Source organism: Allobosea sp. P1_A7 (genome assembly GCF_056406775.1).
This window is the reverse complement of the sequence record NZ_JBFTZN010000001.1, coordinates 1-57,032: the sequence shown is the minus strand read 5'-3', so window position 1 is coordinate 57,032 and position 57,032 is coordinate 1. Positions and strand designations below refer to the sequence as shown.

Genomic DNA, 57,032 nt, shown 5'->3' with positions numbered 1-57,032 from the left:
GGCGGCTCGGCATCGGCATGGTCTTCCAGCATTTCTCGCTGTTCGATGCGATGACGGTGATCGAGAATATCGCACTCGGCCTCGACGAGGCCGTGGATCGCGAGGAGCTGAAGACCCGCGTCGCCAAAGTTCTGCAGAGCTATTCGCTGCCGCTCGATCCCGAGCGCGAGGTCCATACGCTCTCGGTCGGCGAGCGGCAGCGCATCGAGATCGTCCGCTGCCTGCTGCAGAAGCCGAAGCTCCTGATCATGGACGAGCCGACTTCGGTCCTGACACCGCAAGAAGTCGAGCGTCTGTTCGAGACCCTGCGGCAGATCGCGTCCGAAGGCTGCTCGATCCTCTACATCAGCCACAAGCTCCACGAGATCAAAGCCTTGTGCGACACCGCCACGATCCTGCGCGCCGGCCGGGTCGTCGCAACCTGCGACCCGCGGCAGGAGACGACGCGGCGCATGGCCGAGCTGATGATCGGCGCCGAATTGCGCCAGATCGAGAACGCCCATTCCGGCAGGATCGGCAAGCGCCGGCTGATCGTGTCGGGCCTCTCCCTGCCCGGCGAACCGCCCTTCGGCACGAGCCTGCGCGACATCAGTTTCGAGGCACGGGCCGGCGAGATCCTCGGCATCGCCGGCGTCGCCGGCAATGGCCAGGCCGAGCTGCTCGGCGCGCTGTCCGGCGAGCGCCTCAGTGCGGTGCGGAACGCCATCATGCTCGACGGCAAGCCCGTCGGCAGCGAGGGAGCGGGCGAGAGGCGCAGCGCCGGCCTCGCCTGCGTTCCGGAGGAGCGCAACGGACACGCCGCCGTGCCGGATTTCTCGCTGGCCGAGAATGCCATCCTGACGGCGCGCTACCGGCTGCCACTGGCACCTCGCGGCTTCATCCGCCTCGGAGCGGTTCGGCGCTTCGCTCAGGCCGTCATCGGCCGGTTCGACGTGCGCACCACCGGTCCAGGCTCTCCGGCCCGCTCATTGTCCGGCGGCAATCTGCAGAAATTCATCATGGGCCGCGAGATCGGCCAGGAACCAGGTGTCCTCGTGGTCTCGCAGCCGACCTGGGGGGTCGATGCGGGCGCCGCAGCAGCGATCCGGCAGGCGCTGGTCGATCTGGCGGCGAAGGGCTCAGCGGTCGTGGTGATCTCGCAAGACCTCGATGAACTGCTCGAACTGGCAGACCGGCTCAGCGTCATCAACGAGGGTCGGCTCTCGCCGCCCCGCCCGGTCGCAGAGCTCGCGATCGACGAGATCGGCCTGATGATGGGCGGCATTCACGGCGCAGCCCAGCCCGAAGGAGCGCCGCTTCATGCTTGAATGGCGCCGCCGCCGCGAACCAAGCCGGGCGATGCTCTATCTGAGCCCGTTGATCGCGATCGCGCTCACCATGGCGACCGGCGCGATGGTCTTCACGGCAATGGGTTATGACGGGCTGACCGCGGTCTTCGACTTCTTTCTCGTACCCTTCCTCGAGCCGCATCGCTGGCCGGATCTCGGCGTCAAGGCGGCGCCGCTGGTGATGATCGCGCTCGGCCTCGCCATCGGTTTTCGCGCCAATGTCTGGAATATCGGCGCCGAGGGCCAGTACATCATGGGCGCCATCGCCGGCACCGGTGTTGCCCTCGCCACCTATGAGATGAGCGGCTGGTGGATCCTGCCGGCCATGGCTCTCGCCGGCATCCTCGGCGGCATGGCCTGGGCTGCGGTCCCGGCTCTGCTGCGCGTCAGGCTTCAGGTCAGCGAAATCCTGACCAGCCTGATGCTGACCTATGTCGCGGTGCAGGTGCTGTACTACCTCGTGCGCGGTCCATGGAAGGATCCGGACGGCTTCAACTTCCCGCAGACGCGCATGTTCACGGCCGATCAGACGCTGCCGGTCGTCATCCCCGAGACGCTCGTCCATCTCGGCATTCCGCTCGCACTCGTCATTGCCGTCATTGCCTGGCTGGTGTTGGAGAAGACGACCGCGGGCTATGCGGTGAAGGTTGTCGGGCTCGCACCGGCTGCGGCGCGTCACGGCGGCTTCAGCGCCGAACGGACGACCTGGGTGACGTTGCTGATCGGCGGCGGCCTTGCGGGTCTTGCCGGCATTTTCGAGGCTGCAGGCCCCTTCAGCCAGCTTACCCCGCAGTTCCCGGTCGGCTACGGATTCACCGCCATCATCGTCGCCTTCCTCGGCCGCCTGCACCCGCTGGGCATCGTGCTCGGCGGCGTCGTTCTGGCGGCAACCTATGTCGGTGGCGAGATCGCCCAGACGACCGTGCGCCTGCCCCAGGCCGCGACCGGCATGTTCCAGGCGATGCTGCTGTTCTTCCTGCTCGCGACCGATGTGCTGGTCCGTTATCGCATCGCCTTCAGGGCAAGGCCGGCGAAAGTGGCGCCGCGATGAACAGCGTCATCCTGGTCTCGATCATCATGACGCTCGTCGCAGCGTCGACACCGATCCTGCTCGCGGCGCTCGGCGAGCTCGTCGTCGAGAAGTCGGGCGTGCTCAATCTCGGTGTCGAGGGCATGATGCTGACCGGGGCCGTCGCCGGTTTCGCGGTCGCCTTCAGCACCGGCAGCGTTGCGCTTGGCCTCATCGCCTCCGTGATCGCCGGCATCGCAACCGCGATGATCTTCGCCGTGCTGACGCTCAGCCTGACCGCGAACCAGGTCGCGACGGGCCTGGCGCTGACGATTTTCGGCGTCGGCGCCTCCTCGCTGATCGGCGCCGGCTTTGTCGGCCGCACGATCGATCGTCTGGGGCCCCTGTTTCCCGAAGCGCTTTCCGGCCATCCCTGGCTGCGTGCGCTCTTCGGGCACGACATCATCGTCTATCTCTCGCTTGCCCTGGTTCTCGGCGTGAGCATTTTCCTGCGCCGGACGCGCGCTGGATTGATCCTGCGGGCGGTCGGCGAGAATGACGCCTCGGCCCATGCCATCGGCTATCCCGTCATTGGCATCCGCTATGCGGCGATCGCCTTCGGCGGCGCGCTGGCGGGCCTCGGCGGCGCCTATTTCTCGCTGGCGCTGACGCCGATGTGGGCTGACCGCCTCACTGCCGGGCGCGGCTGGATCGCGCTCGCGCTCGTCGTCTTCTCCGCCTGGAAGCCCGGCCGACTCCTGCTCGGGGCCTATCTCTTCGGCGCGGTGATGACCTTCGAGCTTCAGGCCAAGGCTGCCGGCATCACCTGGCTCGCGCCGGAGGTGCTGGCGATGGCCCCCTATCTTGCGACAATCCTGGTTCTGACGATGATGTCGCTCGGTCGCAAGACGGGCCGGCTCGATGCGCCCGCATGTCTCGGCAAACCCTTCTCGGCGTCCTGACGGCGCCGCCAACCCCGTGGGGAGAACAACCATGTCATCCATCATCACCCGCCGCACGCTCGTAGCCGGCGGCGCCGCGGCGTCCGCCCTGCCCCTGCTCGGCCGCAGCGCCTTCGCGCAGGCGCCACTGGGTGTCGGCTTCATCTATGTCGGTCCGATCGGCGATCACGGCTGGAGCTGGACGCATGATCAGGGCCGCAGGGCGCTCGAGAAGCAGTATGGCGACAAGATCAAGACCAGCTTCATCGAGAACGTCGCCGAGGGGCCGGATGCGGCGCGCGCGTTGCGCCAGCTGGCGCAGGCCGGCAACCAGCTGATCTTCGCGACCTCCTTCGGTTTCATGAACCCGACCATCCAGGTCGCAAAGCAGTTCCCGAAGCTGAAATTCGAGCACGCCACCGGCTATCAGCGCGCCCAGAACGTCGCGACCTACAATGCCCGCTTCTATGAGGGCCGCGCCGTGATCGGCACGATTGCAGGCCACATGTCGAAGAGCGGCCAGGCCGGCTACATCGCCTCCTTCCCGATTCCAGAGGTCGTGATGGGCATCAACGCCTTCACGCTCGCCGCCCGCAAGGTCAACCCGAACTTCAAGACCAAGGTCATCTGGGCCTCGACCTGGTACGACCCGGCCAAGGAAGCCGACGCCGCCAAGGCGCTGATCGACCAGGGCGCCGATGTGATCACCCAGCATACCGACAGCCCCGCCGCCCTGCAGGCGGCCGAGCAGCGCGGCGTCTTCGCCTTCGGCCAGGCGTCCGACATGAGCGCCTTCGCGCCCAAGGCGCATCTCTCGGCGATCGTCGACGACTGGTCGGGCTACTACATCAAGCGCGTCAAGGAGGTCATGGACGGCAGCTGGAAGTCGGGCGACGTCTGGGGCGGGATCAAGGACGGCTTCGTCAAGCTCGCCCCGTTCAATCCCGCGATGACGCCGGCCGCACGCGCAGGCGCGGAAGAAGTCCAGAAGGGCATCGTTGCCGGCACGCTCCACCCCTTCACCGGCGAGCTCAAGGACCAGAAGGGCGTGCTGCGCCTCAAGGCCGGCGAGACCGCCCCCGACGAGATGCTGGCGAAGATGGACTGGTACGTCGACGGCGTTCAGGCCTGAGCGCGCAGGCCAACCTATCCTGACGTCATCCCCGCAGCCGGATCGAGACTTCGGCTGACGGGAATGACGGAGGCGGCATGACGCCCCGAACGATTCAGCATCAAAGCCTCTTGCAGATATTTTAAGCTTGAAACAAAATGAGGAACATACGAGCCGGAAGGGGATGGGGATCTCCGCCGGCCAGTAGGCTCCTTGCAGGTCCCGGGAGGACATCGGACATGAAGCTCAAACTCGCATTGTCTATCGGCACGGCGCTCGTCGCGCTGGGTGTTGCCGGCGCACAGGCCCAGGAGCCGATCAAGATCGGCGTCGTCAGCGTTCTTTCCGGCCCGCAGGCGGCCCTTGGCCAGCAATTGCGCGACGGCTTCCAGCTCGCAGTCGACCAGATGGGCGGCAAGCTCGGCGGACGGCCGGTGCAGATCACGGTGATCGATGACGAGCTCAAGCCCGATGTCGCGGTCGGCAAGGTTCGCGGCTTCGTCGAGGGCGGCAAGGTCGATTTCGTCGTCGGACCGGTCTTCTCGAACATTCTCGGCGCCATCGCCAAGCCGGTTCTGGACTCCGGCGCGGTGCTGATCAGCCCGAATGCCGGCCCTTCGACGCTTGCAGGCAAGGCCTGCCACCAGAACTTCTTCGTGACCTCGTACCAGAACGACCAGGTCCACGAGGTGCTCGGCAAATACGCTCAGGACCAGGGCTTCAAGCGCGCCTACATCATGGCGCCGAACTACCAGGCGGGTAAGGACTCGCTCGCCGGCTTCAAGAACTACTTCAAGGGCGAGGTCGTCGACGAGGTCTATGTCCCGTTGAACCAGCTCGATTTCTCGGCAGAGCTCGCCAAGATCGCCTCGGCCAAGCCCGACGTCGTCTTTGCCTTCATGCCGGGCGGCCTCGGCGTCAATCTGGTCAAGCAGTGGTCGCAGGCCGGCCTGCAGGGCAAGATCCCGTTCCTCTCCGCCTTCACGGTCGATGAGTCGACCCTGCCCGCACAGCAGGACGCTGCGGTCGGCCTCTTCGGCGGCATGACCTGGGCCCCCAATATGGACAATCCGCAGAACAAGAAGTTCGTCGCGGATTACGAGGCTGCCTACAAGATCGTCCCTGGCTCCTACGCCATGCAGGCTTACGATGCCGCCCTGCTGATCGACTCCGCGGTCAAGGGTGCCGGCGGCACGGCCGACAAGGACAAGCTGCGGGCCGCGATCCGGAAGGCCGACTTCAAGTCCCTGCGCGGCAACTTCAAGTTCAACAGCAATGGCTACCCGATCCAGGACTTCTATCTGGTCAAGGTCGCCAAGCGCGCCGACGGCAAGTTCCAGACCGAGATCGCGCAGAAGGTGTTCTCGGACTATGCCGACCCGCATGCGAAGGATTGCGCGCTGAAGTGAGGAGACTGCCCGGGGGAGCTCATGTCCCTTCGTCTCTCTGGGAGGAGAGAAGAGCTTGGATGATGGCAGGGTGCCGGAGAGCAGCCGCCTGTCATCGGAGCAGGACATCAGCTCCCCTTGGCGACATCCTCACCCTCGCCGCCGCCCCTGCCTTTTCCGGGGACGGACGCCCGCCCGTGCCTGACTTGCGTCTCGCTGCGCCCGCCTAGCATGCTGCGAAAAGTTGCGACGGTTTTCGCATTCGGCATGCTCTAAATTATGAGAATCGATCGCGTTTTCTGCGTTGGACGACTTTGTCCAAACGCAGCGTGATCAAGGGGCGCCCCGCGCCGGCCAACGAATATCGAGCTGATGACCACCAGTCTCCTCATCGTCCAGATCCTGAACGGGTTGCAGCTCGGCATCCTGCTGTTCCTGGTGGCAGCGGGGCTGACGCTGGTCTTCGGCGTCATGGATTTCATCAACCTGGCCCATGGCGTGCAGTACATGCTGGGGGCCTATCTCGCCGTGACCTTCGTCGGGCTGACCGGAAGCTTCGTGCTGGGGCTGCTGCTCGCCCTGGCGGCTGCGCTCGTCATCGGGCTAGCCCTCGAATTCCTGGTCTTCCGCCATCTCTATGAACGCGACCATCTCGACCAGGTTCTCGCGACCTTCGGGCTCATCCTGCTCCTGAACCAGGGCGTCAAGATCGTCTGGGGTGCGGCGCCTCTCTCCGTCCCGGTCCCGGAATTCCTCTCGGGCTCTGTGCGCTTGATGGACGGCATTCTCTATCCGACCTATCGCTTCGCCCTGATCGGCGCCGGGCTCGCGGTCGGCGGATTGCTCTGGTTCATCGTCGAGCGGACGCGTACCGGCATGCTGTTGCGGGCCGGGGCCTCGAACGCGCCAATGGTGTCGGCACTCGGTGTCGATATCCGCAAGCTCTTCATGGTCGTCTTCGCCTTCGGAACCATGCTGGCCGGATTTGCCGGCGCGATGGCGGCGCCGATCCTCTCGGTCGAGCCCGGCATGGGCGACACGGTGCTGATCCTCGCCTTCGTCGTCATCGTCGTTGGCGGCATCGGCTCGATCCGCGGCGCCTTCGTCGGTGCGCTGATCGTCGGACTGGTCGACACGCTCGGGCGCTCCTTCATGAATGACCTGCTGCGCCTGTTCATGAGCGCCCCCTCGGCCCGTGCGACGGGAGCCGCTCTCTCCTCGATGCTGATCTACCTGGTGATGGCCATCGTCCTGTTCGTGCGTCCCGAAGGCCTGTTGCCCGCCAAGGGCCGGACATGAGCGCGGCGCCCACCATCGCCGGCGCAGCCGGGTCCATCCCATCCCGGCCGAGATCGCGCTCCGTCCTGGCGCTGGTGCTCTTCGCGGCGCTCGCGCTTGCCCCGGTCGCCGTCTCGCTCGGCGTCCCAGCGCATTGGCTGTCATTGCTGACGCGGGCGATGATCTTCGCGATCGCGGCCCTGTCGCTCGACCTCATCCTCGGTGTCGGCGGGCTGGTCTCCTTCGGGCATGCCGCCTTCATCGGCATCGGCGCCTATGTGACCGGCATCATGATCACCGAGGGTCGCACCGAGACCCTGCTGATCCTGCCCGTGCTCCTCGTCGTTTGCGCCATCTTCGCGGCGGTCACGGGCGCGGTCTCGCTGCGCACGCGCGGCGTCGCCTTCATCATGATCACGCTGGCCTTCGGGCAAATGGTGTTCTTCCTGGCGCAGGCGCTCTCGGCCTATGGCGGCGACGATGGCCTGACGCTCTATGCCCGCAGCACGATCGCCGGCCTCGACATCGCGGCAAGCCGGACCGGCTTCTTCTACATCGTGCTGGGCGCACTCATCGGCTGCTACGGGCTGGTCCGCATCATCGTCGCCTCCCGCTTCGGCCGCGTGCTGCGCGCGGCGCGCGAGAACGCGACGCGCGTGACCGTGACCGGCTACGATGTCGGACGCGTGCGCCTGATCGCCTATGTCATCAGCGGCATGATCGCGGGCCTGTCCGGCTTCTTCCTCGCCAACCAGACGGAATTCGTCAGCCCCGCCTTCATGTCCTGGCAGCGCTCGGGCGAACTGATCTTCATGGTCGTGCTCGGCGGTGTCGGCTCCCTGCATGGCGCGATCATCGGCGCGCTTGCCTTTCTCTTCGCCGAGGATGTGCTCGCCGGGATCACCGAACACTGGAAGGCGATCTTCGGGCCTCTCATCGTTCTCTTCGTGCTGTTCACACGCGGCGGCATCGTCGGCATCCTCGCAAGGATACGGGGACGCAGCGATGGCTGAGCCCGTCCTCGCCCTCGATGGCGTTCGCAAGTCCTTCGGTGCGCTGAAGGTGACCGATGGCGTCAGCTTCTCCGTCGCTCCCGGCGAATTGCATGCCCTGATCGGCCCGAACGGCGCCGGCAAGACCACGCTCGTGCACCAGATCTCCGGCATGCTGCGCCCGGATGCCGGCAGCATTCGCTTTCGCGGCGCCGACATCACCGGACTATCGCCGGAGAAGCGCGCGCGCGCCGGGCTCGCGCGCACCTTCCAGATCACCTCGACCATCGCTTCGCTCTCGGTGCTGGAGAATGTGGCTCTCAGCGTGCAGGCGCGGGCGACGCATCCGCTGGCGCTGTTCCGCAACGCCGCCCGCGACGAGCGCCTGAACGGTCCCGCCTGGGCGGCAATCGAAGCGGTCGGTCTCGGCGAGCGCGCCCATGTGCCGGCCGGCCGGCTCTCGCATGGCGAGAAACGCGCGCTCGAGATTGCGATGGCACTGACCCTCGAGCCCGCCGCGATTCTGCTCGACGAGCCGCTGGCCGGTGTCGGGCACGAGGAAGGCGCACGCCTGATCGCGCTGCTGAAGAGCCTCAAGGGTCGCTACGCCATGCTGCTGGTCGAACACGACATGGAGGCGGTGTTCGCGCTCGCGGACAGGGTCAGCGTGCTGGTCTATGGCCGGGTCATCGCCTCTGGTGAACCGGCCGCCGTCCGTGCCGACCCGACCGTGCGCGAAGCCTATCTCGGCGAGGAGGGCTAGGCATGCTCGTCGTCGAAGCTCTGGATGCCGGCTATGGCGAAGCGCAGATCCTGTTCGGCGTTGATCTCGCGATCGCCGAGGGCGAGGTGGTGACCTTGCTCGGCCGCAACGGCATGGGCAAGACCACGACGATCCGCGCCATCATGGGCCTGATTCCGGCGAAGGCCGGCCGCATCAGCGTCTCCGGCCGCGACCTGACCGGCGCTCCACCCTTCCGGATCGCGCAGGCCGGAATCGGGCTGGTGCCTGAAGGCCGCCAGATCTTTCCGACGCTCAGCGTGGAAGAAAATCTGATCGCCACGGCAGCCAGCCGCTTCGGCAAGCCGCGCTGGGATGTCGAGCGCATCTACACGTTCCTGCCGCGCCTCAAGGAGAGGCGAACCAATCGCGGCAACCAGCTTTCCGGCGGCGAGCAGCAGATGCTGGCGATCGGCCGGGCCCTGATGACCAACCCCAAGCTGGTCATTCTCGACGAGGCGACGGAAGGGCTGGCGCCGATCATCCGCCAGGAGATCTGGTCCTGCCTTGCCGCGCTGAAGGCTGATGGCGAATCGATCCTGGTCATCGACAAGAATGTCGATGCGCTGGCCAGGATCGCCGACCGGCATATCGTCCTGGAAAAGGGCCGCGTCGTCTGGCGCGGATCGAGCGACGACTTGCGCAGCGACAGTGCTGTGAAAGATCGCTTTCTGCATCTTTAGAGAAGGAGAGACCGATGAAGCCACTGACAGCCGGCGTGACGAGGGCCAATCAGGGCATCGATGCCATCTCATGGAATATTCTCGGCCAGACCTATGTCCCGAAGACGCTGAGCGAGGATAGTTTCTCCTGGCATGCGACCTTCCCGCCCGGGACCTTCGTGCCGCCGCATGTCCACCCGACGCAGGACGAGTTCATCTATCTGCTCGAAGGCCGGCTTGACCTCGTTCTCGACGGAGAGGAAGCGCATGCCTTGCCCGGCGACCTGATCCGCCTGCCGCGCAACGTTCCGCACGGCATCTTCAACAAGAGCGACAGCCCGGCCAAATGCCTGTTCTGGGTCGCCCCCACCGGCCGGCTCTACGACCTGTTCTGGGCGATCCATTCGATGCCGGAGCAGAACCCCGCGGAGGTCGTCGCGCTCGCCGCCAAATACGAGATCGACTTCCTGCCGCCGCCTCCAGACGGGGCGTGACAAACCCCGCGGCGGGGAAGAAACCGGCCCGCGCGGAAACCGCGCCCGTGCATCCTGCGTTCATCTGCCGGCACTAGTCTGCCGAGCAATGATGGAGGATGAAACATGAGGAAGGCGACGCTTTCCCTTGGCTTGCTCGCCGCGTTCGCGGCGGGCAACGCGGCAGCGATGCCGCTCCCGGCGCCTGGCGAAACGGGCCTGCCGCTCACGCGGGCCCAGATGCGCTGCAATGAATTCCGCTGCATCAATCCGCGCAGCGGCGTCTACACCGAAAGCACCTGCGACTATCGCGGCTGCTATCCGAGCAGCCGCCCGCGTGGGCGGCTTGGCCCCTATGGCGAGGACTATCGCTTCGGGCGCCGTCGGCTTGACGATGATGACGACTATCCGCGCTACCGGGGATATCGCCGCTATCGCGAAGACGACGATGACGACGATTGATTTTCGCGGCCCCCTGCCCTCCGCGTTCGAGCATCCGCCACGATCCGACATGCAGCGTGCTGGAAGGACAACGCGTGCCGAGCCGTGCCCAGAGGAATCTGCTGAACAGCCGTTAAGGTTAATGCAAGGTTAAGGCTGCGCGACTCGCGCTAAAGTGGCAATTGTCCCTCTTACGTAGCGGTAGGCAGAATGCCTGCGGCGGAAGTTTGGAGGGGGCGGCATCATGACGACCGAACGCCGTGAAGTTCCACGGCAGCGCACCCTGCTGGGCGCGCGCATCGTCTTCAACAACCGCCAATCCACGCTCGACTGCGTGGTGCGCAACCTTTCGGACGTTGGCGCCATGGTGCTCATCTCCGATGCCGTTGCCTTGCCGGCAGCATTCGAGCTTGAGATCGAGCATAAGCGACACGTCTACGGCGCACGCTTTCGGTGGCGCGATGGCGAGCGCGTCGGGATCGCCCTGGACGGGCGGCCTGCCTCAACCGCCGAAATCGTGCCTCTCGACCACGCCCGGCGCTTGAAGCAATGCGAGCAGAGCAATGCGCAGCTGAAGGCGCGCATTCAGCAACTGACCGAAGCCGGCTGATCGCCCCTCAGCGCCGGGTCAGCTGCTCCGGCGCAAAGCCGGCCTTGCCGGCATAGGATTTCACGATGGCCTCACGCCTTGCGTAACTCATGACCCGTTCGACATCGTCGAAACCATTCGGCGCGAGCGCCTCGACGGCATCGATCACACGTTCGGGGCCGCCAACCCGGTTCAAGGCCACGACCTGCGCCGTTGCCGGCAGGCGCACAGCCTCATAGGCCGCCAGCGCCTGACGCGGATGCTCGCTGCGGACCAGCGCATCGGCAAGCGCGCGCGCATCAAGGATCGCCTGCGAGGCCCCGTTCGAGCCGACCGGGTACATCGGATGAGCGGCATCGCCGAGCAGCGTGACGCGGCCATGGGTCCAGCGCGGCAGCGGATCGCGGTCGCACATCGGGTAATCCCAAAATCCGGGCGAGGCCTGGATCAGCGCAAGGATGTCGACGCCGGGAATCGAGAAGCGGCGGGCATAGGGCAGCACATCCTCAAGCCTGCCCGGTTTCGACCAGGCCTCCTTCGGAGGTGGCTTCGCCGGATCCCCCGTCCGGATATTGACGACCCAGTTGGTCAGCCGCGTGCCGGGCTTGCTGCCCACGGCGATCGGATACAGCACCAGTTTTCCGGCCATGCCGCCGGCGATGATCATGCTCTCGCCGTCGAGGAAGGCCGGCCAGTCACAAGCCCCGCGCCACATCTGCACGCCATTCCAGCGCGGCGCCCCCTGGTTGGGGAAATAATGTCCGCGCACGCTGGAGTGGATGCCATCGGCCGCGATCAGCACGTCGGCACGCGCCGTCTCGCCGGCCTCGCCGCGCCGCGCATCGGTAAAATGGGCTGTCACTCCGCCCTCGTCCTGGACGAAACCCTGCAGCCGGCGCCCGGTTCGCAGAGCGCCCTCCCCCAGGCGCTCGCGCACAGCCGCGCAGATCACCCCCTGCAGGCGGCCGCGATGGATCGAGAACTGCGGCACCGGCGCCCCCGCATGGAGGCCACGCGGCTCGCGCCAGACGGTCTGGCCAAAGCGGTTCATGTAGATGAGTTCGCGCGTCCGGATCGCGACGGCATCAAGCGCCGGCAGCAGGCCGAGCTCGTCCAGTTCGCCGATCGCATGCGGCAAGGTGTTGATGCCGACGCCGACCTCGCGGATATCACTCGACTGCTCGTAGACGGTGGCGGCGATGCCGCGCGCGTGCAGCATCAATGCGAGCGTCAGGCCGCCGATTCCGCCTCCGACGATAACAACCTTCATGCGTCCCCCCGCATCAGTATTCATTATTTTAAACTTGAAATAACAGGGTAAGATTTGTCAATGACCCCTGTCCTGGTGGCCGCCCCGCTGATTTTTTGCACTCCAGAGGCGGGAACGAAGCGAAATGCTGTGCGTATCTAGCCCCAATGCCGTGTTTTTGGACGTCAACCGTGCCAAGTGGCAGTTTCGCATAGGGCGGACATCCAGTCGTCGCGCGATTCGCGACGGCAGCAGGAATTAGCGTCCTCCCCAGCGACGACTAAGCAACACCGTTCTTCAGGAGAGTTTCATGACCAAGAACGAACTGATCGCCGCCATTGCCGACGAAACCGGCAAGACCAAGACCGACGTGTCCGCCATCCTCGGCTCGCTCGCAGCCGTCGTCGCCAAGACGCTGAAGTCCGGCGACGATGTTACGCTCGGCGGCGTCGGCAAGCTGTCGGCGGCCAAGCGCGAAGCCCGCGAGGCCCGCAACCCCTCGACCGGCGCCATGATCCAGGTTCCCGCCAAGACCGTCGTCAAGTTCAAGGTCACCAAGGACCTCGCCGACGCGGTGGCGTAAGCCGATCATATTTTAAAGCAGCACCTGGCCTTCGGGCCGGTGCTGCTTGACCCCGCCGCGGCCATCCGCACAGTGGGGCGATGTTCCTCCGTCTGTTCACCGATCTGCGCGCCGCCAAGGTTCCCGTCACGCTGCGGGAGTACCTGGCCTTGCTCGAAGGCGTGGAAGCCGATCTCGCCGAGCACCGCGTCGACGAATTCTATTATCTCGCTCGCACCTGCCTGGTGAAGGACGAGCGCCATCTCGACAAATTCGATCAGGTCTTCGCCCAGGTATTCAAGGGCATGGAGACCCTGCAGCAGGCGATCGAACAGGCCGGCATTCCCGAGGAATGGCTGCGCAAGCTCGCCGAGAAATTCCTGACCGACGATGAAAAGCGCGAGATCGCGGCAATGGGCTGGGACAAGCTCTGGGAGACGCTGAAGCAGCGGCTCGCCGAGCAGCAGGGCCGGCATCAGGGCGGTTCGAAATGGATCGGCACTGCAGGAACCTCGCCCTATGGCGCCTATGGCTATAATCCCGAGGGCGTCCGCATCGGCCAGGACAGCAACCGCAACTTCCGGGCGATCAAGGTCTGGGACAAGCGCGAGTTCAAGGATTTCGACGACACGCGCGAACTCGGCGTGCGCAACCTGCGCGTCGCATTGCGGCGGCTGCGCCGCTTTGCCCGCACGGGAGCGGCTGAAGAACTCGACCTCGACAACACCATCTCGGAAACGGCAAAGCACGGCTATCTCGACGTGCAGTTGCGGCCCGAGCGCCGCAACGCGGTCAAGGTGCTGCTATTCCTCGATGTGGGCGGCTCGATGGACTGGCATATCGAACTGGCGGAGGAGCTGTTCTCGGCGGCGCGGGCCGAGTTCAAGCATTTCGAGCATTTCTACTTTCACAACTGCCCCTACGAACGGGTCTGGCGCGAGAACAGGCGCCGGCACGATCAGGTCATATCGACATGGGACATCCTGCGGACCTATTCGGCCGACTATCGCATCGTCTTCGTCGGCGACGCCTCGATGAGTCCCTATGAGGTTGCAATGCCCGGGGGCTCGGTCGAGCACTGGAACGAGGAAGCGGGCGAGGTCTGGATGCAGCGCCTGGCCGGTCATTTCCCGAAATCGGTCTGGCTCAACCCGGTCCAGCAGCACCTCTGGAGCTATACCCAGTCGATCCGTCAGATCGGCGGGCTGATGGGCGGGCGCATGTTTCCGCTGACACTGGACGGGCTGGACGGCGCCATGAAGGTACTGGGCCGCTGACAAGTCCGCGGGGAGCCGCTATGGCTGCCGCCATGCAAGATGACGATGATGCGCTCCCGCCGTCCTGGCGCCAGCGTCCCAAGCCGGTCGGCTTCGAAATCACGTACCGCCTGAAGGGCGATACGCTCGAGATCGACAGCACACGCAAGGTCGATCAGGTCAGGCTCTCGGCGGTCGAGCAGGTTCGCTTCGTCTATGCGCCGAGCAATATCTCCTCGAAGGGATTCAAGACGCAGCTCAGGCTGAGCGACGGCAAGAGCATCACCTTCGGCAACCTGTCCTGGCGCTCGCTCACCGACATGGAGCGTGACGATGCCGGCTATCGTGCCTTTGTCGAAGCGCTGTCGGCCGCAATCGTCAGGGCCAATCCGCGCGCCCGTTTTCTCGCCGGCAAGCCGAACTGGAACTGGCTGCTGCTGACCGTGGTCAGCGGCCTGTCCCTGCTCATGTTGATCATGTTCACGCTGCGCGCCTTCCTGCAGGGCTCCAGCTCGGCGGGATGGCTGGGTATCCTGCTTGCCCTCGCCTCGCTCTGGCAGGTCGGGCCGATGGTCAAGCTCAACCGCCCCCGCGAGCTGCAGACAGGCGAAGTACCGGACGACCTGGTGCCGCGCGCCTCGGCAGGCTGACAGGCCGCTTTCCGGCCGCCTCAGCCGCTGCGCACGACCAGCACCGAGCACTTCGCGCGGCGCACGATGGCCGATGCATTGGAGCCGATGACATAGGCGAGCATGCCGGGCTCATGTGAGCCGATCACGATCAGATCGGCGCCGCTCGCATCAGCTTCCGCCAGCACCTCTCCATGGATCGAGCCGACCAGCACCTTTGCGGAAACACGATCCGGCGGCAACGGAATGCCCGCCGCGATATCGGCGAGCTTGGCCTCCGCCTCGCTCTGTTGTTCGGTGTCGAAATCAGCCGGCACGAACTCCATGTAGGTGATCGGCACGAGCGACCGGACATAGACCAGCCTTATGGTTCCGCCTGACGCTTCGGCGAAGGACACCGCCGCGTTAATGGCGAGCGCCGCGAAGTCAACCTCGGCAAGATCAACGGGAACCAGAATCGATCTGTACATCGCATCCCCCCGATTTTCGGCATCGCCAGATTCCGCAGCCGCCGCCCTACGATACCACATCCAGGCACGCGCAGCGTTCCGCATGGTCGCCATGACAGGGCGGAATTGACGCAGCCCGGGCCTCGCCTAAGAGTATCGCCGCACGGAAGCAGTCTTGTGAAGTCCGTGGCGGCGCCGATGCCCGTTCCTCCTGTCCGGTAATCCGATGTGACCGACGCCCAGCCCGCCTCACGCCCGCCACGCGGGCTGCTGCACTCGCCTGCCGCCTTCCTGATGGTGCTGGCCTTCGTCAACTGGCTCGGCTTTGCAAGCTGGAGCGCGCTGCTCAACAATTTCGCCAAGGAAGCCGCCGGCTTCACCGGGCAGGATATCGGCATCCTGCAATCCGTCCGCGAGATTCCAGGCTTCCTCGCCTTCACGGCGATCATCCTGTTCTGGTTCATGCGGGAGCAGATCCTCGCCTATCTCAGCCTGCTCACGCTCGGCTTCGGGGTTGCGATCACCGGCTTCTATCCCAGTCTCGGCGGGCTCCTGATCACCACCACGATCATGTCGCTCGGCTTCCATTACTACGAGACCGGCAGCAATCCCTGCAGCTGCAATTGCTGCCCAAGGCGGAGGCCCCAAGGCTTCTCGGCAAGATCGCAGGCGCCTCGGCCGCCGCACAGCTGCTTGCCTTCGGCTCGATCGCGCTGATCTGGCGGCTGTTCCAGCCGGGTTACACGATCATCTTTGTGGTGGCGGGCCTGCTCACCATCTGCCTGACCGGCGCCACCTGGCTGCTGTTTCCACGCTTCCAGGGTGCCGTGCCGCAGAACAAGGGCTTCGTCCTGCGCAAGCGCTACTGGCTCTATTATGCCCTGACCTTCATGTCGGGCGCGCGCCGGCAGATCTTCATGGCCTTTGGCGGCTTCCTGCTGGTCGAGCGTTTCGGCTACGATGTCGCAGCGACGGCTACGCTTCTGCTTGCGACCTACGGCATCAACACCTTCGTGGGGCCGATGCTCGGCCATCTCGTCGGGCGTGTCGGCGAACGTGCGACGATCCAGCTCGAGAACATCTCTCTGATCGCCGTCTTCGTCGGCTATGCGCTGGCAAGCCACGGGCATTTCGCCGGCTGGGGCGTCTTCGTCGCCGGGGCACTCTTCATCGTCGACGGGGTCTTCTTCACGCTCGTCCTGGCGCAAAGGACCTATTTCCAGAAGATCGCGGACCCGGCCGATATCGCCCCGACCTCTGCAGTGGCCTTCACGATCAACCACATCGCCGCAGTCTTCCTGCCCGTGACCTTCGGACTGCTCTGGATCCGCGACCCTGCGATCGTCTTCTACATCGGCGCGGCGGTCGCCACCGTCTCGCTGACGCTGGCTTTTCTGGTCCCGCGGCATCCCGTGCCCGGGCGCGAGACAATGCTGGCGTCAGTCGTGCCGGCTGCGGCCGAGTAGGACCGCCCTAGGCCCGACTGCTCAGCCCTGACGGGCCGGCGTGCGCACGACGAGACCGTCGAGTTCGTCGCGAACCCTGATCTGGCACGAGAGCCGCGAGGTCGGGCGCACGTCGAACGCAAAGTCGAGCATATCCTCTTCCATGGACTCGGCATGGCCGGTCTTCTCGGCCCAGGCATAGTCGACATAGACGTGGCAGGTCGCGCAGGCACAGGCACCGCCGCATTCGGCTTCAATGCCGGGAATCCCGTTGCGCACGGCCGTTTCCATGACCGTCGAGCCGGTCTCGGCCTCAACGGTACGGCTTTCTCCCTGGGCATCGATGAAAGTGATCTTCGGCATCATAAACTCCGGCGGGGCCAACGCCGGCACCGCTTAGAGCATTTCCAGGCATTGTGGAAAGAGCGTTGACCGCCTGACCGCCCCTCAGGCGGCGCAATCGATCGTGGAAATCGCAGCGCGTGCCTCGGCCGCGGCCAGGGCCAGGGCATCCATCGCATTGTCCCTGCGCGCCGGATCATCGCCAGCCAGTTGGCGTTCCATGGCATCGGCGGCTTCGGCAACCGACCAGGCTCCGATCGCGCTGGCCGCTCCCTTCAGGGTGTGCGCCGCGTCCATTCTGGCCTTGATGTCGCTGCCGGAATGGATCGTCCGCAAATGGCTGATGCATTGCTGCGCGAAGAGCGTCAGCAGCTCGCGCTCGAGGTCGTGATCGCCGCCGGTCTGGCGGGCGAGGTGAGCAAGATCAATGGCTTTTTGGGGCATTGGAGCACTCGGAAACACGCATTTTGTACGAGCCGACTTGGCGGCTCCCATGCTCAAACAAGCGCCAACATGGTGAACGAGGCGTTAACGACGTTTGTGAATCGGGGCCTCAAATGGGTTCCAATCGCATAGAGCCTCCACTACCCTTCCAACTGGTAAATGATGGGCGCATTGTCCCTCCTGATGTCGGTCGCCAGAGGCGGCGCCCGGCAGCGCGAGGGTCGCGGCGATGTCGACCCATCGAAGTAGCGTTGCGAGGCGGCAATCATGACCCGACAGAACAAGCTCCAGGACCCGACAGAAGCGGCGATGTCCGCGATCGAGGAGGCCCTGCGGCTCGACCAGTCGAAGCCCCTCGGTGCGGAGCCCCACCCATCCGAACCGAAGCTGCCTTCGGCCACTGAAGGCGATCTCAAGCTCGACCTGCCTCGCGTCGAGCCCGCGCCCAGGCCGCCGGAACCCGCCCCCGCACCGCAGGCAGCGGCCCCACGCCCGGCGATCGCGCCCGATACCAGCCGCGTCGCCAATGACGACCGCCGCGATTCCAGTTCCCTCGTCCAGGCCTTCTCGGTCCGCCCCTCGCGCCGCCCCTCCTGGTTCGCGGGCTTTGCCTCGCTGCTCTGGCTCGCCGGCGTCGCCTTCGTGCTCGTCGGCCGCTTCGGGTCGTTCAGCGGCGGCGTGCCGGAAGGCCTCGCCGGCTTCGGCCCTGGCGAATGGGCCATGCTCGCATTGGCGATCGGCACCCCCATCGTCTTCTTCTTCGTGCTCGCAGCACTGTACCGCCGCACCCAGGAGATGCGCCTCGTCTCGCGAGCGATGACGGAGGTCGCGTTGCGCCTGGCCGAGCCGGAAGTGGTCGGCGCCGATTCCGTTCTCTCGTTAAGCCAGACGATCCGTCGCGAAGTCGCCGCCATGGGCGACGGCATCGAGCGCGCCGTCGCACGCGCCGGCGAACTGGAAACGATCGTGCGCGGCGAGATCGCCACGCTCGAGCGCGCCTATGCGGATAACGAAATCCGGTTGCGCGCGCTTATCGACGAGCTCGTCACCCAGCGGGAATCCGTTGTGGGCAATGCCGAGCGCGTGAAATTCGCGATCAGCGGCGCACATGAGTCCCTCTCCAAGGATCTGGAAAGCGCCGGCCGCAGCATTGCCGAAGCCGTCTCTCAGGCCGGCGACCGCGTCACCGGCTCGCTCGGCGAGAAGGGCGACCAGATCACGGTCGCGCTCGGCCGCGCCGGTGAGCGCATGATCGACGAGATCAGCGGCCGCAGCCACGAACTGGTCGAACGCCTGCAGATCACTTCAGGCGAGGTCAGCGAGCGGCTGTCCGGCGCCAGCGACAACCTGTCGACGATGCTCGACGGGCGCGCTCAGGAAATTGCCTCCTCGCTGGAGCGTACCGGCCAGGTTCTGACAGAGGGCCTAACCTCGGGCGCCCGCGACGTCACCAAGGCGATCAGCGAGACCGGCTCGCAGGTCGTCGAGACGCTGACGGCGCGGGTCGAGACCGTCAACGAGACCCTGAGGCAGACGGGCGAAAGCCTGGCCCAGGAGATCTCGGAGCGGGGCACCACCGTCGCCGAGCGCTTCGAGCAGAGCGGCCGCACGCTGGTCGGCCTGATCGAGGGCCAGAGCGAGACGCTGACCCAGCGTATCGCGGAGACCGGAGAGACCCTGCGCAGTTCGCTCTCGAGCGAAGGCGAAAGCGTCACCACGCGCCTCGCCGAGGTCGGCCGCGGCGTCCACAGCCTGCTCAGCCGGCAGCATGAGAGCATGGCTTCGCGCCTGCTTGAAGTCGGCAACAACGTGCACGGGCTGATCGACAGCCAGGGCGAGACGCTGGTCAGCCGCCTCACCGAGACGGCCCGCACCGTCGAGGACGTGCTGCGCGAACGCGGCGACGCCATCGTGCTGCGTTTCGACGAGGCGAGCAAATCGCTGGGGGATACGGTCGGCCGCCAGGGCGACGAACTGACGACCCGGATCACCGATGTCGGCACCAGCCTGCATGGGCTCTTCACCGAGCAGGGCGGCAGCCTCGTGACCCGCCTCTCCGAGACCGGCGAGATCGTGCATACCCTGCTCGATCAGCAGGCCGAGAAGCTCACCAGCCGCGTCTCCGGCGCCGGGAAGGATGTCGAATCCCTGCTCGACCGCCATGGCGAAACGCTGGCCGCCCGCCTCGGCCAGACCGGCGAGGACGTGCACAAGCTCCTGAACGAGCAGGGCGATGCGCTCGTCGCCCGCCTCGGCCGCAGCGGCAAGGATGTCCAGAACCTGATCGGTCAGGAAGGCGACAACCTGGTCGCGCGCCTCGGCCTTGCCGGGCAGGAAGTCCACAGCCTGATCAGCGAACAGCGCAGCTCTCTCATCACCAGCCTGTCCGAGACCGGCACCAAGGTCAGCGCCCTGCTCGAAGAGCAGACCGGCGGCATGACGGTGAAGGTCTCGCAGGCCGGCCTCGACATGCAGGATCTGCTCAGCGGCCAGAGCCAGGCGCTGGTCACGCGGGTCGCCGATGTCGGCCGCTCCGTGCACAACCTGCTCGCCGAACGCGGTGGTGCACTGATCACCCAGCTTGCCGAGACCGGAGAGAACCTCCACCTCAAGCTCGGCGAACAAGGCGATGCGCTTGCGACCCGCGTGACGGAAAGCGTCGAGAGCGCCCGCTCCGCACTGGAGCAGCAGCAGGCCGGCTTCATCGCCCGCCTCGGCGAAACCAGCCAGGAGGTCGGCGCCCTGCTCGGCGAGCAGCGCGAGACGATGATCCGCGATCTCGTCAGCACCGGCCGCGAGGTTCACACCCTGCTCGGCGAGCAGAGCGAGGATCTGGCACGGCGCATGACCGACGCCACTCGCAGCCTCACCGAGACCATCAATGTCGATGGCCGCCATGTCGCCGAAACTGTCAGCGAAGCGACACAGGGGTTGCGCGCCACCTTCACCGTGCATGCAGAAGACGCGCGCACGCTTCTTGCCGACACCGGCAGGGAAATCGTGCTGGCGCTGACCCAGCAGGGCGGACGTGTCAACGAGGCCCTGGCCGCCAATGCCGAGTCGATGCTGCGCTCGGTCGAGAACCGTGCCCAGGCGCTGAACGAGACTCTGGCAAGCCGCCACGACGCGCTGAACCAGCTCTTCGATACGCAGGGCCGCCAGATCGACGGCACCCTGGCTGCGCGCCTCGCTGCCTTCTCCGAGCTGTTCGAGACCCAGGGTCGGGGTATCGAGGCCACGCTCAACGAGCGGCTTGTCTCCCTGTCCCAGCTCTTCGACTCGCAAGGGCGCGTCATCGAGCACGGCCTCAACGAGCGCCTCGCCGCACTCACGCATCTGTTCGACTCGCAGGGCCGCGGCATCGAGACCAATCTCAGCGAGCGTCTCGTCGCCTTCACCCAGCTGTTTGAAACGCAGGGTCGTGGCATCGAGACCAGCCTCAACGAACGCCTCGCCGCCTTCACCCAGCTGTTCGACACGCAGGGCCGTGGCATCGAGACGGGCCTCAACGAGCGCCTTGCTGCCTTCACTCATCTGTTCGACACGCAGGGTCACGGCATCGCGAATGGCCTCGACGAACGCCTCGAAGCGTTCAACCAGCTGTTCGACAGCAAGGGCCACGGTATCGCCAGCGGCCTCGACGAACGCCTCGAAGCGTTCAACCAGCTGTTCGACAGCAAGGGCCAAGGCATCGCCGGCGGCCTCGACGAACGCCTCGAAGCGTTCAACCAGCTGTTCGACAACAAGGGCCAAGGCATCGCCAGCGGTCTCGACCAGCGCCTCGCCGCCTTCAACCAGCTGTTCGATACCAGGGGCCACGGCATCGCGAGTGGCCTCGACCAGCGCCTCGCCGCCTTCACCCAGCTGTTCGATACCAAGGGGCACGGCATCGCCAGCGGCCTCGACGAACGCCTCGCGGCCTTCACCCAGCTGTTCGACAGCCATGGTCACGGCGTCGCGAGCAGCCTCGACGAACGCCTCACGGCCTTCACCCAGCTGTTCGACACGCATGGTCACGGCATCGCAAGCGGCCTCGACGAACGCCTCGCGGCCTTCACCCAGCTGTTCGACACACAGGGCCGCGACATCGAGAGCGGCCTTGGCGAACGCCTTGCCGCGTTCACGAGCCTGTTCGACACGCAGGGTCGCGAAGTTGAAGCCGCGCTCGGCATCCGCCTCGACGCCTTCGAAGACATCGTGGTCCGTCAGGGCGGAGCCCTTGCAACCAAGCTCAGCACGGACACGCGCGAATTCACAGAATCCGTGGCCGCGCGCCTGAACGAGGCCGAGCGCTTGCTGACCGGCGACGGCCAGGCCCAGGCCGCCCGCATTGGCACCCGTGCGGCAGAGGCCGCCGATATTCTCGCCGCCCGAACCCAGGAAGCGGCGACGGCCATGGAAGAGCAGATCAAGGTGTTCGAGGAGCGCTCCGGCGCCAAGAGCGCCGAGATCGCCACCTCCCTCGACGGGCTCATTGCCCGCATCGACGGCAATCTCGGCTCGCGGGCCACCGCGCTCAACGAGGCGCTGGTCGAACGCACTGTCGACATCGCCCGCGTGCTTGCCGAGGGCGGCCGGGAGGTCACCCGAGCCCTGGCGGCAAAGGCAGACGAGATCGGGGATGTCGTCACCTCGAAGAGCGAGTCGCTCACGCGTACGCTCAGCGAGAAGGCCGATACCATCAACGCCACCCTTGGCGGGCGGGCGTTGCAGATCGCCGATACGCTCGACCAGAGCGTCGCGCGCTTCGAGGAGCGCGTGGTCAACCGTCTCGACTCCGTCTCCGGGACGCTCGACACGCGCGGCCAGCAGATCGCCGACACGCTGCACAACAAGTCCGAGGAGATCTCGGTCTCGCTCGGGGCCCGCGCCGACGAACTGCGCGCCCTGTTCGACGACAAGGGCGGCGGCATGGTTGCGGCGCTCGGCCTGCGCGGCGAGGCCATCGCCAACGAGGTCGCGTCGGTCGGCGAAACCGTGGTCAGCGCCATCGAGAGCCGCGGCTCTTCGATCCTCGCCGGCCTGCGCGAACGCGGCACCGAGATCACGGCTGCGCTCGACACCTCGTCGGCGGGGCTGCGGGACACGCTCGAGGTCGGAACGCGCCAGTCGGTCGAAGCCCTGGTCAGCACCAACGAGCAGCTTCGCGGCGAGCTCGGCGGCATGCTTGGCCGCCTGGGCGAAGCCAACAAGCTGATGCAGCAGATCGTCAACGGCGCGAACAAGAACCTCGGCGCGATCGAGGCCGGCCTGTCGGAACGCGTCAGCGACCTGCAGGCAGTGCTCGCCACCGTCATGGACGAGACCAAGGGGGCGACGGAACAGGTCGCGGCCCAGGTCGAGGAGCTCAAGGCCTTCTCGGAAGGCACCTTGCGCCAGACCGCTGCGCTTGTCGGCCAGCTCGACGGCCAGGGCACCTCGCTCTCCGAGGTTACCCAGGCAAGCACGGCTGCGCTGCACGCTGTTGCCTCGCGGCTCGAGCAGGTCGAGGCGCGTGTCGGCAAGGCTCTCACCGATCGCAAGGACACGCTCGAGGAAGTGCATGGCCTGATCTCGGGCAAGACCGACGACATCGAAACGATCACGCGCTCCTTCGCGGCCTTGATCGACGAGTCGCTGAGCAGCGCCGAAGCACGCGCGCGCCAGATCGGCGGCGTGCTGACAGAGTCGGCCGAAGCCACGACCGGCGCGATCATGCAGCAGTTCGAGATGATCCGTGCCACCACGGGCAAGGAGCGCGAACGCACTGCGCACGCTCTGCGCTCGGCCTATGAGCAGGTCAGCGGAGAACTCGGCAACGAGCTGTCCAAGGTCACGGAACGCTTCCAGGGCGCCGCCGAGGACATGCGCAAGATCTCCAGCGAGATCCAGCGCGAGCTCGAGGCGACACGCTCCGAACTGAAGCGCGGCGTCCTCGACCTGCCGAAGGAGACGCAGGAATCGACGGCTGAGATGCGCCGTGTGGTTGCTGAGCAGATCAAGGCGCTCAACGAGCTGACCGAAATCGCGACGCGCGCCGGCCGCAATGCCGGCCCTGCCGAAGCCCCGGCTCGCCGTCCGGCTGCGGTCATGCCGGCAGCCCCGGCCTATTCCGCCTCCGTCACGCAGGCACGCGTGACGACCCTGGCCGAACCGCTGCGGCCCTCGATCGATGCGACAGCCGAGGCTTCCAAGCCGGAACCGCGCGCCGATACGAAGGCAGCCCCGGCTCGCCCGACGCCCGCACCGGACGCTTCGCGCCGTCAGGCCACACCGGAACAGCCCCCGGCCAAGTCCGGCTGGCTGTCCGATCTGCTGAACCGCGCCTCGCGTGAGGACCGGCAGGCGGAGCCGAGCAAGCCGACTGCGCACTCGATCGAGAAGCTCGATTCGCTCTCGGTCGATATCGCCCGGATGATCGACCACGATGCGGCCGTCGAGCTCTGGGACCGCTACAAGCGCGGCGAGCGCAACGTCTTCACGCGCCGGCTCTACACCCTGCAGGGTCAGCAGACCTTCGACGAGATCCGGCGGAAGTACCGCCGCGATGCGGAGTTCAAGGAGACGGTCGACCGCTACATCGACGAGTTCGAGCGCCTGCTCGGCGAGGCGGCCAAGGACGACCGTGACTCGATGGTGGCGAAGACCTACCTCACCTCCGAGACCGGCAAGGTCTACACCATGCTGGCCCATGCGAGCGGGCGCTTCGAGTAAGCGCCCCTCCACCACCCCGAAATGCAAAACGGCCGCCCAATCGGGCGGCCGTTTTCATTGAAGTCTTGCGAACTCGATGTCGCTTTCGCCTAGATCATGCTGCGAAAGAGTGGCAACGGCTTTTCGCATCGAGCAACGCTCTCAACTATGAGAGTCGATCACGTTTTCTGTGTTTGCACGATTTCGTCCAAACACTGCGTGATCTAAGCAGCCCAGCGGACGATATCGATCAGCACCTTCGACAGCGCCTGGTCGAGCGCGTGGGCGGCGGCGGCACCGTCGACGGCACCGACGGGCACCCTGGCCGAGAACAGTTTGGCGCGCTGGATGTGCCCGGTCCGGTCCCCGACCAGCTTCGCGGTGATCTCGACGACGGCGGAGTTCGTCGCAGCATCGATATTGAAGCTGCGGATATCCGTGTTGAGCTGGAAATCGGGAACGATCCGTTCACCCGGCAGCGAAACCGACGCGATGCGACTGCCGTTCTCGAAAGTCTGGAGCAACCGTATCTGCACCAGCTTCGGAACCCGGTCGGCCCATTGCGTGCCGCCGAGGAACGACAGCGCGCCGGCAGAGTCCCGGACAATCATGCGATCGGAATCGAGGGTCTGGACCGTCGTCGGCTCGTTGATGACGAGGGCTGCGCGCGCTCCTCCGACCCGGCCGAAATCGCGCGGTGCAGACAGATCGTAGGTGGTGGGCGTCGCGCCGCCGCTGCAGCCGCTCAGCGTGAGCGAGACGGCCAGGACGAGAGCGGCGATCGGCGTGAAGCCAGGTTCTGGCGCAAGGCGGGACGACATCGGCATCTGACTAGCGCGATCCGCTATACTGGGGAAGCGGCGGACGGCCGCCAAAGATGAACTGTTGCGGATTGCGCTCGATATTGCGCAGCGCCCGGTTGAAATCCGTCAGCGTCCGACGGCCTTCGGCTGCGAGGTTCTCGATGTCGCGCAAGCCCGGCCCGGTAAAGCGGTTGATCCCGGTCGTGATCTCCGCAGTGCGCTTGTCGAGGTTCTCGGCAAGGGTGCGGATCGAGCGCGCAGCATTGCCGACCTCGGCCAGCGCCCCCTGCCCGTCCCCGGAATTCAGGAACCCCTGCGCGGCCTTGAGCACGCCCTCGACCTGATCAGCCGCCTTGTTGAGCTTCTCGCTGATCGAGGCGACATCCTTCACCACCTTGCCGACATCCTCGCTGTTGTCGCCCAGTGCGGCGGTGAACTTGTCGACATTGGCGACGATGTTGGCGACCTTGCGCTGGTCGACGGACTTCACAACCTCGGTCAGTTCATCGCTCAGGCTGCCGAGTTTCTGCGAAAGCGGGGCGATCGTATCGGCGATCTGGCCGAAGCTGCTCATCAGCTTGTCGATGCCGTCGGAATTGTTGCCGAGTGCGGCGGAGAATTTCTCGACATTCCTGACCGTGTTGCCGATCGAGCCGGCATTGTCCTTGACGAGCCCCTCGATGCCGCCGAGCACCTCGTCGGCCCGCTTGGCGATCGTGCGTACCGTCTCCAGAATGTCCTGGAACTCGGACCGTTCGGCAATGATCGTCGGCAGGCTCTGGCCAGGCTGAGGCTTCAACACAGGGGAATCCGGGTCACCACCCAGCAACTGCACGGCGACGACGCCCGCGAGGCCCTGAGCCTCGATCCGGGCCCGGGTGTCCACCCTGAGCGGCGTGGTATTGTCGACCTGAACGACGGCGTAAATCCGGCGAGGATCGTCCGGCAGCAGTTCGATGCGGGTGACCTCGCCAACACGCAGGCCATTGAAAAGCACGCTGGAACCGCGCCCCAGTCCGGTGACGGTGCCGCTGAAGACGATCCGGACATCCTGCCGGCGGCCCGCCAGGCCACTGTTGAACCAGTAGACGAAGCCGAACATCGCCGCGAGGACCGCGAGCGTGAAGAGACCGACCAGTGCGTAGTTCGCGCGCGATTCCATTAGCGCAACGTTAGAGCAGGATTCTTCAAGGGGCGAAGCAGCTTTCGGGCAACATTCTCCTCCAACGCGTCAATCGAGGCCGGGTTTCGCGGCCCTGGTCGCTTATCGAACGCGCCTCACGACCTTCTCTGGTCGGCAGGGAGGCGAGCCTGGGCCCGTTCGCCTCCAAAATACGCCTTCAGCCAGGGGTGATCGGAGGCCAGCATCGTCGCGATCGGCCCGACCGCGATGACGCGTTTGTCCGCCAGCGCAGCGATCCGGTCGCAGGCCGAATACAGGCTGTCGAGATCATGCGTCACCATGAAGACGGTGAGGCCGAGCGTTTCCTTCAGCGTCATGATCAGTTGGTCGAATTCGGCAGCGCCGATCGGATCGAGGCCCGAGGTCGGCTCGTCCAGGAAGACGATCTCGGGATCGAGCGCCAGCGCCCGCGCGAGCGCGGCGCGCTTGATCATGCCGCCCGAAAGCTCGGAAGGCGCCTTGTCCGCCGCATCGGGCCTGAGACCGACCATCTCGAGCTTGAGCATCGCCATCTCGTCGAGCAGCGCGGGCGACAGCTTCAGGTATTCCCGCATCGGCACCTGGATGTTCTGCTTGACGCTGAGAGCCGAGAAGAGAGCGCCGTGCTGGAACATGACGCCAAAGCGCTGTTCAAGGGTGCGTCGCGCAGGCCCTTCGAGATCGTCGACATTCTCGCCGAAGACCTCGATCGTGCCGCGCTGCTTGCGCACGAGCCCGAGGATCGTGCGGGTGAGGACGGATTTTCCCGTGCCGGAACCACCGACGAAACCGAGGATCTCGCCGCGCATGACGTCGAGATCGAGGCCGTCCATGATCACCTTGTCCCCGAAGGCGACCTTGAGATTGCGCACCTTGATGACAGGCTCCGGCGCGTCCTGGTTGCTCCCGGACGGTTCGGCCGCGTCATGCGACGGCGGATATCCCGCCGACTGGCCCCAGTTTGCGCTCATGCCCGGCCCACCGCCCTCAAAACTGGATGGATGCAAAGAACATGGCGAAAAGCCCGTCCACCAGGATGACCATGAAGATCGCCTTCACCACCGAGGCCGTGACCTGACGGCCGAGCGACTCGGCCGAGCCCTGGACGGCGAGACCTTCGATCGAGGCGATCAGACCGATGACGAAGGCCATGAAAGGAGCCTTGATCAGCCCGACGGCGAAATGCTTCCAGGTGATCACCGATTGGAGGCGCGCCAGGAAGGTATCGATGCCGATGCCACCATAGAGCCAACTCACCAGCGCCGCCCCCGCCAAGCCGGCCATGGAAGAGATGAAGGTGAGGATCGGCAGCGAGATGATCAACGCCAGGATGCGCGGAACGACGAGGACCTCGATCGGGTCGAGCCCCATCACCCGCAGGGCATCGATTTCCTCGCGCATCTTCATCGAGCCGATCTCGGCGGTGAAGGCCGAGCCTGAACGGCCGGCAATCATGATCGAGGTGAGCAGTACCCCGAGCTCGCGCAGAATCAGGATGCCCGTCAAATTGACGACGAAGGCCGAAGCGCCGAACTGCTGCAGCTGGAATATGCCCTGCTGGGCGACGATGCAGCCGACCAGAAACGAGATCAGCATGATGATCGGCGCGCCATTGAAGGCGATCAGCTCGATCTGATTGACGAGCGGCGGTCCCCTGAACTTGCGCGGACCGAACATGACGCTGACGGAGCCGACCACCACCTCGCCGAGGAACATCGCTCCGCCGACCATGTCGCGCCCGAAGCGGACCATGGCCTCGCCGATATTCACCAGCACGCTGACAATGCCGAAATGATGGACCGTCGGCGGGACGGAGCAGTCGTGGATATTGACCTCGGCCAGCAGCACCGCGTGCTCCGGCCTCCGGCTGACGAGTTCGACCGAGCCCCCGGCGGCCTCGCGCTGGTTCTTCAGCCGGTTGAGAACATAGGCGCCGAGCGTATCGAGCCGGATGATCGCGGAGAGATCGAGGGTCGCGCGCGACACCGAGGCGATGCGTTCGCCCATTTCAGCGATCAATTCCTCAATGCGCGGCGCGCGCTCGGCGCTCCAGGAGCCGGTCAGCTCGATGGCGAGCCTACCTGCATCGTCGTGAAAGACGGCCTGGGGTTCGGCGGTGTCGAGGCTCGCCATGGTCTCCCTGATGTCCCTCGATCGGCCTCATCGGACCTCCGTCCGCGCATGGCACCCTAATGCCAGGTCAGGCCCTATCCCCGAAACCTGTATCGCCGTGCCGGGCACGCTTGGCAAGCGTCGTCGCGCTGCATCGCTGTCGCTGCGAACGCTCCCACCGCGTGATCGGCGCGCTCCGGTTTTTTTGTGCATCGAGGCGCCTTTCAATGCCGCATGGCAGCACTTCCTTAATCAATTCTGTCGCACGGTTTTCGCTGGATCATCACGACTGCCCGGCCCGAATCGGTCAGTCTCCCCGAGAGCAGGTTCGTCATGGGCGACGCGCGTTCGCTGACACCGCTGAGCGAGACCGACTACGAGGCTATCGCCGCGGCAGTGATGGAGACCGCGCGCGGGCGGTGGTTCATGGCCGAGCACGCCAAGCGAAACCGGCAGGCCGACACCGCTCAGGTGCTCGCTGCCATCGACAGGCTGCAGCATGCCATGGGCGTCTCTGCTGCTCCGGCGTCGAGCGGACCAGATGTGAGCGAGGCCATCGCGCTGATCATGGATCTGCGCAGCGATCTGGAACGGATCAGCGGCAAGGCCGGCGAGCCGTCGTCGCGTCTCGCTGCACGTATCGAGACCGCGGCCGGCAGCATCGTCGGCGCGACCGAGAGCATCCAGGAAGCTGCCTGGGGCCTGCGCGAGAGTGGCGCAGCGGAAGTGATGTGCGACCTGCTCGATCGGCGGGCGACGGAGATCTATGCGGCAAGCGCCGTTGTCGAGGGCACCGCGCAGCAGATCGGCAAGATCGCCGACACGATCGCCATGCTCGACAGCAGCCTGCGGGCCATCGCCGGCAGCATGCATGTCGCCCCCGACACAAGCCGGATCACGCCGCTCCCGATGCCTGCCAAGGCGCTTGATCTGCGCGAGGCCGTTCCACTCTCGACCTATGACGACATCGAGATCGTCGAGATCGACGACAAGCCGCGCTCCACCCTGCACGAGACCCCGCGCATCCGGACGAGAGCCTCCAATCATCGGCGACTCAGCACGATTCAGATGATGGAGGAAGACCTCGTCTTCGCGGAAGCCCCCGAGGCTGCGGTCACAGTGGCTGCGCCGAAGCCGAGAGCCGCGGCGACGACGTCGGAGGTCGAGCTGCGCAAGATCGAAGCGCTCCCGGTCGACGAGAAGCTCGCCTTCTTCGCCTGATCAGCCGGGTTTCGCGACAAAACTATCCATCTTGCCGGGGTTCAGCAGGCCGTAGGGATCGACCTCGTGCTTGAAGCCGAGCTGGTCGGCATCGGCCCGCTTGTGGCGGCTGCCACCTTCGAGCGAGACGACATGCGGGTTCGCGATCATCACGCCCGCCTCCTCATGCAGCGCGATGATCTCGTTCAGCCGCTCCGGGGTCGTGTAGCGCAGAATCGGCAGGGCGCTCGCGGTCACGCGTCCACCGAAGCGGATGAATTCGTGATGAGGCAGCACCTCGTCCGGGAAGCGTGTGATCATCTCGCGGGCGCTCGCGACCAGCCGGTCATGCGGGAACAGGCACTGCAGATAGGTGATCGAGCGATCGCTCTTCAGCCATTGCAGCGTCGTGTGGTTCCAGGTGTACTCATAGAGCGGCACCGTGCCCGGCCCCTCCTCCGAGGGCGCCTCATAGGTCACCGTTCCGCGCGCACCGATGATCGCCTTGAAGGGGCCAAGCGAGGCCTCCGCGATCATGCAGATCAGGATGCTCTTGCCTGGCGGGCAATGCTGCTTCAACGCGCCGAAATAGGACGGGATCGGCGATGAGATCGGCGTCACCAGCTTCTTGACCACGCCGTCTGCCAGCGCGACGTCATAGCCGGCCTGGAACGCCTCGATGTAATCGTCGAAGGCGACGATGACGTCGATCCACGGCCAGGCCGGGGCCAGCGGCATTTCGAGCGCGGTGATGATGCCGGTCGTGCCGTAGGCGCGGTTGACCTTCTGGGCTGCGTCGTCGCGCAGCTCGAGAATGCGCGGCTCCTCCTCCACCGTGACGACGCGGGCCGCGAGGATATTGCCCGGTTCGCGCAGGCCGCCATAGGTCACGGAGCCAACGCCGCCCGAGCCGCCCGCGACGAAGCCGCCGACAGTCGCCGACCGTTTGGTCGAGGGATGCATGCGCAATTCGTAGCCGGATGGCCGGGTCGCCATGTCGATATCGAGCAACCTGGCGCCGGCCTGGACGCGGATCGCGCCGGGCTTCTGCCACTCGATCGCGGTCAGTGCGGTGATATCGAGCAGGACGCCGCCTTCAAGCGGCACGGCCTGACCGTAATTGCCGGTTCCCGCGGCACGCACCGTCAGCGCGATGCGTCGCCTGGCACAGGCCGCCGCAACGCGCACCACATCGGCCTCGTCGCGCGGACAGACGATGATATCGGCCGACTTGTTCGCCAGTTCGGCATTGAGGATCGGCGAGTACCAGAAGAAGTCGCGCGAGCGCTTGCGCACGACCTGCGGCTCATCGATCAGCGGGATGTCGGCGATATCGGTCTTGAAGCCCGCGATATCGTAGCGCGAGGGCTGAACCGCCCTCGGTTTGCGGTCCGGGACGGCGTTCATGATCAATTCTCCCGCTTCAGCGCGCTTTCATGCCAGCGCCGCAACAGCAGATGCGAGATCCAGCTCGTCACCAGGAAGATCGCGATGCCCGAGAGCGAGATCATGATCAGGGCGGCGAAGACCCGCGGAATCTTGAGCTGATAACCGGCTTCGAGGATGCGATAGGCGAGGCCCGACTCGCTCCCACCCGTTCCGGCAACGAACTCCGCCACCACCGCGCCGATCAGGGCAAGACCGCCGGAGATCTTCAGGCCCGCCAGGAAGTAAGGCAGCGCGGCCGGCAGCTTGAGATAGCGCATCGTCTGCCAGCGCGTCGCGCCATAGAGCTGGAAGAAATTGATCAGGTTGTGGTCGGCCGAGTTCAGCCCGAGGATCGTGTTCGACAGGATCGGGAAGAAGGCGACGATCCAGGCGCAGATCAGCAGCGACAGGTTGATGTCGCCGGCCCAGATGATGATCAGCGGCGCGATCGCGACGATCGGCGTGACCTGGAGGACCACCGCATAAGGCAGAAGCGACATCTCCAGCCATTTCGACTGGGTGAAGAGCACGGCCAGCGTGACGCCGACGACCACGGCTGCGAAGAGCGCCATGAAGGTGATGCGCAGCGTGATCCAGAGCGAGCCCGAAAGCGTGCCCCAGTCGGCGATCAGCGTTTGCCCGATCAGCACCGGCCCGGGCAGGATATAGGGTGGGATCTCCTTCCAGCGGACGAGGAACTCCCACAGGCCAAGCGCCAGCACGCCAACCGCGATCGGCGCCAGGATGCGGGGCCAGGCGCTGGCGGGCAGGCCGAGGATGCGGGGCTCGGCCGCGAAGATCGGGCGCGCTTCCGCATCGGTCCCGTCATGGGGCACATGCGGCATGGTGGTATCCAGGGACGGCGCGCTCATGAGCCGATCGCCTCCTTGAGCTTGCCGGAAACGACACGACACAGATGCGCGTAATCGGCCGAGGTGCGGAACAGCTCGTCGCGCGGATAGGGAGCATCGACGTCGAGATCTGCCATGACGCGCCCGGGACGAGCCGCCATGACGACGATGCGCTTCGACAGGTAGACCGACTCGAACACCGAATGGGTGACGAAGACGGCGGTGAACTTCGTCTTCCACCAGAGCTCGAGCAGGTCGTCATTGAGGCGGTGACGGGTGATTTCGTCCAGCGCCGCGAAGGGCTCGTCCATCAGCAGGATCTTTGGCCGCATCACCAGCGCACGGGCGATCGAGACGCGCATTTTCATGCCGCCGGAAAGCTCGCGCGGATAGGATTTCTCGAAGCCCTTCAGCCCGACCAGCGCCAGCATCTCGGCCGAGCGCTCCTGCGCCTCGCGCTTCGGCACATGCTTGAGGATCAGCGGCATCATCACGTTGGACAGAGCATCCGCCCAGGGCATCAATGTCGGGTCCTGGAAGACGAAGCCGAGATCGCGCTCCGGCTTGCCGGAGGCGTCATGGCTCGTCGTCGGCCAGTCGATCGTGCCCGTCGATGGCGCACCCAGGCCTGCGATCATCCGCAGCAAGGTCGACTTGCCGCAGCCCGAGGGGCCGAGCAGGCTGATGAACTCGCCCGTGCCAAGGTCGAGATTGACGTCGCGCACGGCCAATGTGCCGTTGGCGAACTGCTTCGAGACATGCCGGACTGATACGAGCGGCCTGGCGCCGCTGCCTTCGACATGAGGTCTGCTCAGATAGGCTGTGTCCAAAGCCTGATGATCCATCTTGCTGCTGTCGAACGTCTTCCGGTCATCCCGGACGGATCGGCGCCGCCGCGCCGACCCGGGGTCCATGAAGGGCGGAAGCCGCCTACGCCTTGCCGACGCCCTTGTTGATGAACTCGAGGCTATAGGCCTTCTTGATGTCGATGCCAGCAGGGAAGACGCCGGCCTCCGTCATCATCTTGTAGAAATCGGCCCAGCGCGCATCTGTCATCGCGCCGATGCCAAGCGTCAGCGCGTCCCCCGAGAGCACGATGCCGTTCTCGTTCATGACCTGGCGGGCATAGGCGAGCTTCTCGCCGTCCATGTCGGGATTGTCCTTGAGGATCAGCGCGTTGGCGGCCTCGATCGCCGGGCCGCCCTTCATGTACTCGGCCCAGCCTTCGAGAGTCGCGGTGACGAAGCGCTGCACCACGTCCTTCTTCTCGGCGACCATCTTCTTCGAGATGTTGATGGTCGTGTTGTAGTTGCCGAAGCCGGAATCGGCGAGCAGGTGCACGACCGGGTTCACGCCGGCCTTGCGGATCGCGAAGGGCTCGGAGGACAGGAAGCCCTGCTGCGAGATCGTCTTGTCGGCCAGGAACGGCGCCATGTTGAAGGTGTAGGGCCGGATCTGCTCGTCGGTGAAACCGAACTTCGCCTTCAGGAAAGGCCAGAAGCTGGTGCGTCCGCCGGCGCCGACCAGGATCGGCTTGCCCTTGAGCGCAGCCAGCGTGTCGTTGCCCTGGCCCGGATGCGAGATCAGGACCTGCGGGTCCTTCTGGAAGATCGAGGCGATGCAGAGGAAGGGCAGGTTCTCCTGGGCATAGCGGATCGCCTCGAACGAGTTCGACATGATCATGTCGACCCGGCCACCGAGCAGGAGCTGCGACGGGTTCTGCTGCGGGCCGCCCATGCGGATATCGGCGTCGATGCCGTATTTCTTGTAGATGCCGTTGGCGAGGGCGAGATAGAAGCCGCCATGTTCGCCCTGGGCGCGCCAGTTGGTCTGGTAGCTGACCTTGTCCAGCGTCTGGGCATTGACCCTGGCTCCGGGAACCGGGATCAGAGCGGAAGCGGCCGAGCCGCCGATCAGGCCGAGCGCAGCGCGACGGCTCACGCGATACTTCATCGTCATGGAACGGACCTCCAGGAACAGGCTAGCCAGCGGCGTCCGCGCCGCGCTGTGGCCACCAGCGAGCAACATATATGCCACGCTGCCAGGCGCGCTGGAAATCCGGCATCGCATTATTACGCACAGAGATCGGGCATTTGCCCAATTCCTCGCCAGATCTGCAACACCTGAAGTGATCAACAGCCGCGACGGCGCCATGCGGCCACGCGGCTTCCTCCGCCGGCACTTCCGGCTATGGTGGCGCCGTCCACGGAATCCGAGATCAGCATGACCAGCCCTGCCCTCTCCGCACTTCGCGCCGAACTCGCAGATCTGACGATCTATGACGACGCGCCGTCGCTCAGGATGCACAGCCGCGACTTCTTCTGGTTCTCCCCCGTGCTGAAGCCGGATCTCGAGGGCAAGCAGGCTGAACTCGTGATCCTGCCGAAGACCAAGGACGAGGTTCGCCGCGTCGCCTCGGCCTGCGCGCGCCATCGCGTGCCATTGACGGTTCGCGGCGGCGGCACCGGCAATTACGGCCAGGCCGTGCCGCTCGAAGGTGGGGTCGTGCTCAACCTGTCCCGGTTCAGCCGCGTGGTCTCGACCACGCTCGGCGCGGGCCGGTTCGAGGCTGGCGCGAACATGCTCGATATCGACAAGGCGCTTGCCCCGCTCGGGCAGGAGTTGCGCATGCATCCCTCGACCCGGGCACAGGCAACGCTCGGCGGCTTCATCGCAGGCGGAGCTGCCGGCGCTGGTTCCTGCACGTGGGGACAGATCGACAATCCAGGCGCGGTCATCGCTGTCGAAGTCATGACGGTCGAGCCGGAGCCGCGGCTGATCGAGCTGCGCGGCAAGGACATCCTCAAGGTCATGCACGCCTATGGCGTCAACGGCATCATCACCGAGGTCGAGGTGCCACTGGCACCCGCCCATGCATGGGCAGAACGGATCGCGACCTTCGAGACCCTTGGCCAGGCGGCCGCCTTCGGCCAGGCCTTCACCGAATGCGACGGTATCGCCAAGAAGCTGATCAGCATCCACGATCCCCGCATTGCCCCGTATTTGCGCCGACTCGCCCCCTGGCTGGGCGAGAACAAGGCCTTCGCCATCCTGATGGTCTCGGAGCCGCAGGGCGACGAGCTCGACCGGCTGATTGCCGAGATGGGCGGAACGGTCACCTTCTCGCGCGCAGCGGCTGAAGCCCGCGCCGCGGCATTCGGGGAGCATCGCGAGAAGGGCGCGCCCGGCCCGCTCTACGAATACACCTGGAACCACACCACGCTGCATGCGCTGAAGGTCGACCCCGACATCACCTATCTGCAACTGCGCTTCCCGCCGGTCCGTAACCTCGAACTGCTGGCCTGGGCCGAGACGCATTTCCACGAGGATGTGCTCTTCCACATCGAGTTCCAGCGCCGGCAGGGCAAGGTCTACCATTCCAGCCTGCCGCTGGTGCGCTTCACCACGGCCGAACGCCTGCACGAGATCATGGCGCAGGCCGAAGAAGCGGGCATCCAGGCCTCGAACCCGCATAGCTGGGTCCTGAACAACGCCGGCTGGAAGAAGGTCGATGCGCCGCAACCGGAGTTCAAGCGGATCGCCGATCCGCAAGGACTGATGAACCCCGGCAAGCTGTTGAACTGGCAAGCCGATGCTGCGCAGGCGGCGGAATGACGAGCAGACAAGGACGGATTGAGCGATGAGCGCGCGTTTCTGGGGCGACCTGAAGACCACCGATTTCGAGGGGCTGTCGCCCGACAACACCGTGGCGGTGCTGCCGCTGGCGGCGATCGAGCAGCACGGGCCGCATCTGCCGGTCTCGGTCGACACCACCATCATGAATTCCATGCTGGCCGAGGCGATGCCGCTGGTTCCCGCCAATCTCGATGTGCTGGTGCTGCCGACGCTGCCGATCTGCAAGTCGAACGAGCATCTGCATTCGCCGGGCACGCTGACCCTGTCCTGGGAGAGCGCGACGCAGAGCTGGCTCGAGATCGGCGAAAGCGTTCGGCGCGCCGGCCTGCGCAAACTCGTCATCGTCACCTCGCATGGCGGCAATATCGACCCGATGAAGGTGGTCGCGCGCGAACTGCGCGTGCGCCACGGCATGCTGGCTGTCACCACCGCCTGGCGCGCCTTCGGTCTGCCGCAAGGCGTCTATGCCGATCTCGATGCCAATCACGGCATCCATGCCGGCGACATCGAGACCTCGCTGATGCTGCATTTCCGGCCGGATCTCGTCGACATGGGCAAGGCCGGCCATTTCGAGCCGAGCACGATCAAGATGCAGGGCGAGTACGCCTGGCTCAGGCCGACTGGCCTGCATGCGCATGCCTGGATGGCGCAGGACGTCAATCCCAGCGGCGCGGCAGGCGATGCCAGCCTGGCGACGGCCGAAAAGGGCAAGGCGACAGCGGCCCTTCAGGCGAAGGGTTTTGCCGAGCTGCTGGCAGACGTCGCCAGGTTCCCGCTCTCGCAACTGCACAAGGCGTCGTAATCGGCAGCCTCAATCGGGGTCGAGCAGGCGCGGTCCCGCGCCCTGCTCGCCCAACCGATCCCAGGGATTGTGCAGCGGGCAGCTCTTCACCGAGAGGCAGCCGCAGCCGATGCAGTCGGTCAGGTGGTCGCGCAGCCGCGTCAACCGGTCGATCCGGCGCTCCAGCTCAACCTTCCAGACCGATGACAGGCGTGACCAATCCTCCGCCGTCGGCGTGCGCTCCGATGGCAAGGCCTTGAAGGCGTCGCCGATCGTCTTCAGCGGGATTCCCGTGCGCTGCGCCACCTTGATGATCGCCACGCGCCGGAGAACCTCCCGCGGATAGCGGCGCTGGTTTCCGCTGCTCCGCGCGCTCCGGATCAAGCCTTTCGCCTCATAGAAATGGATGGTGGAGACAGCGAGCCCGCTGCGCCTCGCCACCTCGCCGACGCTCATCTCATCGAAGAAATGGGCGTGATCCGCTTTGCTCATCGACGCTTGACCTTAACCCTGCTTGAGGTTTTATAACCCTGCGCTTCCGATGTGCAAGCAGCCTGGAGCGCGACCATGCACCGCCCGTTAGACCGCAGGATCCACCTCGCCCTGATCTATGGCAGCACCCGTGAGGGGCGGCTCTGCGACCGGGTGGCCAACTGGGCGCTGTCGCAGATCGAAGGCGAAGGCCCATTCGTCGTTGATGTCATCGATCCGCTGACGCTCGACCTGCCGAAGCGCCACCCACGCGGCGAAACTCCGACGGTGCGCCTGCTCAGGGAGCGGATCGGGCGCGCCGATGGCTTCATCGTGGTCACGCCGGAATATAACCGCGGCTATCCGGCGCCTCTGAAGTTCCTGATCGATCTCGTCGGGGCGGAGTGGCGCGGCAAGCCGGTCGCCTTCGTGTCCTATGGCGGCGTCTCGGGCGGCTTGCGCGCCATCGACCAGTTGCGCCAGGTTTTCAACGAGTTGCACGCGGCCACTATCCGCGACGTTGTCTGCTTTGCGCATGCCTGGAGCCAGTTCGACGAGACCGGCCAGCTCCTGGATGCGACCAAGGCCGAGCAGGCGATGGCAACCATGCTGGCGCAACTGCACTGGTGGGCGACAGCGCTGCGCGATGCCCGGGAAAACGTCCCCTATGGTACATTCGCGGCTTGAATCGATCAGCAATCACCGACGACAATAGGTCGGAGAGGGGTCATCAAATGGCCCCTTTCAACCTACATATTTTATAAGACGGCTAATGAAATTCAGCTAGATTGGCTGCGCTTCGCGAGGCCCTTGGCACCCCCGATTCGGAGACCACCGTACGAGATGAACGCAGTCGACAGCACCACCTCGGTCCTGATCCACCTCGCAGGGGCGGTGGCTCTGCTGATCTGGGCCGTACGCCTGGTCAGGACGGGCGCCACGCGGGCTTTCGGCTCCTCGCTCCGACAGGCGCTCGCGCGTTTCACGCGCAACCGCTTCACGGCGCTGGCGAGCGGAGCGGCGGTGACTCTGGTGCTGCAAAGCTCGACGGCGACGACGCTGCTGCTCTCCTCGTTCGCGGGCCAATCGCTGATCACGCTGCCGATGGCGCTTGCCGTGCTGCTCGGAGCCAATATCGGCACGGCGCTCGCAGCCTTTCTCGTGTCGCTCGATCTTGGCTGGATCTGGGGGCTTTGCCTCGCCGTCGGTGTGGCGCTCTATCTCGCCAACGAGGCGATGGACCGGGCCCGCAATATCGGCCGTGTCCTGGTCGGCATCGGGCTCATCCTGCTGTCGCTCGTCGAGCTGAAATCCGCTGCCGCTCCGCTCGCACAGTCCCCGACCTTCAAGCTGATTCTGCAGGCACTGGCCGGCGAGCCGGTCATCGCCGTGCTTGTGGCCGTCGCCGCGACCTGGCTGACCCATTCCAGCCTTGCCATCGTGCTGCTGATCGCTTCGTTCTGGTCGGGCGGGCTGCTCTCCCCGACCATGGCCGTGACACTGATCGTCGGAGCGAATCTCGGCAATGCCCTGGTCCCGGTCATCGACCAGCTCGGCGCCCCGATCGCGCAGCGCCGTGTCGCGGTCGCCAATCTACTGACGCGCCTCGTCATCGCCGTCATCGTGATCCCGTTCGCCGGCCCGCTCGCCGGCTGGTTCTCGTCCCTGTCTCTCCATCCCGGACGGCTCGCAGTCGAGCTGCATCTGGCGCTGAACATCGCCGGCGGGCTGCTGTTCCTGCCCTTCATCACACCAATTTCCAACCTCGTCCTGCGGCTCATGCCGAGCGCGCCGACAAACGAACGCGTGATCCGCCCGCTCTACCTCGACCCCGGTGTCCTCGACAGCCCATCGGAAGCGCTTGCCTGCGCGATGCGCGAGACGCTCCATCTCGGCGACCGCGTCGGCGAGATGCTGAAGGACACGCTGACCCTGCTCGATGGCGACCAGATCAAGCTCTCCCGCGAGATCTCGCAGGCCGATGACGGTGTCGACACGATCCACGAGGCGATCAAGCTCTATCTGGTACGGCTGTCCCGGTCCGAGCTGAGCACAGAGGAAAGCCGCCGGCTGCTCGAGATCGTCACGTTGAACACCAATCTCGAGCATATCGGCGACGTCATCGACAAGAACCTCCGGGAACTGGCCGAGAAGAAGATCCGCAAGGGCTATCGCTTCTCGGCGGAGGGGCTTGCCGAGATCAGCGCACTGCATGCGCGGGTGTCCCACAGCCTGCGGCTGGCCTTGAACGTCCTCGCGACACGCGACATCGCATTGGCGCGTCAACTCTTCGATGAGAAGGCCGTGATGCGTTCCGCCGAGCGCCGCGCGACCGAAAGCCATTATGAGCGGCTGCGCAGCGGCGTGCCGGAATCGATCGAGACGAGCTCGATCCATCTCGACGTGCTGCGCGACCTCAAGCGCATCCACGGGCACATCACGTCGATCGCTTATCCCATCCTCGAGACGGCCGGCGAATTGCGGGAGAGCCGCCTCAGGCACCGCGAAGCATCCGCTGCCGAGGCTGATTTCGATCTTGGCATGGTACCGCAACCCAAGGGCTGAGCCCGCTCGCCAGCCCTCGCGGATGTATAGTCCAAAGGCGTAGGTCTTTGGGAGGCTACGAGGGTTTCTCCTTGATCTCAATGCGGAGCGAGCATTGATCAACGCTGAGCACTATCGACTTCACAAAATAGAACTGGCCGCTGGCGAGCGGGAGAACGCATGATGAGCTGCATTGCCACTATCCGGAGACACTCATGCGGCTCCAACTCCTCCGCAATGCCACGCTCAAGCTTGTCTATGCGGGCAGGACATTCCTGATCGACCCTGATTTCGGCCCCATGCACGGCCGTCCAACTTTCACCGGCAAATCCGCAAACCCGATGGTCGAGCTGCCCGAGCCGATCGAGAGCATTCTCGATGGTGTCGACCAGGTGATCGTCTCGCACCTGCATTCCGACCATTTCGACAGCGTCGCGAAGGAGCGCATTCCCAAATATCTGCCGCTGACCTGCCGCCCCGGCGACGAGGACAGGATCGTGGAGGCGGGTTTCCAGTCAGTCAGCCCCGTGGAGTGCTTCCAGCGGATCGGACCGATTATCCTGAAGCGCGTTCCGGCGCAGCATGGCAGCGGCGCGGTCGTCGAGAAGATGGGGCCCGTCATGGGCTTCAGCCTGGAGGCCCCAGGCGAGCCGACGCTCTATTGGTGCGGGGACAGCATTCTCTATCCGCCACTGCTCGAAGCGGTTTCAGCGACCGCGCCGGATGTGATCGTCACCCATTCCTGCGGTGCCCTCTGGGACAACACCCTGATCGTGATGGACGACGCCCAGACGCTGGCACTCTGCGAAGCAGCCCCCGAGGCCATCGTCATCGCGACCCATATGGAGGCGCTCGACCATGCGAGCATCAACCGGGCGGCCCTGCGCAAGGCCGCCGAACAGCGCGGTATCGGGCCAGAGCGCCTGCTGATCCCCGGCGACGGCGAAACCATCGAAATCAGGGAGCCCGCGCGGGTTTGACCGCGCGGTGCTGGGTTACTCCCCCGCTTTGGCGGTCTTGGCGTAGATGTCGCGATAGCTGTCGCGCAGCAGGTTCTTCTGGACCTTGCCCATGGTGTTGCGCGGCAGTTCGGGCACGATGAAGACCTGCTTCGGCAGCTTGAACTTGGCGAGGCGCTGGTCGAGCGCCTTCGAGATCGACGCGGCGGTGATCTCGGCCCCGGGCTTGACCACGACCACGGCCGTGACGCCCTCGCCGAAATCGGGATGGGGACAACCGATGACCGCGCTCTCGATCACGCCCGGCATCTCGTCGATCTCGGTCTCGACTTCCTTCGGATAGACATTGTAGCCGCCGGTAATGATCAGGTCCTTGCCGCGCCCGACGATATGGACATAGCCGGCGGAGTCGATCTTGCCGAGGTCCCCGGTGATGAAGAAGCCATCGTTGCGGAACTCGGCCTTGGTCTTCTCCGGATTGCGCCAGTACCCCTTGAAGACGTTCGGGCCCTTGACCTCGATCATGCCGATCTCGTCGGCACCGAGCGTCCTGCCGGTTTCCGGGTCGGTGACGCGCGCGCTCACGCCTGGCAGCGGGAAACCGACCGTGCCGGCAACACGCTCGCCCTCATAAGGGTTGGAGGTGTTCATATTGGTCTCGGTCATGCCGTAGCGCTCGAGGATGGCGTGGCCGGTGCGCTCGCGCCATTCGCGATGCGTCTCGGCGAGCAGCGGCGCCGAACCGGAGACGAAGAGGCGCATATGCCGGGTCGCCTCCTTGGTCAGGCGCGGATCCTGCAGCAGCCGGACATAGAAGGTCGGCACGCCCATCATACTGGTCGCCTGCGGCAGGTATTTCATGATCTGCTCGGGATCGAATTTCGGCAGCAGGATCATCGAGGCGCCGGCGAAGAGCACGACATTGGTCGCGACGAAGAGGCCATGCGTATGGAAGATCGGCAGCGCATGCAGCAGCCGGTCATTCCTGCTGAAGCGCCAGTAGTCGACGAGCGCGAGCGCATTCGAGGCCAGGTTGTCATGGCTCAGCATCGCGCCCTTGGAGCGCCCGGTCGTCCCCGAGGTATAGAGGATGGCGGCTAGGTCGTCCGGTCCACGTGCGACATCGGCGAATTCTGCGGAAGCGCCGCCGGCCTTGTCGAAGAGCGTACCTGTCGCGACACCGAGCGTTTCCAGCTTGGCACCGGCCTTCTCGGCGTAGGGCCGCAGGGCCTCGGCCTTGCCCGGATCGCACACGAAGACCGCGGGCTCGGCATCTCCGAGGAAATACTCGATCTCGGCCGGCGTGTAGGCGGTGTTCAGCGGCAGGAAGACGGCGCCGGCGCGGATCGTGCCGAGATAGAGCATCAGCGCCTCGATGCTCTTTTCCACCTGCACGGCGACGCGATCGCCCGGCTTCACGCCGAGCGCCACCAGGGCATTGGCGAAGCGGGCGGACACCGCGACCATCTCGGCATAGCTGTAGCGACGGCCGTCACCGAGAAGCGCGAAGGGCGCGTCGGGTGCGGGAATGCGCGCGGTGACGAGGTCGAACAGATGATTGGCCATGACAGGTCTCAGGTTTTGGTTCAGGCGGAGACGGGACGGAGCAGCTTGCGGACGGCGGACGATGCGACGACGGTGTTGCGGCTGGCGAAGGCCTCGTGATTGGCTTCGATATCGCCGAGATCATAGCGGTAATTGACCATCACGCCGTGCGACTCGCGCAAGCCCCGGGCCGAGAGATTGCCGCCTATATTGATGCGTTCCAGCCTTGCGCCGTTGCCGAGATGGAAGCGCGCGACAGGGTCGATGACCCGCCCCGACGACGCGCGGGCGCGCAGCAGATACTGCGCCGCCATCTGGCCCAGCAGCTTGTCGCGCCGCGCCCTCTCCGGCTCGTCGAGCGCAATCGTCTCGCCGACCGGGCGCGCAAGCTCGGAGAGTTCCTCATTGGTGAGCAGCGGGTCGCCAGGCTCGGCGACGATGCCCGCGAGCCAGCGCGCAAAGCCGGGAACGGGCGAAAGAGTGACGAAGGTATCCAACCCGGGCAGTTCGCGCTTCAGGTCCTCGGCGACCTGCTTGATCAGAAAATTGCCGAAGGAAATGCCACGCAGCCCCTCCTGGCAGTTCGAGATCGAATAGAACACCGCGGTGGACGCATTCTGGGCCGCGAGGACCTCGCGCTCTTCACTCAGGACTTCGGCGATGCTGCGCGGGATCGCGCCCGTCAGCGCAACCTCGACGAAGATCAGCGGCTCGTCGACAAGCTGCGGATGGAAGAAAGCGAAACAGCGCCTGTCTGCCGGCTCGAGCCTGCGGCGCAGATCATCCCAGCCCTGAATCTCGTGCACCGCTTCGTAGCGGATGACCTTTTCCAGCACATTGGCCGGTGTGTGCCAGTCGATGCGGCGCAAGACCAGGAAGCCGCGATTGAACCAGGAGCCGAAGAGATGCCGGAAATCATCATCGACCGGCTTCAGGGCCGGGTCGGCCTCGATCGCCTCGAACAACGCCTCCCGCATGCGGACCAGCACATGGGTGCCGCCGGGCGCGAGGTTGAGGCGGCGGAAAAGTTCCTGCCGGCGCGGCTCGGAGGCAATGTGCAATGCTGCGATCGCAGCCGCATCCGCCTCATTCTGGTAGCGTGCGATGGCGGCGCTCAACTTCTCCTCATCCGGGCCGAAGCGATCCTGAAGCAGGCGGAAAAAACCGAGGCGTCCTGGCGGATCGAGCCGTTCCCACTGGTCGAGAACGGCCTGCGCCAACGCCATGCCGGAGGCCTCGCCGCGCCCTGACAGCAGGTCCTCGCAAAGCCGGTCAAGCGAGCGGTTGCGGTTCCCGGCAAAACGCTCAAGGCCGATCAGTGCGCGGCCCCGGTCCGCCACACTCGTCAGGAGTTCGCCGAGAAACGCCATGTCCATCCCCGTCTCCGCTGCCGTCGTGGTGCGATCCTATACGAGTTTTTCTGCGCCGGAATGAACGGCCTGTCCTGCTCGAGCATCGGCCCGAAAAGTGGATTGCGGTTTTCGGAGAAGCCGATGCGAACATAGAAGCTAGGTCATCGGACCGGATGCGATATCCGGTCCGATGACCTAGCGGAGCAGGCTCCATGCCTTCAGGAAGAAATCGGGCGCGCCGAAATTCCCGGATTTCAGGGCAACCGCCATCGCAGGACTGCCGACGACGCGGGTCCACGGCACACCGGGGTCGATCTCGGGGCCAATCTCGAGCGTCTGGATGCCGAGGCCCTGGACAACGGCGCCCGAGGTCTCGCCACCGGCGACGAGCAGGCGCGTGACACCGCCCTTGGCGAGCAGGCGCGCCGTTTCAGCGAAAGCCTGCTCGACGATCTCACCGGCCTTGTCGCGGCCAAGCTGCCCCTGGATCGCGGCGACTTCGGCCGGGTCATCGCTGGAATAGACGAGGAAGGGTCGATCGGCCGGTTGCGCCAGCGCCCAATCGGCCAGAATTCGTGCCGTCTGCTCGCCGGTGGCCAGAGCGAGCGGATCGACCTTCAGCGCGGGATATCCGGCTTCAAGCGCCGCCTTGATCTGCCCGCGTGTGGCAGTGGAGCAGCTGCCCGAGATAATGCCGGCCCGCCCCTCGGGCGCCTCGAGATGGGCCGCGATATCGCGATCCGGCAACAGCCCTGCCTTGCGGAAGTTCTGCGGCAGCCCCATCGCGATGCCGGAACCGCCGGTCAGCAGGACCGCCCCATCGACAGCAGCGCCCAGCACCATCAGGTCGTCATTGGTCAGCGCGTCGGTCACGACATAGCGCACGCCCTGCCCCGCCAGTTCCACAAGCCGGTTCTTGACCGCGCCGGCCCCAGCCAGGACCGTGGCGTATCCGATATGGCCGACAGGGGTCTCGGTCTGTGCCGCCATCAGGCGCATCAGGTTTGAATCCCGCATCGGCGTCAACGGGTGGTCCTTCATCGAGCTCTCATGCAGAGGCACGGAGCCGACGAAGAGATAGCCCTGATAGATCGAGCGGCCATTCGCCGGAAAGGCCGGGCAAATGATGACGCTTTCCGCGCCGAGCCGGCGCATCAGCGCGTCCGCCACGGGGCCGATATTGCCGTGCGGGGTCGAGTCGAAGGTCGAGCAATATTTGAACAGGATCTGGCGCGCGCCGGCGGCGAGCAGCGCCTCGCAGGCGGCGAGCGACTGCGCCACTGCTTCCGAAACCGGATTGGTGCGCGACTTCAGCGCGACGACGACCGCATCGGCCTCCGGCAGGGTTGCATTGGCCGATGGCGCGCCGATCACCTGAACCGTCCGCATCCCGGCCCGGTTCAGCATCAGGGCGACGTCGGTCGCACCCGTCATGTCGTCGGCAATCACACCCAGAAGCATCCGTCCCATTCCCTGTTTCCAGCGCATACAAACTGCGCCTGATACCCGTATCCGTCTGGCGCAGTGCATATCAGAGATCATGCCCTGCGTGCGCGTAGCCCGGACATGCCGGCCTCAGCCAGAAGCGGAGAGCTTGGCCGCCAACTTGCATACAAGCCGAACGGCGACCCGGGAACAATACTCCGCAAGAATGATGCAGCGCATGATCGACGCCCGCCGAAACTTGCGCCAACTTGGTGCTGAACGGGACCAACCCGGGAGGCTCTTCGCTTTCGGATTCTGCATATCGACCTAGCGGCGCAAGCAGCCTGCGTTCGGCAGGCCATGCGCCAGATCTCTATCCGGCCGCGCGAACGCGCCTCACACAGAAAATCCAACAGGGGAAAACCGATGAAGCTCATTGCCGCGCTGGTTTCAGCGACCTTCCTGACGATCGCGAGCCTGCCAGCCATGGCGCAGGCGCCGAACACGCTGCGTGTCGGCCTGCAGGAAGACCCCGACGTGCTCGACCCCCACAAGGCGCGCACCTTCGTCGGTCGCATCGTCTTCATGGGGCTGTGCGACCGGCTGCTCGATATCACGCCTGACCTCAAGCTCGTCCCGCGGCTGGCGACCGAATGGTCATTCTCCCCTGACGGGCTGACGCTGACCATGAAGCTGCGCAGCGATGCGAAGTTCCATGACGGCGAGCCCTTCAATGCCGAAGCGGCAAAGGCCAATCTGGAGCGGGCGCGCACGCTGCCGGACTCCCTGCGGAAATCGGAACTCGCCTCGGTCGACAGTGTCGAGGCCGTCGATGCCACCACGCTCGTGCTGAAGCTCAAGCGCCCCGACGCGACCCTGCTTGCCCAATTGACCGATCGCGCCGGCATGATGCTGGCTCCCAAGAGCCTCAGCGGCGATGTCGGCGCCAAGCCGATCTGCTCCGGCCCCTACAAGTTCGTCGAGCGCGTCCAGAACGACCGCATCGTGCTGGAGAAGTTCAAGGAACACTGGGAGGCCGCGAACTACCAGTTCGACCGGGTGCTCTATCGTTCGATCCCCGACACCACCGTGCGTCTCGCCAATCTGAGAGCCGGCGAACTCGACATGCTGGAGCGCCTTGCGCCGACCGACGTGCCGGGCGCCCGGGGCGACAAGTCGCTCAAGATCGCCAGCACATCGAATCTCGGCTATCAGGGCATCACCATCAACACGTCCAATGGCGAGGCGGCGAACCAGCCGATGGGCAAGGACAAGCGCGTCCGCCAGGCCCTGTCGCTCGCGATCGACCGCAAGGTCCTGAGCCAGGTCGTGTTCGAAGGGCTGTACGAGCCGATGATCCAGCCGTTCAACCCCGGAAACCCCTATCTCAGCGCCGACTTCCCGGTGCCGGCGCGCGACGTCGCCAAGGCGAAGGCGCTGCTCAAGGCAGCCGGTGCCGAAAAGGTCTCGGCCGAGCTCTTCGTCACCAACAATCCCGTCGACGCGCAGCTTGGCCAGGTCATCCAGGCAATGGCTCAGGAAGCCGGCATCGACATCCAGATCCGCTCGAGCGAATTCGCGAGCCAGCTGCGCGACCAGCAGCAGGGCAAGTTCCAGATGAGCCGCATCGGCTGGTCCGGCCGCATCGACCCCGATGGCAATATCCACCAGTTCGTGACGTCGAAGGGTAACCAGAACGACGGACGCTACAGCAATCCGGAGGTCGACAAGCTGCTCGACCAGGCCCGCACCGTCTATGACGTCGCCGAGCGCAAGAAGCTCTATGACGCAGCGCAGGCAATCCTGCAGGACGAGCTGCCGATCGTCTATCTCTACAACCAGACGGTGTTCTTCGCGCTGCGCTCCAACATCGATGGCTTCGTGATCAATCCCGACGGCATGATCCGGCTCGCCGGGTTGAAGAAGAAGTGATGACCGCCTCTTCTCGAACCCCACACCCTCGTCAGCTCCGGGCGACCCTTGCGTCGCCCGGAATGGCGGCCGGGCTTAGGGGGCAGCCATGCTGACCCTGATCGGCCGCCGCGTCTTGATCGCGATCCCGACACTCTTTCTGGTGTCGCTGTTCGTCTTCGCCCTGCAGCGAGCCTTGCCCGGCGATCCGTTCCTCGTCATCGCCGGCGAGGAGCGCGATCCGGAGGTGATCGCCCGGCTGCGCGAAATCTACCGGATGGACGATCCCATCGTCGTCCAGTTCTTCGCCTGGCTCGGCCAGGTCGTGCAGGGCGATTTCGGCCGCTCGCTGCGAACCGGCGAGCCGGTGCTCGGGCTGATCCTGCAAAAGCTGCCTGTCACCATCCAGCTCGCCACGGCCTCGATCCTCGTCGCCGTCGCGATCGGCGTCCCGGCGGGCATCATCGCCGCCCGCAACAAGGGGACGGCCCTCGACTATTCCGCCAGCGCGCTCGCGTTGTCGGGTCTCTCGATTCCGAATTTCTGGCTCGGCATCATGCTGATCCTGCTCGTCTCGGTGGAGCTCAAGCTCCTGCCGGCATCGGGATATGAGCCGATCTTCAGCAACCCGATCGGCGCGATCGAGCGGCTGATCATGCCCGCCTTCGTGCTGGGCGGCGGGCTTGCGGCTTTCCTGATGCGCCATACGCGCGCTGCGATGCTGGAGGTCCTGCAGTCCGACTATGTCCGCACCGCGCGCGCCAAGGGGCTCGACGAGCAGACGGTCGTCAACCGCCATGCGCTGCGCAATGCCCTGATTCCGATCATCACCCTCTCGACGCTGCTCTTCGGCGAGCTGCTGGCCGGAGCTGTGCTGACCGAACAGGTCTTCACGATTCCCGGTTTCGGCAAGCTGATCATCGACGCCGTGTTCAATCGCGATTACGGCGTGGTGCAAGGCGTCGTCCTGTGCACTGCAATCGGCTTCATCCTGATGAACCTGCTTGCCGACCTGCTCTACATCCTCGTCAACCCACGCCTGAGGGACGGCTGATGGCGAACATCGCATTGGACCGCCCGTCCCCGACCAGCTCGTTGGAACCATTGCCGGCGCGAAGCCCGCGCGCCTGGACGAAACTGCTGCACAACCGCTCCGCCCAGATCGGCGGGGCGCTCGTGCTGATCTTCGTGCTGATGGCGATCCTGGCGCCGCTGCTGCCGCTGGCAGACCCGCTGAAGTCGAACTTCCTCGCCATCCGCAAGCCGCCTTCGGCGCTGTACTGGTTCGGCACCGACGAACTCGGCCGCGACCAGTTCTCCCGCCTGTTCTACGGCGCGCAAACCTCGCTGCTGGCCGGCATCTTCTCGGTCTCGATCGCGCTGGCGGTCGGAGTACCGTTCGGGCTGCTGGCGGGGTGGTATGGCGGCTGGATCGACATCGCGATCTCGCGCGTCACAGAAGCGATGCTGGCCTGCCCCTTCCTGATCGTCGCGATTGCGTTTGCAGCGATCCTCGGCCCCTCCTTGACCAACGCCATGATCGCGATCGGCCTCTCGGCCGTTCCGATCTTCATCCGGCTGGTCCGGGGCCAGGTGCTCAGCATCAAGGCCGAGGATTTCATCGAGGGAACGCGCGCGATCGGTGCCCGCGACATGCGGATCCTGTTCCTTCACGTCCTGCCGAACACGCTTTCGCCGATCGTGGTGCAATCCACCCTGTTCATGGCGCAGGCGATCATCCTGGAAGCGGCCCTCTCCTTCCTCGGCCTCGGCCAGCAACCCCCCGCTCCGTCCTGGGGTCAGATGCTCAACGTCGCCAAGAATTTCATGGAGCAGGCGCCGTGGATGTCGGTCGCGCCCGGGATCACCATCTTCTTCGCCGTTCTCGGCTTCAACCTGCTCGGCGACGGCCTGCGGGACGCGCTCGACCCCAAAGAACACTAAGCAAGCCTAGGGATAGCATCATGTTCACGACCCGCCCCGAAATCCTCGGCACCTTTGGTGTCGTCACCTCGACGCATTGGCTCGCGACGGCCTCCGGCATGGCCATGCTGGAAAAGGGCGGCAACGCCTTCGATGCCTGTGCCGCCGCAGCCTTCGTGCTCCAGGTCGTCGAGCCGCATCTGGTCGGCCCGGCCGGCGACATGCCGGCCGTGTTCTATTCGGCCGAGACGAAGAAGGTCGAAGTCATCTGCGCGCAGGGCCCGGCTCCGCAGGCAGCCACCATTGCGGCCTTCAAGGAACTCGGCCTCGACCTGATCCCCGGCTCGGGACTGCTCTCGACGGTCGTGCCCGGCGCTTTCGGCGGCTGGATGACGCTGCTGCGCGACCATGGCCGCCTGTCGCTGCGTGAGGTTCTCGAGCCGGCCATCGGCTATTTCGAGAACGGCCATCCGATGCTCCCGCGTGTCTCCGACACGATCGGCTCCCTGACCGATCTCTTCACCAATGAGTGGCCGACCTCGGGGGCGGTCTATCTGCCGGGCGGCAACGTGCCGAAGGGCAAGGAACTCTTCAGCAACAAGGCCGCGGCGGAAACGTACAAGCGCATTCTGTCGGAAGCGGAAGCCGCCGGCGGTTCGCGCGAGAAGCAGATCGAGGCTGCTTACGACACCTGGTACAAGGGCTTCGTCGCGGAAGCGATGGACGCATTCTGCCGCACGACCGAGGCGATCGATTCCTCCGGCCGCCGCCACAAGGGCCTGCTCACCGCCGACGACATGGCGCGCTGGAAGCCGACCTACGAAACGCCCGCGAGCGTGAACTATCACGGCTGGGAGGTCTTCAAGATCGGTCCCTGGGGCCAGGGCCCCGTCTTCCTGCAGACGCTGAAGATCCTGGAAGGCATCGATATCGCCGCGATGGGACCGGCCAGCCCGGAATTCATCCATCACGTCACCGAGGCGATGAAACTCGCCTTCGCCGATCGCGAGGCCTATTACGGCGATCCGGATTTCGTGAAGGTGCCGATGGCGACGCTGCTTTCGGAGGATTACGCCCGCGGCAGGCGCAATCTCATCACCGACAAGGCCTCGCATGAGCTGCGCCCCGGCATGATCCCCGGCTTCGAGGAGCAGGTCGGCAAGATGCTGGCGAATATCCGCATCGCCGGGCAGAGCGGCGCCGGCGGCGCAACCGTCGGCGAACCGACGCTCGCCTCGATGGTTGCATCGTCGAAGCGCGGCGATACCGTTCATATCGACGTGATCGACAAATGGGGCAACATGATCGCCGCCACGCCGTCTGGCGGCTGGCTGCAATCCTCTCCCGTCATCCCCGAGCTTGGCTTCCCCCTGAACTCGCGCGCGCAGGCATTCTGGCTGGAAGAGGGCCTGCCGGCCTCGCTCGCGCCGCTGAAGCGCCCGCGCACCACGCTGACGCCGACACTGGCCTTCGAGAATGGCGAACCGCGCCTGGCTTTCGGCACGCCGGGCGGCGACCAGCAGGAGCAATGGCAGCTCGGCATGTTCCTGCGCCGGGTGCACCACGGTCTCAACCTGCAGGAGGCGATCGACCTGCCGCTGTTCCACACGCAGCACTTCCCCTCGACCTTCTATCCGCGCGAAGCGCGGCCGGGGCATCTCACGGTCGAGGAGAGCATCGGCGCTGCGGCGATCGCCGATCTGGTCCGGCGCGGCCATGATCTCGAGAAGGCCCCGGCCTGGACCGTCGGACGCCTGACCGCGGCGGAGAAGAGCAGCAATGGCCTCTTGCGTGCCGCGGCGACGCCACGTCTGATGCAGGCCTACGCCGCCGGCCGCTGAGAAGGATTGCTCCATGACCTGGTCTATCGTCGCCCGCGATGCGGCGACAGGCGCCTATGGCGTCGCGGTTTCCACCTGCGCCTTCGCCGTCGGCTCGCGCGTGCCGCAGGGCGCGGCGCGCACGGGGGCGCTTGCCACACAAGCCTTCCTCAACCCGCTCTATGGCATCGATGGCCTGCGGCTTCTGCTCGAAGGCCGCCCGGCCGCCGAGATCGTCGCCAACCTCACAGCGGCCGATGAGGGGCGCAATCATCGCCAGCTCCATGTCATCGACCGGGACGGCAAGATTGCCGCTCATACCGGTTCGGCCTGCATCGACTGGTGCGGCTCGGTCGAAGGCCCGCAGGTCTCGGTGGCTGGCAACATGCTCGCCGGACCGCAGGTGATCGAGGAAACGCTGAAGGCCTATATCGCGGCCTCGGCGCTCGATTTCGACGAGCGCTTGCTGGTTGCGCTCGAGGCCGGAGAGCGGGCCGGCGGCGACAAGCGGGGTCGCCAATCCTGCGCGGTTCGGATCTGGTCGACCGATGCCTTTCCGAGCTTCGACATCCGCGTCGACGATCACGCAGACCCACTCGCCGAATTGCGGCGGCTCTGGCGCATCGCGCACCAGCGCTCCGTGCCCTACCAGGCCGCCTCGCCGTCTCGTGCCCGACCGGCGGGGATCACGGACCGCACCGAGCTCGATCGGCTGTGCAGCGAGTATGCTGCTGCCTGGAATGCGAGGCACCCCGAGAGCTGAGCCCTTCGGCCGTCCGGGGCGTGGCATCGCGCCTGGCCCCGGCTTCGGATGGGCGCCAAGCACAATCTCTGCGTCAATGCTGCAACAGGGCGCCGTGATCGTCGGCAGTCCTGTCGCCGTCTTGACGCAGATCAATCACTTTCCCCGAGCACTGGCGAAGAACGGTCCCACCGGCCGGGCAAGTTGCGATGGATTGAGTCGCCCACCGGCAGCAGCTGGGGACCATCATGACGACACGCCTTCTCCCGACCGCTCTGAGCGCCGTCCTGCTCGCAGGCACCGCGCTGACAAGCGCTGAGGCAGCCGATCTGCCCTCCTACAAGGTACAGCCGGTCGCGCCGATTCTGGCGCAGTGGAGCCCCTGGATGATCCGCGGGCGCGCACTCGTCGTGGTACCGCAGGAGGATGCCTCGCTCCGGATCGGCGGCGTCACAGTTCCCGGCGCGGACGTCAGCATCTCGACCTCGGTCGTGCCCGAACTCGACATCAGCTATTTCTTCACGAAGAACATCGCCGCCGAGCTGATCCTTGGCGTCACCCCGCATCGCGTCAAAGGCGCTGGTGCTCTCGCCGGAGCGCGGATCGGCTCTGCCTGGCTGCTGCCGCCGACGCTGATGCTGCAATATCACTTCACTGATCTCGGGCGCATCAAGCCCTATGTCGGCGCCGGCGTGAACTACACGGTCTTCTTCAACGAGAAGGCCAAGGGCGGCTTCACCGATTTCGATCTGAAGGACAGCTTCGGCCTCGCCCTGCAGGCCGGCTTCGACTACATGATCGACGACCACTGGGGCATCAACTTCGACGTGAAGAAGATCTTCCTCGAGCCGAAGGTCAAGGTGAACAACGGCCTGGTCAGCGGCAAGGTCAAGATCGATCCCTGGCTGATCGGGACAGGCGTCACCTACAAATTCTGAGCTGAAAGATGTTCAGGCTCCCCCGCCGGGTGCGGCGAGGGAGCCTTGAGAATCGGTCCGGAACGTGGATTACGGCTTGGGAAGGCCGATGCAGACACTGAAGGTCAGATCATCGGACCGGCTGCGCGATCCGGTCCGATGATCCTGTTGTCAGGTCAGCCTGCCGCGCGCCGCGACCGGTAGTTCGCCGATCAGCTTGTCGCCGCGCACCGTGATCAGCCTGTCTACCATGTTGACGACGACGCAGACATGGTTCGGCACGATCCGGACGACCTCGCCGACCTTCGGCCGTTCATTCGAGGCCGCAAGGTCGAGGAAGCCATGCTCCTCGGCGAATTTGGCAATCTTGGCGGACGGATACTCCAGAATATAGCCGTGCCCTTCGAGGCCGCCGGTGTCGCTCGTCAGCGTCTTGGACCCTGAATCGAGGATGCCGCGCTCCGGGCCGGCACGGCTCACCACCGTCGCATAGACCGTCAAGGCGCAGTCATCGAGGCTGGCGACGCCCGCCGCGACCTGCATGCGGTCGTTGAAGATCGAGGTACCGGCGCGGTGCTCGGTCGCGCCCTTGAGCTTGCCGATATTCGGAATATTGGGCGAGCCACCGGTCGAGACGATGCCGGCCTCGAGCCCCGCATCGCGCAGGCCCGCATTGGCCGTGTCGAGGAAGAGCTGCGTCCGGTCCCAGCCATCCTCCGGCGGATACATCAGGAAGCCGGCGAAGCGCAGGCCCTTGGAACCGGCGATCATCTTGGCAAGCTCGACCGCCTCACCAGGCGTCTCGACGCCGGCGCGCTGGCGACCGGTGTCGCATTCGACCACGACCTCGAGGTCGCGCCCGGCGATCTCGGCGGCCGTCGGCAGGCCGGCGATGGTGACGGGATTGTCAGCCGCCACGATCATCCGCACACGGCGCTGAAGCGCGCCGAGGCGCCCAAGCTTCTCCTCGCCGAGGATGTTGTAGCTGATCATGATGTCGTCGAGGCCGCCATCGGCCATGACCTCGGCCTCGCCGAGCTTCTGGCAGGTAATGCCGCGGGCGCCGGCCTCGCGCTGCAGGCGCGCGAGCTCGGGCGATTTATGCGTCTTGATATGCGGACGATTGGCGACGCCGGCGGCGTCGCAGGCGGCCTGGAGGCGCGCGATATTGGCCTCGACCTTATCGAGATCGATGACGACGGCCGGCGTGCCGTAGACGCGGGCAATTTCCTCGGCAAGCGCGGTCATGGCAGCACCCGGATGATGACTTCGATCTCGACGGTCATGTTGTTGGGCAGCGAGCCCATGCCCACGGCCGAGCGGGCGTGACGGCCGTTCTCGCCGAGAACGGCGACGAACAGGTCCGAGCAGCCGTTGATCACCTTGGGCTGTTCCGCGAAATCCGGCACCGCATTGACCATGCCGAGCAGCTTGATGACCTCGACCTTGTCGAGCGAACCGGCGGCCTCCTGCATAGCCGCGAGCAGACCAAGCCCGGTCTGCTTGGCGTGTTCGTAAGCCTCTTCGACCGTGACATTGGCGCCGACCTTGCCGGTCGGATAGCTGCCATCGGCCCGACGCGGCCCCTGGCCGGAGAGATAGACGATATCGCCAGCCCGCTTGAAGCGGACATAGTTGGCGACCGGCGTCGCGACGTTGGGCAGTGTCAGCCCGAGTTCCTTGAGCCTGGCTTCGGCAGACATGGTGTTTCCTCTATCGTTATTGTGGCGCGGCGTTCCGCGGACGGCACACAACGCGCGCCCGTGAGACTCCGACGTGAGATGCCCGGGTCAAGCCCGGGCTTGTCGGCAGCACGACCTGGCCTTAGGCCGCCACCTTCTTGAACTTGTTCGTGCGCTTCGGGTGCCACCACTTGCCCTTCAGCACCACGCCCTCGGAAACGAACTTCTTGTCGCCGATCAGGTGCTCCCCGACGACGTCGACATAGTCGAACTTGCCTTCCTTGACGGTGAGGATGGTGGCGTCGCCCAGCGAGCCGACCCTCAGCGAGCCGTATTCGGGACGCTTCATCGCCATGGCGGCATTCACGGTCGAGGCTGCGATGACGTTGTTCAGGCTCATGCCCATGCAGAGGAACTTCGACATGGTGGTGACCTGGTCATAGGCCGGCCCGTCGATGCAGAGCTTGTGAACGTCCGACGAGATCACATCCGGCTCGAAGCCATTGGCAAGCATGGCGCGCGTCGTCTTGAACGAGAACGAGCCCTTGCCATGGCCGATATCGAAGATGACACCGCGCTTGCGGGCGGCGAGCACCTCCGGCTTCACCGTGCCCTGGGCCGTCGCGGGTGCGTTCGGGAACGGCCGGAAGGCGTGGGTCAGTACGTCGCCCGGCCGCAGCATGCCGATGACTTCCTCATAGGATGGCGGCGGATGGTCGATATGGCACATCAGCGGCATGCCGACCTCGTTGGCCACCTGCAGCGCGATGTTCAGAGGCACCGTCCCGGACGTGCCCGAGGCATGCAGGCCGACGCGGACCTTGATGCCGACGATATAGTCGCGATTGGCGTCGGCGACTTCGACGCAATCAATCGGATTCATCATGCGCAGGTCGCCGCTCTCGCCGACCATGACGCGATGATCGAAGCCGTAGATGCCGGCATGCGAGACATGGAGATAGGCCAGGATGCGGGCCTGGCTCTTCTCGATCACATGCTTGCGGAAGCCGGCCCAGTTGCCCGGGCCCGCGCTGCCGGTGTCGACCGAGGTGGTGACGCCGGACATGCGGCAGAACTCGTCGGCATCGATGCCGAGCGATGTACCGCCCCAATAGACATGGGTGTGGAGGTCGATCAGGCCGGGCGAAACGATATAGCCCGAGACATCGCGAACTTCAGTATCGGCGCCGCCCTTCAGGTCCTTGCCGAAGCCCGAGACCTTGCCGTCGGTGAAGGCGACATCGAGAATGCCGTCATGCTTCTGCGAGGGATCGATGACCCGCCCGCCTTTCAGGATGAGATCGTGGTTCATGGCTGGTCCTTTGACGGCAAACTCAGAGCGGTGAGATAGCGCCCTTGCGCTCCACGATCATCCGGTATTGCTCCGGCTCGCGGTGGCGGGCGAAATTGAATGTGGATGCCTTGTAGCTCTTGCCGAGATCGAGATCACAGCGGGCGACGACGAGTTCGTCCCCCTCGGTGACGGCCTGGGCCACGACCTCGCCGGTCGGCGCAATGATGCAGGATCCGCCGATCTGGTCGACGCCGGCCTCAAGGCCCGCCTTGGCCACGCCGACAACCCAGGTGGCGTTCTGGTAGGCACCGGCCTGCATGACGAGCTGATTGTGGAAATTGCCGAGGCGGTCGTGGTCGGGCGCCGGGGGGTTATGCTTGGGCGTGTTGTAGCCGAGCACGATCAATTCGACATCCTGCAACCCCATGCTGCGATAGCTCTCGGGCCAGCGCCGATCATTGCAGATCATCATGCCGATATTGGCATCCATCGTCCGCCAGACGGGCCAGCCGAGATTGCCGGTCTCGAAATAGCGCTTCTCGAGATTCTGGAAGGGAGCGCCCGGCCGGTGCTCGGGATGTCCGGGCAGATGGATCTTGCGATATTTGCCGACGATCGAGCCGCTCTTGTCGACCAGGACCGCGGTGTTGAAGCGGCGCTTGCGCCCGTTCTCGAAGGCGAGCTCGGGATAGCCGAGATGGAAGCCGATACCGAGACGGGCGGCCTCCTCGAAGAGCGGCGCCGTCTCGTTCGAGGGCATGGCACTCTCGAAATAGGAATCGATCTCGTCCTCGTCATCCATCCACCAATGCGGAAAGAAGGCTGTCAGGGCGGCTTCTGGATAGACGACGAAATCGCAGCCATGCCCCTTGGCCTGGCGCATCAAGGCGATCATGCGGGCGACGGCCGAAGCGCGGCTTTCATCCCGATGGATGGGGCCGAGCTGGGCTGCGGCCACCGTCAGAATTCGACTCACCTTGTTTCCTCCTCAGCGCACCGGCCAGCATCGCGATCATCCAGGGCAGGCGAAAGCCGGTCAGCCCGCATGGACGCCATCGGATTTCCGCAGACCGCACCCCGAACCCGGGGTGCGAAGCCAATGGACGCTGCGGCAGAGCCAGCCGGCATGGTGGATGCGGTTCCCCTCAGAGGCTCTTTGCCAGGCGGGGATCGAGCGAGTCGCGCAGGCCGTCACCGAGCAGGTTCACGGCAAGCACCGTGATCGACAGAAAGACCGCCGGGAACAGCACGATATGCGGCCGGACCTGCCAGAGCGCCCTGCCCTCGGCCATGATATTGCCCCAGGACGGCGTCGCCGGCGGAATGCCGGCGCCGATGAAGGAGAGGATCGCCTCGACGATCATCGCGCTGGCGCAGATATAGGTCGCCTGCACGGTCATCGGCGCGATGGTGTTCGGCAGGATGTGGCGCATGATGATGCGCGGTGCGCGTGCGCCGGCGGCCACCGCCGCCTCGACATAGGGTTGCTCGCGCAGGCTGAGCACCACGCCGCGCACCAGGCGGGCGACGCGCGGGATTTCGGCAATGGTGATGGCGATGATGACGTTCTGGACCGAGCCGCGCGTCAACGCCATCAGCGCGATCGCCAGCAGGATCGGCGGGATCGACATCATGCCGTCGATGCCCCGCATGACGATGCCGTCAGCCCGGCGCACGAAGCCTGCGAAAAGGCCGATCGCCAACCCGACCAGGGACGACAGGATGGCGACGGTGAAGCCGACGATCAGCGAAACCCGCGCGCCGTAGATGACGCGGGAATAGATGTCGCGCCCGAGCATGTCGGTGCCGAACCAGTACTGCTCCGAGGGCATCCTGGTGCGCCTGGCCGGCGCGATCGCGGTCGGATCGACAGTCCAGAGCAGCGGCGCAAGGATGCCGATGAGGATCATGAGCAGCAACAGGCCGCCGCCGATCGCGACCGAGGGGTGCCGGCGCATGAAGCGCAACAGGTTTCTCAAGGGTGATCTCTCTGGCGCGATCCCGGCCAGAGCGGGAGCCGCCAAGGCGGCAGGGCTCTCGGAGCGCGTCGTCAATAGCGTATCCTCGGATCGAGAAGCGTGTAGACCAGATCGATGATGAGGTTCACCAGCACGTAGACGAAGCTGAACATCAGGACGACACCCTGAATCACGGGATAGTCGCGCCGCAGGATGGCATCGACCGTCAGCCGGCCCAGTCCGGGAATGGCGAAGACGCTCTCGGTCACCACGGCACCGCCGATCAGCAGGGCGATGCCGATGCCGATGATCGTCACGATCGGGATCGCGGCATTCTTCAGCGCATGCAGGAACAGGACGCTGCGCTGGCCGAGCCCCTTGGAACGTGCCGTGCGGATGTAGTCCTGCTGCAGCACCTCAAGCATCGTCGCCCGGGTGATGCGGGCGATCAGCGCGATATAGACGAAGCCGAGCG

At 65.4% G+C, this 57,032-nt stretch carries 51 protein-coding genes and 1 pseudogene (1 of these 52 running past the window's edge); 30 read left to right on the top strand and 22 right to left on the bottom strand.

The genetic code is table 11. From position 1 onward, the window contains the following. From AC1D34_RS00260 to AC1D34_RS00205, 12 genes are all read left to right on the top strand, one after another. Positions 1-1,307, top strand: partial view of an ABC transporter ATP-binding protein gene (locus AC1D34_RS00260; RefSeq protein WP_441489108.1) — the 3' portion only. 259 nt of this gene lie to the left of the window's left edge; 1,307 of the gene's 1,566 nt are visible here — the last part of the coding sequence; its start codon lies off the left edge, out of view; it ends in the stop codon at positions 1,305-1,307. Continuing rightward, positions 1,300-2,379, top strand: a complete 1,080-nt coding sequence (locus AC1D34_RS00255) for an ABC transporter permease (protein ID WP_441489107.1) — start codon at positions 1,300-1,302, stop codon at positions 2,377-2,379. Before AC1D34_RS00260 ends, AC1D34_RS00255 begins: the two co-directional genes overlap by 8 nt. Continuing rightward, a complete protein-coding gene (locus AC1D34_RS00250; RefSeq protein ID WP_441489106.1) occupies positions 2,376-3,299 on the top strand; it encodes an ABC transporter permease in 924 nt (307 codons plus the stop codon). Before AC1D34_RS00255 ends, AC1D34_RS00250 begins: the two co-directional genes overlap by 4 nt. 31 nt (positions 3,300-3,330) lie before the next feature. After that, entirely contained in the window at positions 3,331-4,410 is a 1,080-nt protein-coding gene (locus AC1D34_RS00245; RefSeq protein WP_476823182.1) for a BMP family ABC transporter substrate-binding protein, read from the top strand. 218 nt (positions 4,411-4,628) lie between these two features. Continuing rightward, positions 4,629-5,798 carry an ABC transporter substrate-binding protein gene (locus AC1D34_RS00240; RefSeq protein ID WP_113515589.1) on the top strand — a complete coding sequence of 390 codons (1,170 nt, stop codon included), beginning with the start codon at positions 4,629-4,631 and terminating at the stop codon, positions 5,796-5,798. Between the two features lie 351 nt (positions 5,799-6,149). Next, positions 6,150-7,076 (top strand): branched-chain amino acid ABC transporter permease, encoded by a 927-nt coding sequence (locus tag AC1D34_RS00235; protein ID WP_069882119.1) that lies wholly within the window; start codon positions 6,150-6,152, stop codon positions 7,074-7,076. Beyond that, positions 7,073-8,068: a branched-chain amino acid ABC transporter permease gene (locus tag AC1D34_RS00230; protein ID WP_441489104.1), complete on the top strand. Its 996-nt coding sequence runs from the start codon at positions 7,073-7,075 to the stop codon at positions 8,066-8,068. The genes AC1D34_RS00235 and AC1D34_RS00230 overlap by 4 nt, the downstream gene beginning before the upstream one ends. Beyond that, positions 8,061-8,810: an ABC transporter ATP-binding protein gene (locus tag AC1D34_RS00225; RefSeq protein WP_441489103.1), complete on the top strand. Its 750-nt coding sequence runs from the start codon at positions 8,061-8,063 to the stop codon at positions 8,808-8,810. Before AC1D34_RS00230 ends, AC1D34_RS00225 begins: the two co-directional genes overlap by 8 nt. A 2-nt stretch (positions 8,811-8,812) precedes the next feature. Continuing rightward, positions 8,813-9,511 (top strand): ABC transporter ATP-binding protein, encoded by a 699-nt coding sequence (locus tag AC1D34_RS00220; protein ID WP_441489102.1) that lies wholly within the window; start codon positions 8,813-8,815, stop codon positions 9,509-9,511. 14 nt (positions 9,512-9,525) lie between these two features. Next, positions 9,526-9,984, top strand: coding sequence for a cupin domain-containing protein (locus tag AC1D34_RS00215; protein WP_069877310.1), 459 nt, complete (start codon positions 9,526-9,528; stop codon positions 9,982-9,984). A 105-nt stretch (positions 9,985-10,089) separates the two neighbouring features. Continuing rightward, positions 10,090-10,425 (top strand): hypothetical protein, encoded by a 336-nt coding sequence (locus tag AC1D34_RS00210; RefSeq protein WP_476823181.1) that lies wholly within the window; start codon positions 10,090-10,092, stop codon positions 10,423-10,425. A 223-nt stretch (positions 10,426-10,648) separates the two neighbouring features. After that, on the top strand, positions 10,649-11,014 hold the full coding sequence (locus AC1D34_RS00205) for a PilZ domain-containing protein (protein ID WP_441489100.1): 366 nt from the start codon (positions 10,649-10,651) through the stop codon (positions 11,012-11,014). 7 nt (positions 11,015-11,021) lie between these two features. On the opposite strand, the gene AC1D34_RS00200 is transcribed toward AC1D34_RS00205, so the two are convergent. Continuing rightward, positions 11,022-12,263 (bottom strand): flavin-dependent oxidoreductase, encoded by a 1,242-nt coding sequence (locus AC1D34_RS00200; protein ID WP_441489099.1) that lies wholly within the window; start codon positions 12,261-12,263, stop codon positions 11,022-11,024. Positions 12,264-12,540: 277 nt separating this feature from the next. Between AC1D34_RS00200 and AC1D34_RS00195 the strand changes: the two are divergent. The 3 genes and pseudogenes from AC1D34_RS00195 to AC1D34_RS00185 form a co-directional block, all read left to right on the top strand. Further along, positions 12,541-12,825: pseudogene (locus AC1D34_RS00195) on the top strand (HU family DNA-binding protein); the annotation flags it as partial. Positions 12,826-12,905: 80 nt separating this feature from the next. Next, complete coding sequence (locus AC1D34_RS00190; RefSeq protein WP_441489098.1) at positions 12,906-14,081, top strand: vWA domain-containing protein; 1,176 nt, start codon at positions 12,906-12,908, stop codon at positions 14,079-14,081. A gap of 32 nt (positions 14,082-14,113) precedes the next feature. Continuing rightward, on the top strand, positions 14,114-14,710 hold the full coding sequence (locus AC1D34_RS00185; protein ID WP_441489097.1) for a hypothetical protein: 597 nt from the start codon (positions 14,114-14,116) through the stop codon (positions 14,708-14,710). A gap of 20 nt (positions 14,711-14,730) precedes the next feature. Here AC1D34_RS00185 and AC1D34_RS00180 read toward each other — a convergent pair whose 3' ends face one another. Then, on the bottom strand, positions 14,731-15,159 hold the full coding sequence (locus tag AC1D34_RS00180) for a universal stress protein (protein WP_069877316.1): 429 nt from the start codon (positions 15,157-15,159) through the stop codon (positions 14,731-14,733). A 207-nt stretch (positions 15,160-15,366) separates the two neighbouring features. On the opposite strand from AC1D34_RS00180, the gene AC1D34_RS00175 reads away from it, so the two are divergent. Both AC1D34_RS00175 and AC1D34_RS00170 read left to right on the top strand, forming a co-directional pair. Next, positions 15,367-15,855: a hypothetical protein gene (locus AC1D34_RS00175; protein WP_476823180.1), complete on the top strand. Its 489-nt coding sequence runs from the start codon at positions 15,367-15,369 to the stop codon at positions 15,853-15,855. Continuing rightward, on the top strand, positions 15,762-16,604 hold the full coding sequence (locus AC1D34_RS00170) for an MFS transporter (RefSeq protein ID WP_476823179.1): 843 nt from the start codon (positions 15,762-15,764) through the stop codon (positions 16,602-16,604). Before AC1D34_RS00175 ends, AC1D34_RS00170 begins: the two co-directional genes overlap by 94 nt. Before the next feature lie 21 nt (positions 16,605-16,625). Here the strand turns inward: AC1D34_RS00170 and AC1D34_RS00165 are convergent, their stop codons facing one another. Further along, positions 16,626-16,946 (bottom strand): 2Fe-2S iron-sulfur cluster-binding protein, encoded by a 321-nt coding sequence (locus AC1D34_RS00165; RefSeq protein WP_476823178.1) that lies wholly within the window; start codon positions 16,944-16,946, stop codon positions 16,626-16,628. Positions 16,947-17,030: 84 nt separating this feature from the next. Continuing rightward, positions 17,031-17,369, bottom strand: coding sequence for an Hpt domain-containing protein (locus tag AC1D34_RS00160; RefSeq protein WP_441489095.1), 339 nt, complete (start codon positions 17,367-17,369; stop codon positions 17,031-17,033). A 267-nt stretch (positions 17,370-17,636) separates the two neighbouring features. Between AC1D34_RS00160 and AC1D34_RS00155 the strand changes: the two genes are divergently transcribed. Next, the gene (locus AC1D34_RS00155) at positions 17,637-24,062 is read left to right on the top strand and encodes an apolipoprotein A-IV repeat region-like domain-containing protein (protein WP_476823177.1); all 6,426 of its coding nucleotides are present in this window, start codon (positions 17,637-17,639) and stop codon (positions 24,060-24,062) included. A gap of 203 nt (positions 24,063-24,265) precedes the next feature. Here AC1D34_RS00155 and AC1D34_RS00150 read toward each other — a convergent pair whose 3' ends face one another. The 4 genes from AC1D34_RS00150 to AC1D34_RS00135 all read right to left on the bottom strand — a co-directional run bounded on the left by AC1D34_RS00150 (position 24,266) and on the right by AC1D34_RS00135 (position 28,139). Beyond that, positions 24,266-24,868: an ABC-type transport auxiliary lipoprotein family protein gene (locus AC1D34_RS00150; protein WP_476823176.1), complete on the bottom strand. Its 603-nt coding sequence runs from the start codon at positions 24,866-24,868 to the stop codon at positions 24,266-24,268. A 4-nt stretch (positions 24,869-24,872) separates the two neighbouring features. Next, entirely contained in the window at positions 24,873-26,006 is a 1,134-nt protein-coding gene (locus AC1D34_RS00145) for an MlaD family protein (RefSeq protein WP_441489092.1), read from the bottom strand. 116 nt (positions 26,007-26,122) lie between these two features. Beyond that, positions 26,123-26,977 (bottom strand): ABC transporter ATP-binding protein, encoded by an 855-nt coding sequence (locus tag AC1D34_RS00140; protein ID WP_441489091.1) that lies wholly within the window; start codon positions 26,975-26,977, stop codon positions 26,123-26,125. Positions 26,978-26,993: 16 nt separating this feature from the next. Then, positions 26,994-28,139, bottom strand: a complete 1,146-nt coding sequence (locus AC1D34_RS00135; RefSeq protein WP_476823175.1) for an MlaE family lipid ABC transporter permease subunit — start codon at positions 28,137-28,139, stop codon at positions 26,994-26,996. Between the two features lie 312 nt (positions 28,140-28,451). Here AC1D34_RS00135 and AC1D34_RS00130 point away from each other — a divergent pair, with 312 nt between their 5' ends. Further along, on the top strand, positions 28,452-29,339 hold the full coding sequence (locus AC1D34_RS00130; RefSeq protein ID WP_441489089.1) for a hypothetical protein: 888 nt from the start codon (positions 28,452-28,454) through the stop codon (positions 29,337-29,339). On the opposite strand, the gene AC1D34_RS00125 is transcribed toward AC1D34_RS00130, so the two are convergent. The 4 genes from AC1D34_RS00125 to AC1D34_RS00110 form a co-directional block, all read right to left on the bottom strand. Then, entirely contained in the window at positions 29,340-30,725 is a 1,386-nt protein-coding gene (locus tag AC1D34_RS00125) for an FAD-binding oxidoreductase (protein ID WP_441489088.1), read from the bottom strand. Between the two features lie 2 nt (positions 30,726-30,727). Next, complete coding sequence (locus tag AC1D34_RS00120) at positions 30,728-31,618, bottom strand: ABC transporter permease (protein WP_084651136.1); 891 nt, start codon at positions 31,616-31,618, stop codon at positions 30,728-30,730. Next, positions 31,615-32,427 (bottom strand): ABC transporter ATP-binding protein, encoded by an 813-nt coding sequence (locus AC1D34_RS00115; protein ID WP_441489087.1) that lies wholly within the window; start codon positions 32,425-32,427, stop codon positions 31,615-31,617. Before AC1D34_RS00115 ends, AC1D34_RS00120 begins: the two co-directional genes overlap by 4 nt. A gap of 100 nt (positions 32,428-32,527) precedes the next feature. Continuing rightward, positions 32,528-33,556, bottom strand: coding sequence for an ABC transporter substrate-binding protein (locus tag AC1D34_RS00110; RefSeq protein WP_441506656.1), 1,029 nt, complete (start codon positions 33,554-33,556; stop codon positions 32,528-32,530). Positions 33,557-33,820: 264 nt separating this feature from the next. Between AC1D34_RS00110 and AC1D34_RS00105 the strand changes: the two genes are divergently transcribed. Together AC1D34_RS00105 and AC1D34_RS00100 are read left to right on the top strand one after the other, a co-directional pair. Beyond that, positions 33,821-35,212, top strand: a complete 1,392-nt coding sequence (locus tag AC1D34_RS00105; RefSeq protein ID WP_441506657.1) for an FAD-binding oxidoreductase — start codon at positions 33,821-33,823, stop codon at positions 35,210-35,212. 25 nt (positions 35,213-35,237) lie between these two features. Further along, the gene (locus tag AC1D34_RS00100; RefSeq protein ID WP_441489084.1) at positions 35,238-36,035 is read left to right on the top strand and encodes a creatininase family protein; all 798 of its coding nucleotides are present in this window, start codon (positions 35,238-35,240) and stop codon (positions 36,033-36,035) included. A gap of 9 nt (positions 36,036-36,044) precedes the next feature. On the opposite strand, the gene soxR is transcribed toward AC1D34_RS00100, so the two are convergent. Next, a complete protein-coding gene (soxR, locus tag AC1D34_RS00095; RefSeq protein WP_441489083.1) occupies positions 36,045-36,506 on the bottom strand; it encodes a redox-sensitive transcriptional activator SoxR in 462 nt (153 codons plus the stop codon). 75 nt (positions 36,507-36,581) lie between these two features. Here soxR and AC1D34_RS00090 point away from each other — a divergent pair, with 75 nt between their 5' ends. From AC1D34_RS00090 to AC1D34_RS00080, 3 genes are all read left to right on the top strand, one after another. Beyond that, complete coding sequence (locus tag AC1D34_RS00090) at positions 36,582-37,172, top strand: NADPH-dependent FMN reductase (RefSeq protein ID WP_441506659.1); 591 nt, start codon at positions 36,582-36,584, stop codon at positions 37,170-37,172. Between the two features lie 156 nt (positions 37,173-37,328). Continuing rightward, on the top strand, positions 37,329-39,050 hold the full coding sequence (locus tag AC1D34_RS00085; protein WP_441489081.1) for a Na/Pi cotransporter family protein: 1,722 nt from the start codon (positions 37,329-37,331) through the stop codon (positions 39,048-39,050). A gap of 194 nt (positions 39,051-39,244) precedes the next feature. Beyond that, the gene (locus tag AC1D34_RS00080; RefSeq protein ID WP_476823174.1) at positions 39,245-40,009 is read left to right on the top strand and encodes an MBL fold metallo-hydrolase; all 765 of its coding nucleotides are present in this window, start codon (positions 39,245-39,247) and stop codon (positions 40,007-40,009) included. Positions 40,010-40,024: 15 nt separating this feature from the next. On the opposite strand, the gene AC1D34_RS00075 is transcribed toward AC1D34_RS00080, so the two are convergent. From AC1D34_RS00075 to otnK, 3 genes are all read right to left on the bottom strand, one after another. After that, the gene (locus tag AC1D34_RS00075) at positions 40,025-41,554 is read right to left on the bottom strand and encodes a malonate--CoA ligase (protein ID WP_476823173.1); all 1,530 of its coding nucleotides are present in this window, start codon (positions 41,552-41,554) and stop codon (positions 40,025-40,027) included. Between the two features lie 20 nt (positions 41,555-41,574). Then, positions 41,575-42,909, bottom strand: a complete 1,335-nt coding sequence (locus AC1D34_RS00070) for a malonyl-CoA decarboxylase (RefSeq protein ID WP_476823172.1) — start codon at positions 42,907-42,909, stop codon at positions 41,575-41,577. A 171-nt stretch (positions 42,910-43,080) separates the two neighbouring features. Then, positions 43,081-44,355 (bottom strand): 3-oxo-tetronate kinase, encoded by a 1,275-nt coding sequence (gene otnK / locus AC1D34_RS00065; RefSeq protein ID WP_441508615.1) that lies wholly within the window; start codon positions 44,353-44,355, stop codon positions 43,081-43,083. A 381-nt stretch (positions 44,356-44,736) separates the two neighbouring features. On the opposite strand from otnK, the gene AC1D34_RS00060 reads away from it, so the two are divergent. The 6 genes from AC1D34_RS00060 to AC1D34_RS00035 all read left to right on the top strand — a co-directional run bounded on the left by AC1D34_RS00060 (position 44,737) and on the right by AC1D34_RS00035 (position 51,644). Next, on the top strand, positions 44,737-46,242 hold the full coding sequence (locus tag AC1D34_RS00060; protein ID WP_441489076.1) for an ABC transporter substrate-binding protein: 1,506 nt from the start codon (positions 44,737-44,739) through the stop codon (positions 46,240-46,242). Between the two features lie 88 nt (positions 46,243-46,330). Next, positions 46,331-47,275: an ABC transporter permease gene (locus tag AC1D34_RS00055; RefSeq protein WP_113515563.1), complete on the top strand. Its 945-nt coding sequence runs from the start codon at positions 46,331-46,333 to the stop codon at positions 47,273-47,275. Continuing rightward, the gene (locus tag AC1D34_RS00050) at positions 47,275-48,165 is read left to right on the top strand and encodes an ABC transporter permease (protein WP_441489075.1); all 891 of its coding nucleotides are present in this window, start codon (positions 47,275-47,277) and stop codon (positions 48,163-48,165) included. Before AC1D34_RS00055 ends, AC1D34_RS00050 begins: the two co-directional genes overlap by 1 nt. A gap of 20 nt (positions 48,166-48,185) precedes the next feature. Beyond that, positions 48,186-49,985, top strand: a complete 1,800-nt coding sequence (locus AC1D34_RS00045) for a gamma-glutamyltransferase family protein (protein ID WP_441489074.1) — start codon at positions 48,186-48,188, stop codon at positions 49,983-49,985. Between the two features lie 13 nt (positions 49,986-49,998). After that, a complete protein-coding gene (locus tag AC1D34_RS00040; protein WP_441489073.1) occupies positions 49,999-50,727 on the top strand; it encodes a DUF1028 domain-containing protein in 729 nt (242 codons plus the stop codon). A 227-nt stretch (positions 50,728-50,954) separates the two neighbouring features. Further along, complete coding sequence (locus tag AC1D34_RS00035; protein ID WP_441489072.1) at positions 50,955-51,644, top strand: OmpW/AlkL family protein; 690 nt, start codon at positions 50,955-50,957, stop codon at positions 51,642-51,644. A 150-nt stretch (positions 51,645-51,794) separates the two neighbouring features. Here AC1D34_RS00035 and AC1D34_RS00030 read toward each other — a convergent pair whose 3' ends face one another. The 6 genes from AC1D34_RS00030 to AC1D34_RS00005 all read right to left on the bottom strand — a co-directional run. Continuing rightward, entirely contained in the window at positions 51,795-52,871 is a 1,077-nt protein-coding gene (locus tag AC1D34_RS00030) for a D-TA family PLP-dependent enzyme (RefSeq protein ID WP_441489071.1), read from the bottom strand. Further along, positions 52,868-53,326, bottom strand: a complete 459-nt coding sequence (locus tag AC1D34_RS00025; protein ID WP_113515557.1) for a RidA family protein — start codon at positions 53,324-53,326, stop codon at positions 52,868-52,870. The genes AC1D34_RS00030 and AC1D34_RS00025 overlap by 4 nt, the downstream gene beginning before the upstream one ends. Before the next feature lie 121 nt (positions 53,327-53,447). Continuing rightward, positions 53,448-54,617 carry an amidohydrolase/deacetylase family metallohydrolase gene (locus tag AC1D34_RS00020; protein ID WP_476823171.1) on the bottom strand — a complete coding sequence of 390 codons (1,170 nt, stop codon included), beginning with the start codon at positions 54,615-54,617 and terminating at the stop codon, positions 53,448-53,450. 22 nt (positions 54,618-54,639) lie between these two features. Then, on the bottom strand, positions 54,640-55,575 hold the full coding sequence (locus AC1D34_RS00015) for an N-carbamoyl-D-amino-acid hydrolase (RefSeq protein WP_441489069.1): 936 nt from the start codon (positions 55,573-55,575) through the stop codon (positions 54,640-54,642). 169 nt (positions 55,576-55,744) lie between these two features. Next, a complete protein-coding gene (locus AC1D34_RS00010) occupies positions 55,745-56,608 on the bottom strand; it encodes an ABC transporter permease (protein ID WP_069882127.1) in 864 nt (287 codons plus the stop codon). Positions 56,609-56,649: 41 nt separating this feature from the next. Further along, the coding region (locus tag AC1D34_RS00005) for an ABC transporter permease (protein ID WP_476823170.1) at positions 56,650-57,032 on the bottom strand (383 nt) is incomplete at its 5' end.

Excerpts from the sequence above, each read along its gene's own strand:
- AC1D34_RS00240 (WP_113515589.1), top strand. The coding sequence starts at position 4,629 with ATGAAGCTCAAACTCGCATTGTCTATCGGCACGGCGCTCGTCGCGCTG.
- AC1D34_RS00035 (WP_441489072.1), top strand. The coding sequence starts at position 50,955 with ATGACGACACGCCTTCTCCCGACCGCTCTGAGCGCCGTCCTGCTCGCA.
- AC1D34_RS00190 (WP_441489098.1), top strand. The coding sequence starts at position 12,906 with ATGTTCCTCCGTCTGTTCACCGATCTGCGCGCCGCCAAGGTTCCCGTC.
- AC1D34_RS00030 (WP_441489071.1), bottom strand. The coding sequence starts at position 52,871 with ATGACCGCGCTTGCCGAGGAAATTGCCCGCGTCTACGGCACGCCGGCC.
- AC1D34_RS00185 (WP_441489097.1), top strand. The coding sequence starts at position 14,114 with ATGCAAGATGACGATGATGCGCTCCCGCCGTCCTGGCGCCAGCGTCCC.
- AC1D34_RS00110 (WP_441506656.1), bottom strand. The coding sequence starts at position 33,556 with ATGACGATGAAGTATCGCGTGAGCCGTCGCGCTGCGCTCGGCCTGATC.
- otnK (WP_441508615.1), bottom strand. The coding sequence starts at position 44,355 with ATGGGACGGATGCTTCTGGGTGTGATTGCCGACGACATGACGGGTGCG.
- AC1D34_RS00215 (WP_069877310.1), top strand. The coding sequence starts at position 9,526 with ATGAAGCCACTGACAGCCGGCGTGACGAGGGCCAATCAGGGCATCGAT.
- AC1D34_RS00165 (WP_476823178.1), bottom strand. The coding sequence starts at position 16,946 with ATGCCGAAGATCACTTTCATCGATGCCCAGGGAGAAAGCCGTACCGTT.
- AC1D34_RS00120 (WP_084651136.1), bottom strand. The coding sequence starts at position 31,618 with ATGAGCGCGCCGTCCCTGGATACCACCATGCCGCATGTGCCCCATGAC.
- AC1D34_RS00255 (WP_441489107.1), top strand. The coding sequence starts at position 1,300 with ATGCTTGAATGGCGCCGCCGCCGCGAACCAAGCCGGGCGATGCTCTAT.
- AC1D34_RS00200 (WP_441489099.1), bottom strand. The coding sequence starts at position 12,263 with ATGAAGGTTGTTATCGTCGGAGGCGGAATCGGCGGCCTGACGCTCGCA.
- AC1D34_RS00180 (WP_069877316.1), bottom strand. The coding sequence starts at position 15,159 with ATGTACAGATCGATTCTGGTTCCCGTTGATCTTGCCGAGGTTGACTTC.
- AC1D34_RS00235 (WP_069882119.1), top strand. The coding sequence starts at position 6,150 with ATGACCACCAGTCTCCTCATCGTCCAGATCCTGAACGGGTTGCAGCTC.
- AC1D34_RS00250 (WP_441489106.1), top strand. The coding sequence starts at position 2,376 with ATGAACAGCGTCATCCTGGTCTCGATCATCATGACGCTCGTCGCAGCG.
- AC1D34_RS00020 (WP_476823171.1), bottom strand. The coding sequence starts at position 54,617 with ATGAACCACGATCTCATCCTGAAAGGCGGGCGGGTCATCGATCCCTCG.
- AC1D34_RS00050 (WP_441489075.1), top strand. The coding sequence starts at position 47,275 with ATGGCGAACATCGCATTGGACCGCCCGTCCCCGACCAGCTCGTTGGAA.
- AC1D34_RS00045 (WP_441489074.1), top strand. The coding sequence starts at position 48,186 with ATGTTCACGACCCGCCCCGAAATCCTCGGCACCTTTGGTGTCGTCACC.
- AC1D34_RS00125 (WP_441489088.1), bottom strand. The coding sequence starts at position 30,725 with ATGAACGCCGTCCCGGACCGCAAACCGAGGGCGGTTCAGCCCTCGCGC.
- AC1D34_RS00040 (WP_441489073.1), top strand. The coding sequence starts at position 49,999 with ATGACCTGGTCTATCGTCGCCCGCGATGCGGCGACAGGCGCCTATGGC.
- AC1D34_RS00070 (WP_476823172.1), bottom strand. The coding sequence starts at position 42,909 with ATGGACATGGCGTTTCTCGGCGAACTCCTGACGAGTGTGGCGGACCGG.
- AC1D34_RS00225 (WP_441489103.1), top strand. The coding sequence starts at position 8,061 with ATGGCTGAGCCCGTCCTCGCCCTCGATGGCGTTCGCAAGTCCTTCGGT.
- AC1D34_RS00205 (WP_441489100.1), top strand. The coding sequence starts at position 10,649 with ATGACGACCGAACGCCGTGAAGTTCCACGGCAGCGCACCCTGCTGGGC.
- AC1D34_RS00210 (WP_476823181.1), top strand. The coding sequence starts at position 10,090 with ATGAGGAAGGCGACGCTTTCCCTTGGCTTGCTCGCCGCGTTCGCGGCG.
- AC1D34_RS00080 (WP_476823174.1), top strand. The coding sequence starts at position 39,245 with ATGCGGCTCCAACTCCTCCGCAATGCCACGCTCAAGCTTGTCTATGCG.
- AC1D34_RS00220 (WP_441489102.1), top strand. The coding sequence starts at position 8,813 with ATGCTCGTCGTCGAAGCTCTGGATGCCGGCTATGGCGAAGCGCAGATC.
- AC1D34_RS00145 (WP_441489092.1), bottom strand. The coding sequence starts at position 26,006 with ATGGAATCGCGCGCGAACTACGCACTGGTCGGTCTCTTCACGCTCGCG.
- AC1D34_RS00025 (WP_113515557.1), bottom strand. The coding sequence starts at position 53,326 with ATGTCTGCCGAAGCCAGGCTCAAGGAACTCGGGCTGACACTGCCCAAC.
- AC1D34_RS00105 (WP_441506657.1), top strand. The coding sequence starts at position 33,821 with ATGACCAGCCCTGCCCTCTCCGCACTTCGCGCCGAACTCGCAGATCTG.
- AC1D34_RS00055 (WP_113515563.1), top strand. The coding sequence starts at position 46,331 with ATGCTGACCCTGATCGGCCGCCGCGTCTTGATCGCGATCCCGACACTC.
- AC1D34_RS00090 (WP_441506659.1), top strand. The coding sequence starts at position 36,582 with ATGCACCGCCCGTTAGACCGCAGGATCCACCTCGCCCTGATCTATGGC.
- AC1D34_RS00100 (WP_441489084.1), top strand. The coding sequence starts at position 35,238 with ATGAGCGCGCGTTTCTGGGGCGACCTGAAGACCACCGATTTCGAGGGG.
- soxR (WP_441489083.1), bottom strand. The coding sequence starts at position 36,506 with ATGAGCAAAGCGGATCACGCCCATTTCTTCGATGAGATGAGCGTCGGC.
- AC1D34_RS00135 (WP_476823175.1), bottom strand. The coding sequence starts at position 28,139 with ATGGCGAGCCTCGACACCGCCGAACCCCAGGCCGTCTTTCACGACGAT.
- AC1D34_RS00060 (WP_441489076.1), top strand. The coding sequence starts at position 44,737 with ATGAAGCTCATTGCCGCGCTGGTTTCAGCGACCTTCCTGACGATCGCG.
- AC1D34_RS00075 (WP_476823173.1), bottom strand. The coding sequence starts at position 41,554 with ATGGCCAATCATCTGTTCGACCTCGTCACCGCGCGCATTCCCGCACCC.
- AC1D34_RS00230 (WP_441489104.1), top strand. The coding sequence starts at position 7,073 with ATGAGCGCGGCGCCCACCATCGCCGGCGCAGCCGGGTCCATCCCATCC.
- AC1D34_RS00160 (WP_441489095.1), bottom strand. The coding sequence starts at position 17,369 with ATGCCCCAAAAAGCCATTGATCTTGCTCACCTCGCCCGCCAGACCGGC.
- AC1D34_RS00140 (WP_441489091.1), bottom strand. The coding sequence starts at position 26,977 with ATGAGCGCAAACTGGGGCCAGTCGGCGGGATATCCGCCGTCGCATGAC.
- AC1D34_RS00150 (WP_476823176.1), bottom strand. The coding sequence starts at position 24,868 with ATGCCGATGTCGTCCCGCCTTGCGCCAGAACCTGGCTTCACGCCGATC.
- AC1D34_RS00155 (WP_476823177.1), top strand. The coding sequence starts at position 17,637 with ATGACCCGACAGAACAAGCTCCAGGACCCGACAGAAGCGGCGATGTCC.
- AC1D34_RS00245 (WP_476823182.1), top strand. The coding sequence starts at position 3,331 with ATGTCATCCATCATCACCCGCCGCACGCTCGTAGCCGGCGGCGCCGCG.
- AC1D34_RS00085 (WP_441489081.1), top strand. The coding sequence starts at position 37,329 with ATGAACGCAGTCGACAGCACCACCTCGGTCCTGATCCACCTCGCAGGG.
- AC1D34_RS00130 (WP_441489089.1), top strand. The coding sequence starts at position 28,452 with ATGGGCGACGCGCGTTCGCTGACACCGCTGAGCGAGACCGACTACGAG.